This is a genomic window from Microbispora oryzae, from assembly GCF_017896165.1.
Lineage (GTDB): Bacteria > Actinomycetota > Actinomycetes > Streptosporangiales > Streptosporangiaceae > Microbispora > Microbispora oryzae.
On the sequence record NZ_JAFCNB010000026.1, the window covers coordinates 1 to 57,671 of the forward strand.

Here is a 57,671-nt window from a genome sequence, read left to right on the forward strand (position 1 = left end):
GCACCCCAACACAACATTGGAATGCCACAAAGGAATCCGTCATAAAAGACGGGGTTCATGCATAAATGCACTGGCTTTTAACACGCTGTTGAGTTCTCAAGAAACGGACGCGATCACCATCACCCGACACCGCACCAAGCGATCCCAGGATCCAGGGCTTTGACTTCCGTTCCCGCCCCCCGCTCCGGCACCGCACCCTCACCGGCCTTCTGGCCAATGACGCTGGTCGGCACCCCTTCGCGAAGGGGCCCGCCTCGTTTCCGAGGCAACCACTCCAACTTACACCCGATCCCGCTTCGCGTCAATCTCCAACTTCTGAAGATTCTTCGCGTCGCCCGACCGGCCGGGCGGGGCGTGAACCTCGCCGGACTGCTCGTCGTAGTGGCCTGCCCTCGGCCCGGCCGCCTTTCGGCGTCCCGCTCCTCCGGGGGCGAAGGAAACATTAAGCAAGACCGTCGACGGCGTCAAATCTGGGTGAGGAGTGCGAAAAGCCAGGTCAGACAGGGCATGGCGGCCAAACCTGACGCCCAGGCCACAAGATTGTTACCTTGATCACACCGAACTTTGGTGCTGAAAAGGCCGCCTCCGGCTTCCGGAGGCGGCCTGGACACGGCCTGGGCGCAGGGTCAGGCGACGCTGATGCCGCCGATCGTCTTCCTGCCGCGGCGGATCACCAGGAAGCGACCGTGCAGGAGATCGTCGGCTCCCGGCACGTACTCCTCATCTGTGATCTTCACGTTGTTGAGGTACGCGCCGCCCTCCTTGACCGCCCGCCGCGCCGCCGACTTCGAGTCGACCAGGCCGCTCTCCGCCATCAGGTCGATGAAGGACGCGCCCAGCGATGGAACCGTGGCGTTGGGTACCTCCTCGAGCGCCGACTGGAGCGTCCGAGGATCGAGCTCGGCGAGCGATCCCTGTCCGAAGAGCGCCCGGGAGGCGGCGATCACGCGTGCCAGCTCCTCCGGGCCGTGGACCAGCGTGGTGAGGTCCTCCGCCAGCGCGCGCTGGGCCTCACGGGCCGCCGGCCGCTCCGATACGGCCTTCTCCAGTTCCTCGATCTCCTCGCGGGTGCGGAACGTGAAGACCTTGAGGAAGCGCACCACGTCCCGGTCGTCGGCGTTCAGCCAGTACTGGTAGAACGCGTACGGCGAGGTGAGAGCGGGATCGAGCCACACCGCCCCACCCGCCGTCTTGCCGAACTTGGTGCCGTCGGCCTTCGTGATCAGCTTTCCGGTGAGCGCATGCACATGGGCGCCCTCGACCCGGCGGATCAGGTCGACTCCCGCGGTGATGTTGCCCCACTGGTCGCTGCCGCCGAGCTGGAGGGTGCAGCCGTGTCTCCGGTAAAGCTCCAGGAAGTCGTTCGCCTGGAGGATCTGGTAGCTGAACTCGGTGTAGCTCAGCCCCTCTCCCGCCAGTCTGGCCGAGACGGACTCTCTGGCCAGCATGCGGTTCACCGGGAAGTGCTTGCCGATGTCGCGCAGGAAGTCGATCGCGGAGAGGCTGCCCGTCCAGTCGAGGTTGCTCACCAGTGTGGCGGCGGTGGGCCCTTCGTCGAAGGACAAGAACTTCTCCACCTGCACCCGGATCCGGGAGACCCACTCCTCGACGATCTCCGTCGAGTTGAGTGCCCGTTCTGTGCTCCGGCCGCTGGGGTCGCCGATGAGGCCGGTCGCCCCGCCCACCAGGCCGATCGGCCGGTGGCCGGCCCGCTGGAAGCGGGTCAGGATCAGCAGCGTCGCCAGGTTGCCCACGTGGAGTGACGGCGCGGTCGGGTCGAAGCCCGCGTAGACGGTGATCGGCCCGTCGGCCAGCGCCTTGCGCAGCGCGTCAACGTCGGTGGTCTGCGCGACGACGTCGCGCCACTCGAGCTCGTCGAGGATGTCACCGATCCCGGTAGTCGGCTCGGAATCGTTGGAAGATGCGGTCACTGTCGTGGCTTTCACTGATCGATGGGTGAACGGCCATGGCCCCCGTACAAGCCTGCCTGACCGGGAAACCCTATCGCCACTTGATTCACCGCCTGGAACGGACGCCCGAGCGCCGCGATCATCCGCGCCGGCGGGGGACGTGCCGCCGGTACGGCGAGACCGTGGGGTCCTCGCCGATCCAGAACCGCCACGGCGTCTCGGCTCCCGCGGCCACCCCGGTCCGCGGCCCGGCCCCGACGTCTCCGGCGTCGACCGGCCGGCCCGCGTGCACCCGCATCGGGCCGGGCACGCAGCAGTCGGTGCCGTTGTGCTCCCGGATCAGCCCGAGCGCCACGGCGAGCCGGGCCGGCCCGCGCGCGAGGTCCCGATCTCGGATCGGTCGCCTGGCCGCGGGTGCGGACGGGCCGTCGGCCGGCCCGAGCCGCCGCGCACGGGCCACCTCGGCGCCCGCTATCACCTCTCCCGCCCGGAGGAGCACGGCGGAGCCGATTCCCTCGGGCATGCAGACGAGGTTGGCGCAGAAGTGCATGCCGTAGGTGAAGTAGACGTAGAGATGACCGGGCTCGCCGAACATCACAGCGTTGCGGGGCGAACGGCCCCGGTAGGTGTGCGAGGCGGGATCCTGCCCCGGCCCGCCGTACGCCTCGACCTCCGTGAGGCGTACGGCCACCGGGCCGTGGACGAACACCCGTCCGAGGAGGTCGGGGGCGACCTCGTCGGACGGCCGTCCGAAGAAGCCCCGGTCGAGGGGCGGCCCGATCAGCTCTCGCTCGCCCATGCGGCCTGGCCGTCGACAATCTCGCGGAGCGCGGCGATCTGGTCGCGGACGCGGTCGGGCGCGGTGCCGCCGAACGCGCTGCGGGCGGCCAGCGCCCCATGGACGTTGAGCACAGCGCGGACTCCGGGGGTGCCGTCCGCGGTGCCGGGCGACGGGCTGAAGTGCGGGGAGACCTTGGCCAGTTCCTCGTCGCTGAGGTCGCCGAGGTCCTTGTCGTTGACCTGGCACCAGACCACGAGGTGGCCGACCGCCTCGTGCGCCTCGCGGAACGGGACGCCGCGGCGCACCAGCAGCTCGGCGAGGTCGGTGGCGAGGGCGAAGCCGTCGGGCGCGCTCGCCTCCAGCTTGGCCCGGTTGACCCGCATGGTGGACACCATGCCCGAGACGGCGGGGAGCACGAGCAGCAGCGTGTCGACGGCGTCGAAGACCGGCTCCTTGTCCTCCTGCAGGTCGCGGTTGTAGGTGAGCGGAAGACCCTTGAGCGTGGTGAGCAGCGACATGAGCGAGCCGATCAGCCGGCCGCTCTTGCCCCGCGCCAGCTCGGCGACGTCGGGGTTCTTCTTCTGCGGCATGATTGACGAACCGGTGGAGTAGGCGTCGTCCACCTCGATCCAGCGGAACTCCTGCGACGCCCACAGCACGATCTCCTCGCCGAGGCGGGAGATGTGCACTCCGATCATGGCGGCGCAGAACAGGAACTCGGCGGCGAAGTCCCGGTCGGCGACGGCGTCCATCGAGTTCGGCGCGGGCGCGTCGAAGCCCAGCTCCGCCGCGACGGCCGCGGGGTCGAGGGGCAGCGAGGAGCCGGCGAGGGCGCCGGAGCCGAGCGGGGAGACTGCGGCGCGCCGGTCCCAGTCGCGCAGGCGGTCCACGTCCCGTGACAGGGCGTGCACGTGGGCGAGGAGCTGGTGACCGAACGACACGGGCTGCGCGTGCTGCATGTGCGTCATGCCCGGCGCCGCGACATCGGTGTTCTCCTCGGCCTGGCCGATCAGGGCGGTCTCCAGCTCGACGAGCCGGGACACGATCGTGCGGACGTGGTCGCGCAGGTAGAGGCGCAGGTCGGTGGCGACCTGGTCGTTGCGGCTCCGGCCGGCGCGGAGCTTGCCGCCGAGCGTGCCCAGTCGTTCGAGCAGTCCGCGTTCCAGGGCGGTGTGCACGTCCTCGTCTGCCACAGTCGGGCGGAACTCCCCCCTCCGGCAGGCCTGGTCGAGGTCGTCGAGCGCGCCCAGCATGCGGTCGAGCTCCTCCTCGGTCAGCAGCCCCGCACGGTGCAGCACCCGGGCGTGCGCCCGCGACGCGAGCAGGTCGTACGGCGCGAGCCGCCAGTCGAACTGCACGCTCACCGACAGGCGCGTGAGCGCGTCCGCGGGTCCCCCCTCGAACCTGCCGCCCCACAGGCGCATCGGCTTGTTGTCCGCCACCGTGTTTCTCCCTCCGAACCGTTTCCCAGCGAATGACGACCGCGCCGTACCGCGGCGAGGACCGCCGTACCGGAATTCTTCGCGCCCGGCCGGGCCGTGGGCCCTGAATCCTCCGGCGCGTATTCGATACGCGGATCCTTTTGCGGGACCATCGCGACCTTAGCCGACATGTGGCCCGTGTTCCGCACGGAAACCTTCGGCGCCGGATCGAGCGTGGCCGGGCAGGCCAGATCCCTCTCTTATGCCAATTTCACCCGATATGTACCTCGGTCAGGCCGGTGGCCGCCGGGTGGTGAGGTCCAGCAGTGACCGGGCCAGGGCGGTGCCGCCGACCGGGTCCCTGCTGATCACCAGGATCGTGTCGTCGCCCGCCACCGTGCCGAGGATCGACGCCCACCCGGCGTGGTCGATGGCCGACGCCAGGAACTGCGCCGCTCCCGGCGGCGTCCGGAGGATCACCAGGTTGGCCGACGCCTCGGCCGAGACCAGGAGCTCCTCGGCGATCCGGCGGAGCCGCGCGTCCGGGTTCTCCACGGGGCCGTTGCCGCCGCCCGCCCGGTAGCGCGGGATCCGCCCGCCGCCCTCGCCGGGCAGCGCGTAGACGAGGGTGCCGTCGTCCGCCCGCAGCTTCAGCGCGCCGAGCTCATCGAGGTCTCGCGACAGCGTCGCCTGGGTCACCTCCACGCCCTCCTCCGCGAGGAGCTTGGCCAGCTCCGGCTGTGAGCGCACCTTGTGCCTGGTCAGCAGTCCGACGATGCGGGAGTGCCGGGCGGCCTTGGTGAGCGGGATCGTCACGACGGCCCCGCGCTCCGCGCCGCCAGCCAGTGAAGCAGCGCCTTCTGGGCGTGCAGCCGGTTCTCCGCCTGGTCCCACACCACGCTGCGCGGTCCCTCGATCACCTCGTCGGTGATCTCCATGCCGCGGTACGCGGGCAGGCAGTGCAGCACGATCGCGTCGGGGGCGGCCGCGCCGAGAAGCGCGGTCCCCACCTGGTACGGCGCGAAGGCGGCCACCCGCTCGTCCTTGCCGTCCTGGCCCATCGACACCCATGTGTCGGTGGCCACGACGTGGGCCCCCGCGACGGCGGCCTCCGGATCGCTGACCGCGACGACAGAGCCCCCGGTCTCGGCGGCGATCCCGGCCGCGCGGTCGAGGATGGGCGCGTCGGGCAGGTAGCCCGCCGGGGCGCCGATCCGCACGTGCATGCCGGCCGTGGCCCCGCCGAGCAGGTAGGAGTGCGCCATGTTGTTGGCGCCGTCGCCGACGTACGCGAGGGTGAGCCCGCGCAGCGCGCCCCGGTGCTCGCGGATGGTCTGCAGGTCGGCGAGGATCTGGCACGGGTGGAACTCGTCCGTCAGCGCGTTCACGACCGGGACGGACGACGCGGCGGCCATCGCGTCGATGCGGTGCTGCCCACCCGTGCGCCACACGATGGCCGCGACCTGGCGGGAGAGCACGCGGGCGGTGTCCTCGATGGGCTCGCCCCGGCCCAGCTGCGATGTGGCGGTGTCCATGACCAGCGGCTGGCCGCCGAGCTCGGCGATGCCCACCGAGAACGAGAGCCGGGTGCGCGTGGACGGCTTGTCGAACAGCACGGCCACGGTGCGGGGACCCTCGAACGGCCGGTAGCCGTACCTGTCCTTCTTCATGGCCTCGGCGAGGTCGAGCACCTGCGCCTGTTCGTCCGGCGTCAGGTCGTCGTCCCGCAGGAAGTGCCGTAGGGGGGTGTCATGCCCGGACATGGGCGGCCTCCAGGATGCCGGGCAGCGCGTCCAGGAAGGAGCGCGCCTCGGCCTCGGTGATGACGAGCGGGGGCGCCAGGCGGACGGCGTCGGGCTGGAGGGCGTTCACGAGGAACCCGGCCTCCTGGGCCGCGGCCTGCACCTGGGCCGAGCGGGGTTCGGTGAGCACGGCGGCCAGCCAGAGTCCCCGTCCTCTGACGCCCTTCAGCAGCGGGTGACGGATCGCGGCGATGCCGTCGGCCAGCATCCCGCCCACGGCCTTGGTGTTGTCCAGCAGCCCGTCACGCTCGATGGTGTCGAGCACGGCGAGCGCGGCCGCGCACGAGACCGGGTTGCCGCCGAACGTGGAGCCGTGGTCGCCCGGGCCGAAGAGGGTGGCGGCCTCGCCGAAGCCGACGCAGGCGCCGATCGGCATGCCGCCGCCGAGGCCCTTGGCCAGCGTCAGCACGTCGGGGGCGGCGCCGTCCGCCTGGTGGGCGAACCAGTGACCGGTCCTGCCGATGGCCGACTGGATCTCGTCGGCGACCAGCAGCGCGCCGGTGGCGGAGCAGATCTCACGGGCCGCCCGCAGGTATCCCTCCGGCGGCGGCACGACCCCGGCCTCGCCCTGCGTGGGTTCGAGGAAGACCGCGGCGCACTCGCCGGTGACGGCGTCCCGCAGCGCGCCGGCGTCGCCGTACGGGACGAACCGGACATCGATCGGGAACGGACCGAACTTGTCGCGGATCGACGGCTTGCCGGTGAGCGCGAGCGCGCCCAGGGTCCGCCCGTGGAATCCCATCTCGGTCGCCACGAAGTAGCCGCGGCCGTGCCGGCGGCCGTACGTGATGGCGAGTTTGACCGCGGCCTCGTTGGCCTCGGTGCCCGAGTTGGCGAGGAAGATCCGTCCCGGCCGCCCGAGCAGGCCGATAAGGCGCTCGGCGAGCAGCACCTCGGGCTCGTGCAGGTAGAGGTTGGAGGTGTGGGCCAGGGTCGCGACCTGCCGGGAGACCGCCTCGACCAGGGCGGGGTGGGCGTGGCCGAGGGAGTTGACCGCGATGCCGCCGACCAGGTCGAGGTATCGGCGGCCGTCGGCGTCCCACACGGCGCAGCCCTCGCCCTTGGCCAGGGCCAGCGGCGGGACTCCGTAGTTGGGCATGAACGCGGCCTCGAAGCGTTCGCGGAGGGCCCGTCCTTCACTCATCGGGCCACTCCCCTCTCCTGGCCGGGCTCGACCATGGTGCCGATCCCCTCGTCGGTGAAGATCTCCAGTAGTACGGCATGGGCCATGCGTCCGTCGAGGACGTGCGCCTGCGGCACGCCGCCCTGGACGGCCGTCAGGCACGCCTCCATCTTCGGGACCATGCCGCTGGACAGCGACGGCAGCAGCTCGGCCAGGTCGGCCGCACTGATCCGGCTGACCACCTCCTCGCTGTTCGGCCAGTCGGCGTACAGGCCCTCCACGTCGGTCAGCACGATCAGCTTGGACGCCCGCAGCGCCACCGCGAGGGCGGCGGCGGCCGTGTCGGCGTTCACGTTGTAGACCGTGCCGTCCTCGCCCCGGGCGATCGACGACACGACCGGGATCCGCCCGTCGTCGAGCAGGGCGCGCACGGCTCCCGCCTCGACCCTGACGATCTCGCCGACCTGGCCGATGTCGACCCGCACGCCGTCGACCACGGCGTGCTTGCGCTCGGCGGTGAACAGGTGGGCGTCCTCTCCGGACATGCCGACCGCGAACGGCCCGTGCCGGTTGACCAGGCCCACGACGTCGCGGTTGACCTGGCCGACGAGGACCATGCGCACCACCTGCATGGCCTCGGGGGTGGTCACCCGCAGGCCGGAGACGAAGTGGCTGTCGATGCCGAGCAGGTCGAGGTGCCGCTGGATCTGCGGCCCGCCGCCGTGCACGATGACCGGCTTCAGCCCCGCGTAGCGGAGGAAGACCACGTCGGCCGCGAACTTCTCGCGCAGGTGCTCCTCGGTCATCGCGTTGCCGCCGTACTTGATGACGACGGTGGCCCCGTGGAAGCGCGCGAGCCAGGGCAGCGCCTCGATCAGCGTCTGCGCCTTGTCCAGGGCGCCGCGCCGGTGGCCGTTCAGGGGCGCGGTCACGTCGAGTACGCCGAGTTCTCGTGGACGTACGCGGCGGTGAGGTCCGTGGTGTGGACGGTCGCCGAGTGGGGTCCGGCCGACAGGTCGACGGTGATCGTGACGTCGCGGGGGCGCAGGTCGACCTTGCCGCGGTCGTCTCCGGCGGCGCCGCCCCGGCAGATCCAGATGCCGTTGACCGCCACGTTGAGCCGGTCGGGCTCGAACTCCGCGTCGGTCGTGCCCACCGCGCTCACGACGCGGCCCCAGTTGGGGTCCTCGCCGTGGATGGCGCACTTGAGCAGGTTGGACCGGGCGACGGCCCGGCCCACGGTCACCGCGTCGTCCTCGGACGCGGCGCCGACGACCTCGATGGCGATGGCCTTGGTGGCGCCCTCGGCGTCGACGAGCAGCTGCCTGGCCAGGTCGGCGCAGACGGCGGTGACCACCTTCTCGAAGTCCGCCAGGTCGGGCGTGACGCCGGAGGCGCCGCTCGCCAGCAGCAGGACCGTGTCGTTGGTCGACATGCAGCCGTCGGTGTCGAGCCGGTCGAAGGTCACCGAGGTCGCCCGGCGCAGCACGGCGTCCAGGTCGCCGGAGGACACGTCGGCGTCGGTGGTGAGCACGCAGAGCATGGTCGCCAGGGCGGGGGCGAGCATGCCGGCGCCCTTCGCCATGCCGCCCACCATGTATCCGCCCTCGCCGCGGCGGAAGGAGATCTTGCTGACCGTGTCCGTCGTGCGGATGGCGTCGGCGGCGGCCAGGCCGCCGTCCCTGGAGAGCTGGCCCGCCGCCACCTCGACCCCGGCGAGCAGCGGGTCCATCGGCAGCCGCTCGCCGATCAGGCCGGTGGAGCAGACCGCGATCTCGGCCGCCGAGTCCTCCAGCACGCCGGCGACCTTCTCCGCGGTCGCGTGGGTGTCCTGGAAGCCGGCCGGGCCGGTGCAGGCGTTGGCGCCGCCCGAGTTCAGCACGACCGCCCTGACCCGGCCGCCGCCGACGACCTGGGCCGTCCACAGCACGGGCGCGGCCTTGAACCGGTTGCGGGTGAAGACGCCCGCCGCGGCCCTGGAGGGGCCGTCGTTGACGACGAGGGCGAGATCGCGGGCGCCGCCGCTCTTGATGCCGGCGACGACGCCGGCCGCGCGGAACCCCAATGGCGCGGTGACGCTCACGCGGTCCTCCCGTCCGTGGTGCGGGCGCCGGACCACGCCGGGTGCTGGGCGCGCCCGCGGCGGCTCCGCTCGGCGTTCCGGTGGCGGGATGAGACGGTACGGCTCACGGGGCGACTCCATTGAGGGGAAGGCCGAGTTCTTCGGCGAGGCCGAGGGCGAGGTTGGCGCTCTGGATCGCGCCCCCCGCCGTGCCCTTGGTGAGGTTGTCGATGGCCACGACCGCGACGATCCGACCGGCCCGCCGGTCGAGCGCGACCTGCAGCACCGCGGTGTTGGCGCCGAGCGTCATGGCGGTGGCCGGCCAGGCGCCCTCGGGCAGGAGGTGGAGGAACGGCTCGTCCTTCACCGCCGACTCGTACGCCTCCCGGAGGGCGGCCGGGGTGAGGCCGGGGACGGCCGGGGCGGTGCAGGTGGCGAGGATGCCGCGGCTCATCGGCGCGAGGGTGGGAGTGAACGACACCCGCACGGGGCCGCCGGCGACGGCCGACAGGTTCTGCTCCATCTCGGGCGTGTGCCGGTGGACGCCGCCCACGCCGTAGGCGCCGACCGAGCCCATGACCTCACTGCCGAGCAGGTGCGCCTTGGGACTGCGGCCCGCGCCCGAGGTGCCGCTGGCCGCGACGACGACCACGTCGGGTTCGGCCAGGCCGGCCGCGAAGGCGGGGAACAGCGCGAGCGTCGCGGCGGTCGGGTAGCAGCCGGGGACGGCGATCCTGCGGGTGCCGCGCAGCACGTCGCGCTGACCGGGCAGCTCCGGCAGGCCGTACGGCCAGGTCCCGGCGTGCTCTCCGCCGTAGAAGACCGCCCAGTCGTCGGCGCTGGAGAGGCGGAAGTCGGCTCCGCAGTCCACGACCAGCGTGTCCTCGCCCAGCTCGGCGGCGACGGCGGCCGACTGGCCGTGCGGGAGGGCGAGGAAGACCACGTCGTGACCGGCGAGGACGGCGGCCGAGGTCTCCTCCACGACGCGGCCGGCCAGCGGGATGAGGTGTGGCTGGCGTTCGCCGAGCCTGCTCCCCGCGCTCGTCGCGGCCGTGAGCGCCCCGATCTCGAAGCGGGGATGGGTGAGCAACAGCCGGAGCAGCTCTCCCCCCGCGTATCCGCTCGCTCCGGCGACGGCGGCCCTCATCGACCCTCCTGCATGTTCATGCGTTAGACCTCATAGTCTTGCCTAGACGTGAGTATGCATCTTACGACATGGGCATGCAAGCGACGTTCCACCAGATGGACGTCTGGCCTCCGTACCTACTGGTCGGTATCCTAACGTCCCGGCTGATCTCACTCCTGGGAGCGCGTCGAACCATGGCGATCACCTACCAGCAGGTCCAGGCCCACCTCACCGCGCCGGGTCAGCTCTTCGAGATGGAAGAGGTCGAGGCCGGCGGCTCGCGCATCCGGGCGTGGAAGCACGCGCCCGCGACGTTCCGGACCCTGCTCGAGAACTCCCGGTTCCACGGCGACAAGGTCTTCGTCGTCTACGAGGACGAACGGATCACCTACGAGGACCACTACCGGCTCGCCGCGACCCTGGCGAACCGCCTCGTGACGGACTACGGCGTCCGCAAGGGCGACCGGGTGGCCATCGCCATGCGCAACTACCCGGAGTGGATCATCGCCTTCTCCGCCGTACTGGCCGCGGGGGCGGTGGCGGTGCCGCTCAACGCCTGGTGGACCGAGCGCGAGCTGCGGTACGGCCTGAGCGACTCGGGCGCGACGCTCCTCATCGCCGACGGTGAGAGGGCGGACCGGCTGGCCGGCGCCCGGCTGCCCGCGATCGTCGTCCGGGGCGACGGCGCCAACTGGGCCGACGTCGTCGGCGAGGCGGCGGCGGACGTCACGCTGCCGCCCGTCGACCTGGACCCGGAGGACTCCGCCACGATCTTCTACACCTCCGGCACCACCGGCCGGCCCAAGGGGGCGCTCGGCAGCCACCGCAACCTGTGCCAGGCGCCGATGACCGTGGCGTACGCGATGACGCGCGGGGCGGCCCTGGCGGGCCGGGACCCGGCCCAGGTCGCCACCGTCCGCAGGATCACGCTGCTGACCGTGCCGCTCTTCCACGCGACCGGCTGCTTCGCCGTGCTGCTGCCCACCATGTTCAGCGGCAACGGGCTGGTGCTGATGTACCGCTGGGAACCGCGCCGCGCCCTGGAGCTGATCGAGCGCGAGAGGGTCACCGTGATGAGCGGGGTGCCGACCAACGCCTGGCAGCTCCTGTCGCACCCCTCGCTGCGCGACTACGACATCTCGTCGCTCGGGTCCGTGTCGTACGGAGGCGCGCCGGCCCCGCCGAAGCTCCTGGAGCGGATCACCAGGCTGCTGCCCGACCGCACCCCCGTCAACGGGTACGGCATGACCGAGACGACGGCCCTGGCGATCTACAACAGCGGGCCCGATTACCTGGCCAGGCCGGACAGCATCGGCGTACCGCTCGCCGTGATCGACGTGAAGGTCGTCGATCCCGCCGGCGTGGAGCTGCCGGCGGGGCAGGTCGGCGAGCTGTGCGTGCGCGGACCCGTCGTGATCAAGGGCTACTGGAACCGGCCCGACGCCACCGCCGAGGTCCTCGTGAACGGCTGGCTGCACACCGGCGACCTCGCCAGGATCGACGCCGACGGCTTCGTCTACATCGTCGACCGGGCCAAGGACATGGTGATCCGCGGCGGCGAGAACGTCTACTGCGCCGAGGTCGAGGCCGCCCTCTTCGAGCACCCGGCCGTCGACGACGCCGCGGTGATCGGCGTTCCCGACGAGGAGCTGGGCGAGCAGGTGGGCGCCGTGGTCCTGGTGAAGCCCGGCGCCGAGACCACGGCGGAGGATCTCCAGGAATTCCTCCGGGAACGGATCGCGCCGTTCAAGGTGCCGGTCCGCTTCTGGTTCCGTGACACCGAGCTGCCGCGCAACCCCGGCGGCAAGGTGCTCAAGACCCTTCTGCGCAGAGAGGCGCTCGGCCGGTGACCTCGCCGGGCCCGGCCCACTGAATCGACCGGTACGGCCCGCACCGCCGGGAGCGTGGGCCGTACCGGTCTTCTCCGCGCGTGCCCTGACGCGCTCGCCGACCGGTCAGCGGAAAGTTTCAGGCCGAGACTCCGCGTGTAGAGGAAGCACGAGCTGGTCCTTAAGCGGTTCATCGTCCTGAAACCTTTCTAAATTTCTTTGACACATTTCTGTCGGCTCCGCACAATGCGTGCAGCTGCAGCTCCCCCCGTTTCCGATCGTCGTTCCGAGCGGAGGAACAGACATGATCGACAGCCCCGTCCCCGTCCCGGCGGGCGGGCGGCGTCAGCGCGGGCGTAGCGCCCTCCTGGCAGGCGCCGTCAGCATGCTGGTGGCGATCCTCACCGCGGCCCTGTGCGCCGTGGCCGGAGCCGCGAGCGCGGCCTCCTGCAGTGCCGGTTATGTGGGCCTGACCTACGACGACGGCCCCAACCCCAGCAACACGACCACGCTGCTGAACACTCTCAGGGCGAACGGCGTGCGGGCCACGTTCTTCAACATCGGGCAGAACGCCCAGAACAACCCCTCCCTCGTCAGGGCGGAGCGGGACGCCGGCATGTGGATCGGCAACCACAGCTGGACCCACCCCCACCTGACCCAGCTCGGCAGCGCGCAGATCCAGTCGGAACTGCAGCAGACCCAGCAGGCCATCCAGCAGATCACCGGCACCGCGCCCAAGCTGTTCCGGCCGCCGTACGGCGAGACGAACTCCACGCTCAAGTCGATCGAGCAGCAGCTCGGCCTCAGGGAGATCATCTGGGACGTCGACTCCCAGGACTGGAACGGCGCGAGCACGGCCCAGATCGTGCAGGCGGCCGGCAGACTCCAGAACGGCCAGACGATCCTCATGCACGACGGCTACGCCACCACGGTCGCCGCCATCCCGCAGATCGTGGCCAACCTGAACAGCCGCAACCTGTGCGCCGGCATGATCTCCACCTCGACCGGCCGGGCCGTCGCGCCGGACGGAGGCACCGGCCCCACGACGCAGCCCAGCCCGTCGCCGTCGTCACCCGGCGGTGGGGGCAGCTGCACGGCGACGATTTCCCCGGGTCAGCAGTGGAGCGACCGGTTCAACCTGACCGTCACCGTCTCCGGCACCAGCACCTGGGTCGTCACCGTGACCCTGCAGAACCCCCAGCGGATCATCAACACCTGGAGCGCCAGCACCAGCATCAGCGGCAACGTCATGACGGCGCGGCCCAACGGCAGCGGGAACGCCTTCGGCTTCACCGTCCAGCACAACGGCAACTGGACCTGGCCGTCGGTGTCGTGCCGCGTGGGCTGACGCCCCCGCGCCGCATGTGACTCACCGTGTGGCGCGGCGGTCTCGGGCGCCGCGTCACACGATCCGCGCCGCTCGTGACCGGCGTCGGCGGGTGCCGGAAGCCCTCGGCTGCGGCCACGCTTCGGTGGAGGGGCTGCGGGGAATCCCTCCATCGGGCATTCCGCGTTGCTACGGTGAGCGCATGACGGCAGAGGTACGGAGCGAAGTGATGAGTGACGCACCGCGACTCCCGGACTGGGTCTTCCCGCCTCCGGAGGGCTTCACGGCGGCCGACCTCGATCACCTTCCGCAACTGCCTGCGCACACCGAGCTGATTGATGGAAGCTTGGTCTTCGTGTCCCCCCAAGCCTCCTTTCACATGCGCGCCGTCGACCTTCTCAGCGACGGCCTCAGGCGGCATCTGCCCACGGGCTATCGCGTGCGCCGGGAGATGAGCCTGATCCTCGGCCTGCGGCAGCGGCCCGAGCCGGACCTCAGCGTGATCAGGGCCGAGGGCGAGCACGGGCCGGACCAGACGGCGTACGACGCGTCGGACGTGCTGCTGACCGCCGAGGTGGTCTCACCCGACTCCGAGGAACGCGACCGCAAGCGGAAGCCGCAGCTCTACGCCGAGGCGGGGATCACGCACTTCTGGCGGGTGGAGAACCAGACCGGCCGGCCCACGGTGTACGTCTACGAACTCGACCCGGCCACCAAGCTGTACGCGCTGACCGGGATCTATCACGACCGGCTCAAGCTGTCGGTCCCCTTCGACCTCGACATCGATCTCACCGAGATCGACTCACTCTGATCGCCCCTGGCCCGAGGACGCCGCGCGGGAGTTCCGGTGCTTCGCCTGCCGTCGGCGCGGTCCCGGAAGCAGGGCGCGCTCCGGGACGACCGGGCCATGATTCCCCCATTGCCGGTCCCCTGTCCCCCGCGTATCGTCCCGAGTTGAGCACTACTCATATTCCAGCGCGCTGAACACCCGCACGGCCGGCCGTCCCTTCACCCCCCGATTCCGCGAAGGGAAGTTCCCCCATGCACCCGCGCCTACGACGGGCGATCACCGCTGCCGCCGCGCTGGCCCTCGTCGCCGCCGTCCTCCCCGCGGCACCGTCGGTGGCCTCCTCCTACCCGTCCGACGACTACTGTCTCGGGCAGTGCGCCGACGTGCTGCCGCCCGGGCAGAACGGCAACGCCACCCTCGTCGACATCCTCGGCAACCAGGCCCTGGGCACGTATCCCGGTCACAGCACCGACCAGCTCGGCCGGTACGCCAATTTGGTCGCGGGATACACCGGCCTCAGCGACGAGCAGATCAGCGCGTTCTTCAACGACAGCGGCTTCGGCGTCCCGGCGGCCCAGGTGGCCTCCACGACCAAGCCGCGCTCGGACGTGACGATCGTCCGAGACAAGGCGACCGGCGTCCCGCACATCACCGGCACCACCCGCGAGGGCACGATGTTCGGCGCCGGCTACGCGGGCGCGCAGGACCGGCTGTGGCTCATGGACCTGATGCGGCACGTCGGCCGGGGCGAGCTCACGCCGTTCGCCGGGGGCGCCAAGGGCAACCGGGACCTCGAGCAGAGCGTCTGGCGCAACTCCCCGTACACCGAGGCCGACCTGCGGGCCCAGATCGACCGGATCAACGCCTCGGGGCCGCGCGGCGCCCAGCTCTACGCGGACGTCCGGAACTACGTGGCCGGAATCAACGCGTACATCGACCACTGCATGGCCAACCGGGACTGCCCCGGCGAGTACGTCCTGACCGGCCACCTCGACGCGATCACCAACGCCGGCGGCCCGGTGGACTTCACCATGACCGACCTCATCGCGATCTCGGGCGTCATCGGCGGCCTGTTCGGCGGCGGTGGCGGCGCTGAGATGCAGTCGGCCCTGGTCCGCGTGGCCGCCCGCGCGAAGTACGGCGCACAACAGGGCGACCGGGTCTGGTCGGCGTTCCGGGAGCAGGACGACCCGGAGACGGTCGTCACCCTGCACGACGGACAGAGCTTCCCGTCGGGGACGGCGCCCTCCGGCGCGACCGGGGTCGTGCTCCCCGATCCGTCGGCCGCGCCCGTCGACATCACCGAGAACGAGAGGGGCACCGCCACCTCCGCCACGACCGCCGGGACGAGCGCGCTGACCGGGCTCACCGTCGACGGGTCCAAGCCGAGCATGTCCAACGCGATCGTCGTCTCCGGCGCCAGGTCGGCCGGCGGCCACCCGATCGCCGTGTTCGGCCCGCAGACCGGCTACTTCGCGCCGCAGCTGCTGATGCTGGAGGAGCTGTCCGGGCCCGGCATCCGCGCCCGGGGCGCGGCCTTCGCCGGGCTCGGCATGTACGTCCTGCTCGGCCGCGGCACCGACTACGCCTGGAGCGCCACCTCGGCGGGCGAGGACATCACGGACACCTACGCCGTGACGCTGTGCGACCCGGACGGCGGCACGCCCTCGGTCTCCTCCAACCACTACCTGTACCACGGCACCTGCACCGCCATGGAGACGCTGAAGAAGACGAACTCCTGGAAGCCGAACACCGCCGACTCCACCGGCGCGGGCTCGTACGACCTGGTGATCAAGCGGACCAAGTACGGCCTGGTGACCTGGCGCGGGACGGTCGGCGGGGTGCCGACGGCCTTCACCACGCTCCGCTCGACCTACCAGCACGAGGCCGACTCGGCCGTGGGCTTCCAGATGTTCGACGACCCGGCCGAGATGGGCTCGGCGGCGGCTTTCCAGAACTCCGCCGCCAAGATCGGCTTCGCGTTCAACTGGTTCTACGTGAACTCGTCGGAATCGGCGTACTTCATGTCGGGCGACGTGCCCGTGCGGTCGGCGGTGTCGGACCCGAACCTGCCGATGACCGGGGACTCCGCGCACGAGTGGGCCGGTTTCGACCCGGCGGGCAACACCGCCACGTACGCGGCGGACCCGGCCCATCCGCAGGCGGTGAACCAGGACTACTTCGTCAGCTGGAACAACAAGCAGGCCAAGGACTACGGCGCGGCCGACGGCAACTTCAGCTTCGGATCGGTGCACCGGGCCGACCTGCTGGACGCGCCGGTGAAGGCCGCGCTCGCCGGCGGGCCGATCGACCGCGCCGGAGTGGTGAAGATCATGGCGTCGGCCGCGGTGACCGACCTGCGCGGCTCCAGGGTGCTGCCCAAGCTCCTGCGGGTGATCGGCAGCGCGCCGGTGACCGACCCGTCGCTGGCGTCGGCCGTCTCCGCGCTGTCGGCCTGGGCGTCCGCGGGCGCCAAGCGGGTCGAGAGCTCTCCCGGCGGCAAGGCGTACGCCGACGCGACCGCCATCCGGATCTTCGACGCGTGGTGGCCGAAGCTCGTGCGGGCACAGTTCCGGCCCGGGCTCGGCGACGGCCTCTACCAGGCGCTGGTCAACGCGCTGCAGATCAACGAGTCGCCCTCCGGGCACCAACAGGGCGACGTGTCGTCGCTGCCCTCCTCGGCCAACGAGGCCCAGGCGCACAAGGGGTCGGCGTTCCAGTACGGCTGGTGGGGCTACGTGGACAAGGACATCCGGGCCGTGCTCGGCGACCCGGTCGCCGGGCCGCTGCCCGCGAGGTTCTGCGGGGACACGCTCGCGGCCTGCCGTACGGTCCTGCTCGACAGCCTGGCGGCCGCGGTGGCCGAACCGGCCACGACGACCTACCCGGGAGACGACTCCTGCTCCGCCGGCGACCAGTGGTGCGCCGACGCGATCCGCCAGTCGCCCCTCGGCGGGGTCAAGCACCCGCTGATCTCCTGGCAGAACCGGCCGACCTACCAGCAGGTGGTGTCCTTCCCGGCGCACCGCGGCGACGACGTGACGGACCTGGCCCAGGGCCGTACGGCGACGGCGTCGAGCTCACAGGGCTCCTACACCCCGGGCCGGGCGGTCGACGGCGACCCCGGCTCCCGGTGGGCGAGCGGCTGGAGCGACAACCAGTACCTCCAGGTCGACCTGGGCTCGGCGCGGACCGTCGGGCGGGCCATCCTGCACTGGGAGACCGCCTACGGCTCGTCGTACCGCGTCCAGGTCTCTGGCGACGGCGCGACCTGGACCACGGTCTACGGCACCACCACAGGTGACGGCGGCACCGACGTCGCCGCCTTCACCCCCGTGAGCGCCCGCTACGTGCGGATGCAGGGCGTAAAGCGGGGCACGTCGTACGGCTACTCGCTGTACGACTTCGAGCTGTACGGCAGGTAGGACCGGCCCGCGGGAAGGGCGGCCGGTCCTCCCACACGCGGCGGCGGGTGCCCGGACGACCGGGCACCCGCGGCGGCGCGTCGTCAGGCTCCGCGGAGCTGCGCCCCGGTCCGCTCGCCCGCCAGGGCCACGGCGGCGGCGCGCGCGGCCGTGGTCTCCTCGACGGTGAGCGTGCGGTCGGGGGCCCGGAACCGCAGCGTGTAGGCGAGCGACTTGTTCCCCTCGCCCGCCTGGGCACCGGTGTAGACGTCGAACAGCCGGATCGACTCCAGCAGCTCGCCGGCGCCCTCGCGCAGCGCCACCTCGACATCGGCGACCGGCGTGGCGACCGGGACGATCAGCGCGACGTCCTGAGTGGCCACGGGGTAGCTGGAGACCGCGGGGGCCTGCACCGGCCCGGACGGCGCCAGCAGCGACAGCTCCAGCTCGACCGCCGCGGTCCGCGGCGGCAGGCCGTACGCCTCGGCCACGCGGGGGTGCAGCTCACCCGCGTGACCGACGATCACCTGCTCGCCGGTCTCCGGGTCGGTGACGCTCAGCGCCGCGCACCGCCCGGGGTGCCACGGCTCGTGCCGGTCCGCCCGGACGCCGAGCTCGACGCCGGCCTCTCTGGCGATCGTGCGGGCCGCCTCGATCGCGTCGGCCCAGGACGCCTGGCGGCCCCGGCCCCACCAGCCCGACCGTTCGAACTCTCCGGCGAGAACGGCGGCCACGCGGACCGGCTGCCGTGGCAGCGCGCGCTCGATCGCGGCCAGTTCCTCCGGCGTGGGACGCCGGTCGACGGCCAGCACCGGGGCCGCCCCGGGGGCGTCCGGCTCCGGCCGGTAGACCAGGCCGATCTCGAACAGCGCCGCGTCGGCGGATCCGCGGCCCACGTTGCGGGCCAGGGTCTTCAGCAGGCCCGGCAGCAGGGTCGTCCGCAGGTAGGGCTCGTCCTCGCTCAGCGGGTTGACCAGCCGGGTCACCCTCCTGCGCGGGTCGTCCTCGGGGAGCAGCAGGTCGTCGAGGTCGCGCGCGCCGACGAAGGGGTAGGACAACACCTCGGCGTAGCCCGACAGCGCGAGCGCCCGCCCGGCCCGGCGGCGCAGCCGCTGGTTCTCGGTCAGCCCGGCCCCGGCGGGGGCGTGCGGCAGGACCGACGGCAGCCTGTCGTAGCCTTCGAGCCGGATGACCTCCTCCGCGAGGTCGTTGGGGTCGGTCAGGTCGGGACGCCAGCTCGGCGGGACGACCGTGATCAGGTCGTCTCCGCGCACGGCCAGCTTGCCGGCGAGGTCGGCGGTGGACACCACGCCGGTCGCCGCGACGCCGTGACCGCCGGCGGGCGCGGGGGCGCCGGCCGCGCCCTCGGTCACCGTGCAGCCGACCTGCTCGAGCCGGCGGATCACCGTCTCACGCCCGTACGCCATGCCGGCGACCCGGTCGGGATGGTCAGCCGGGATGGTGATCGTGACCGGCGCCACCTCCGCCTGGGCGTGGGTGACGCCCGGCTCGGCGACGGCCCCGCCGAGCTCGGTCAGCAGCTGGACGGCCCGCCACGACGCGGCCAGGGGCAGCTCGCGGTCGACGCCCCGCTCGAAGCGCTTGGACGCCTCGCTGACCAGGTTGTGCCGGCGGGACTCGCGTGCGATGCCGGTCGCGGAGAAGTGCGCGGCCTCGATGACGATGTCGGCCGACTCGGCGGAGATCTCGGTGTGCAGGCCTCCCATGGTGCCCGCCATTGAGATCGGCCCCGACGCGTCGGTGATCAGGATGTCGTCCTCGTGGAGCGTGCGCGTCACGTGGTCGAGCGTCTCCAGTGACTCCCCGGGCCGGGCCCGCCGGACGACGATCGCGCCGGACAGGCGGGACCGGTCGAACGCGTGCAGCGGCTGACCGAGCTCCAGCATCACGTAGTTGGTCACGTCGACGGCGAGCGAGACCGAGCGCATGCCGGCCCGGGCCAGCCGCACCCGCATCCACAGCGGGGTCTCGGCGGCGGGGTCGAACCCGGTGACCGACCGCAGCACGAAGCGGTCGCAGGCGGTCGGGTCGCCGATCGAGGCCGGCCACGACTCGCCGGTCGCGGCGGGGAGCTCGATCGCGGCCGGGTCGCGGAACGGCACGCCGAACGCGATGGCCGCCTCGCGGGCCACGCCGCGGATGGACAGGGCGAAGCCCTTGTCGGGGGTGATCTCCAGCTCCAGGACCTCGTCGCGCAGGCCGAGCAGCTCGACGACGTCGGTGCCGATCCGGGTGTCCTGCGGCAGCAGCAGGATGCCCGGGGACGAGTCGGCGACGCCCAGCTCGGCCTCGGAGCAGATCATGCCGTCCGACAGCCGCCCGTAGGTCTTGCGGGAGCCGATCTCGAAGCCGCCCGGGAGCACGGCGCCGGGCAGCGCGACCGGGACCACGGCGCCCTCGGTGAAGTTGACGGCGCCGCAGATGATCTCGCGCGGCGTCGCCTCCCCGACCTCGACCCGGCAGTGCCGGATGGGCTTCTTGAACCCGGTCAGCTCCTCGATCTCGAGGACCCGGCCGACGACCACATTCTTGATCTCGTGGCCGTGGGAGGAGATCGCCTCCAGCTTGAGGCCGGCGGCGGTGAGCCGCTCGGCGACCTCGTGGGCGGTGACCGCGGGCAGGTCGACGTACTCCCGCAGCCAGGAAAGCGGGACCTTCATCAGACCTCCAGCCCGAACGGAAGGGTGAACCGGATGTCGCCCTCGACCATGTCGCGCATGTCGTCGGCGTTGTGGCGGAACATCAGCGTGCGCTCGATGCCCATCCCGAAGGCGAAACCGGAGTAGACGGACGGGTCGACGCCGCACGCGATCAGCACGCGCGGGTTGACCATCCCGCAGCCGCCCCACTCGATCCAGCCCTCCGACTTGCAGGTGCGGCAGGGCGGGTTGCCGGGCACGGCCGAGGAGCCGCGGCAGACGAAGCAGCGCAGGTCCATCTCGGCGGACGGCTCGGTGAACGGGAAGTAGTTGGGCCGGAAGCGCGTGCTGATGCCCTCGCCGAACATGACCTCGGCGAACCGGTCGAGCGTGCCCTTGAGGTGGGCCATCGTCAGCCCCTTGTCGACCGCGAGACCCTCGACCTGGTGGAACACCGGGGTGTGGGTGGCGTCGAGCTCGTCGGTGCGGAACACCTTGCCCGGCGAGATCACGTACACCGGCAGCGCGCGCGACAGCAGGGTCCTGATCTGCACGGGCGAGGTCTGCGTGCGCAGTACCTTGCCCGAGCCGGTGCTCTCGACGAAGAACGTGTCGTGGTCGGAGCGGGCCGGGTGATCGGGCGCGATGTTCAACGCGTCGAAGTTGAACCACTCGCCTTCGAGCTCCGGTCCTTCGGCCACCTCGTATCCCATCGCCACAAAGGCGTCGGCGACGCGCTCCTGGAGCGTGGTGAGAGGGTGCCGGGCGCCGCGTGGAACGCGGTCCCAGGGCAGCGTGACATCGACCGTCTCCTCGATGAGAACGCGCGCGTCACGTTCGGCCTCAAGCTCGGCCTGACGTGCGGCGACGGCCGCGCCGATCGCCTTGCGGGCCGCGCCGATCCGCTTGCCCGCCTCGGCGCGCGCGGCGGGCGGCAGCGCGCCGATCTCCCGGTTGGCCAGCGCGATCGGCGAGCGGTCACCGGCGTGCGCCAGCCGGGCCTGCTTCAGTTCGTCGAGATCGCGGGCCGCGGCGATGGCGGCGAGCGCGTCGTCCTGCGCCTTCGCCACCTCGTCGGTGTGCAACGGCGTCACCTCGACGGGGTCATAGGTGTTCGACAAGAGAGAGCTCCGTATCCAGGGCGTGCGAGCGCCGGGCGCTCAGCGACGACTACTTTAGTCGGATCAGCCCACCGGGCCGTCCTTCGCGCGCGGAGCGTGTGGACAGGCGCCGCGTTCAGGCGAAGTCAGGGGTGCCGGTGGGCAGACTAAATCGGAACTCGGCGCCACCGCCGGGCGCGCGCTGCACGGTGATCGAGCCACCGTGCGCCTCGACCAGCCCCTTGACGATGAACAGGCCGAGCCCGGTGCCGCCGCGCCGCCGCCCGTGGCCCCGCCAGAACTGGCGGAAGACACGGTCAACCAGCTCGGGTGCCACACCCTCACCCTGGTCGCGGACCGCCACGGCTACTCCCCACTCGACCGGCTCCACCACTATCGTCACCGTACCGCGACCGTGGCGCACCCCGTTTTCCACGAGGTTGGCGAGGATCTGGTCGATCTTGTCCTGATCCGCCCAGATCTCCGGCAGGTCGCCGAGCACCTCCAGGGCGAAGCGATCCGCCGGCTCCCCCGCCGCGACCCGCCCGGCGACGATCCGGCGGGCCCGCGCCGGGATGTCCACGACCTGCCGGTGGATCTCCACGCGGCCCGACTCGATCCGCGACACGTCGAGAAGCTCGGTGATCAGCCGGGTCACCCGGTCGGCGTCGGCGTTGACGGTCTCCAGCATGACGAGCTTCTGCGCGTCGGTGAACCGCTCCCACTTGGCCAGCAGCGTCGCGGTGAACCCTTTGACGCTCGTCAGCGGTGACCTCAGCTCGTGGGCGACGGTGGACACGAGGTCGGCGCGGCTGCGCTCGACCCGGGCCCGGGCGGAGGCGTCGCGCAGCGTGATCACGACCCGGGTGACCGGTCCGCCGCGCGCGGGCGCGCGGACGAACCGCGCGGCCACCAGAAGCTCCTGCCGGCCGGGCAGGTGCAGCGGGCGCTCCGGCTGCCGGCTGCGGCTGATCAGCCCGCCCTGGGGGTCGAGCCACTTCCACCAGTCGCGGCCGTCGGGGTCACGGAACGGCAGGACGTCGCCGATCAGCCTGCCGACCGCGGCCTCGCGGCCCACCCCCGTCAGGCGCTCGGCGACCCGGTTGACCATGAGCACGACGCCCCGATGGTCAGCCGCCACCAGGCCGTCGGGCAGCTCGTCCACGTCGATGAGGTCACTCCCGCCGTCCCCCTCGCCGAGGGCGCCGCCGGGGGTGCCGTCACCACGCACGAAACCGTCTCCTCCACCTCTGCCGGACCCCGCGGACGGCCCGGCCCGCAGGCCCGGCGTCCCGGTTCACCGCGACTCCATCGCCGACAATAGCGGGTTTCCGGAGGGCGCCGGCAGCCTCAGGAGGCGGGGGTGGGGGGATGTTCCACCGGATATAAGCTCTGGCGTTGCACCCGGGCGGACGCGTACAGGCAGACCGCCGCCGCGGTGGCGAGGTTGAGACTCTCGGCCCTGCCGTAGATCGGCACGCGGACCACCTCGTCGGCGAGTTCGAGCAGCTCCGGCGGCAGACCCCACGCCTCGTTGCCGAACAGCCACGCCGTCGGGCCGGACAGGTCCACCTCGTCGAGCGTCCTGGTCGCCGTCCCGTCCGCGGCGAGCACCCGGAGCCCCGCCTGCCGGGCGTGCCGTACGGCGTCGGGCACGGGCGCGCCGGTGGCGACGGGCAGGTGGAACAGGCTCCCCGCGCTGGCGCGGACGCACTTGCCGTTGTAGGGGTCGACGGACGCGTCAGTGAAGACGACGGCGTCGGCCCCGGCCGCGTCGGCCGTGCGCAGCACGGTGCCGGCGTTCCCGGGATCCCGCACGTGGGCCAGCACGGCCACCAGGCGGGCGCCCGGCGGTACGGCCTCCGGCAGCGGCACGTGGACGAAGCGGCACACCGCCAGCAGACCCTGGGGGGTGACGGTCTGCGTCAGCTCGGTCATCACCTCACCGCTGGAGCGGTGCACCGGGATGCCGCGGGCCACGGCGGCGGCGACGATGTCGGCGTGCCGGACCTCGGCGTCCGCGGTCGCGAACAACTCGACCGTGACGCCCTCGACGGCCAGCGCCTCACGGACCGCCTGGGGACCCTCGGCGAGGAACGCCCGGTCACGGTCGCGGAAGGCCCGCTTGGCCAGCCGGCGCGCCGCCTTGACGCGGGGTGACCTGATGTTGGTGAGTTCCGCCATGCGGGACTCTTCCCCCCTCAATGTGAATGAGGGCCCGCCGGCGACGGCGGGCCCTCATCGGAGCGGTGTCAGGCGACCGGCGCGTTGACGTCGGACGGCAGCGCCTTCTTCGCGGACTCGACGAGCGTGGCGAAGGTCGCCGCGTCGTTCACCGCGAGGTCGGCCAGGATCTTGCGGTCGACCTCGATGCCGGCCAGGCGCAGGCCCTGGATGAACCGGTTGTAGGTCATGCCGTTGAGGCGGGCCGCGGCGTTGATCCGCTGGATCCACAGCCGGCGGAAGTTGCCCTTCCGGTCCTTGCGGTCCCGGTACGCATAGGTCATCGAGTGGAGCATCTGCTCCTTGGCCTTGCGGTAGAGCCGCGAGCGCTGACCCCGGTAACCGCTTGCCCGTTCGAGAACGACCCGGCGCTTCTTCTTGGCGTTGAGCGCCCTCTTCACGCGTGCCATTTTTCAGTCTCCCCGGGTCGTTACTTAGCGAGCAGCTTCTTGATCTTCTTGGTGTCGGCGTCGGACATGACGACGACGCCCTCGAGACGGCGCGTACGGGTGGACGGCTTGTGCTCGAAAAGGTGCTGCCGGTTGGCACGGCGGCGGACAATCTTGCCGGTCCCGGTGAGCCGGAACCGCTTCTTCGCACCGCTGTGCGACTTCATCTTCGGCATGTCAGCCGTCTCTCCCTCATTCGTCCGTGCCGAGACCCGGGCCGGTTTCCCGAGCCTGCGGCAACTGCCTGGCTCCGCGAGACCGTCCCGGTCCCGGTTTCTTCGTGTCGTCGGCGGCGTCGCGCGATGGTTCAGACCGACGTCGCCGGAGGCTGCTCGTCCAGTTCCCCGGCGGAGCCGTCCGTCGAATCGTCCCCGCGATGGGCCCTGGCCGCGGCCTTCTCGGCCCTGGCCTCGGCCTTCTTCTTGTGCGGCCCGATCACCATGATCATGTTACGACCGTCCTGCTTGGGCTGTGACTCCACGAAACCCAGCTCGGTGACGTCCTCGGCCAGGCGCTGGAGCAGCCGGAAGCCCAGCTCCGGGCGCGACTGCTCGCGGCCACGGAACATGATGGTGACCTTGACCTTGTCTCCCGCCTTGAGGAACCGCACGACGTGACCCTTCTTGGTCTCGTAGTCGTGCGGGTCGATCTTCGGCCGGAGCTTGATCTCCTTGATGATCGTGTGCGCCTGGTTGCGACGGGCCTCGCGCGCCTTCATGGCCGACTCGTACTTGAACTTGCCGTAGTCCATGAGCTTGCAGACGGGCGGGCGGGCCGTGGCCGCGACTTCGACGAGATCGAGGTCGCTCTCCTGCGCGAGCTTCAGCGCGTCGCCGATGGAGACGATGCCGACCTGTTCGCCGTTCGGGCCGACGAGGCGGACCTCGGGCACACGAATACGGTCGTTGATGCGGGGCTCGGTGCTGATGGGACCTCCAAAGATCTCCGCTTGGTGCTCGACCGTGCAGGGAACACGAAAAACCCCGCACGTCACGCATGCGGGGTCACTGAGCTCTCCTACCGAAAACTCCGGTGTGATCCTTGACCCGTCCGCCTTTCGGCGGATCAGGTGGGAGGAGGACCTCCGCTTGCGCGTCCAGCGTCATGCCGGACCGATCGAGTGCTTACGTTACCACAACCCCGGAAGGCCCCCCAACAATTCCCCCGCGCGCTCAGCCCGCCCGGCGGGCCAGCTCGGCCTCGCCGGCCGCGCGCATCGCCTCCACGGGGACGTCCGTGCGACCGGTCATCAGCTCCACCTGCCGCACCGCCTGGTGCAGCAGCATCGGCAGCCCACCGACCACCGTGCGTCCCCGATCGCGTACGGCCGTCGCGAGCGCGGTCGGCCAGGGCGAGTAGACGACGTCGAAGACGGCGCCCTTGTCGGGGAGGGAGGCGGCCACCACGTCGGCGACGCCGTCCGCCGCCCCGGACGGGAGCGTCGAGACGACCAGGTCGGCGCCGCCGGGGAGGTCGCCGAAACCGCGGACGATCACGGTCACGCCGAGCCGCTCGGCGACGCTCAGCGTCTCGCCGGCCCGGGAGGGGTCGCGGACGACCAGGGTGACGGTGGTCAGCCCCAGCTCGCGCAGGGCGGCCAGGGCCGAGGCGGCGGTGGCGCCCCCGCCGAGGACCGTCGCGCTGGCCGGGGCGGGCACCCCCGCCTCGGCCAGCGCCCGCACGATGCCGTACACGTCCGTGTTCTCGCCGTGCCGCCGCCCGTCGCGGAAGACGACGGTGTTGGCGCCGCCCACCTCCACGGCCAGCTCCGAGACCGTGTCGAGCAGCGGCAGCACCACGCGCTTCAGCGGCATCGTGAGCGACACGCCCGCCCATTCCGGGCCCATCGTCTCCAGCAGCCCGGCGAGGTCGTCCTCCGCGCACTCGATCGCGTCGTAGCGCCAGTCGTGCAGGCCGAGCGCGGCGTACGCGGCCCGGTGCAGGAACGGCGACAGCGAGTGGGCGACGGGCGAGCCGAGCACCGCGGCCCGGCGCGCTCCGGCGACGTGCCCCGCCATCAGCCGTTGTTCCTGTTGAACTCGTCGCGGATCTTGATGAAGTCGGACTCGTTGTCCGTGAACTTGGTGATGCCCCGCTTCGGATCGGTGGTCACGAACCACAGCCAGTTGCCGTCGGCGGGGTGCAGCGCGGCGTCGATCGCGTGGTCGCCCGGGTTGCTGATCGGTCCCGGCGGCAGGCCCGGCCGTTTGTAGGTGTTGTACGGCGAGGTGCTCCGCAGATCGGCGTTGGACGCCGAGATGCCGTATTTGTCGAGGCCGTACATGACCGTGCTGTCCATCGCCAGGTTCATCGGAGGGTTGCGGCCGAGCCGGTTGTAGATCACCCGGGCCACCTTCGGCATGTCCTGGACGTTCCCCGCCTCGGCCTGGACGATGCTGGCGACGATGATGATCTGCCGGGGCGAGACGCCGAGCTGCTTGGCCTGACCCTCCAGATCGGCGTGCTCCGCCGCCTGGTTGAAGCGGTCGACCATCTTGGTCAGGATGTCCTGAGCGGAGAGCTTCGGACTGATCTCGTACGTCGCCGGGAACGCGAAGCCCTCAAGGCGGCCCTTCGCGTACGGCGGGAGCCCGAGATCGGATCGGGAGGCCTTCTTGAACTCGTCGACCGGCTTGCCGGTCGCCGTGGACAGCTCATCGAAGATCTTGCTGAGCCGCAGGCCCTCGCGGATCGTCAGCTGGTTGAGCACCCGCTTCTTGGGGTCGAGCAGGGTGACCGCCTCGGCCGCCGGCATCCCCTTGCGCAGGACGTACTCGCCGGGCTGGAGCGAGGCGCTCTTGCCGGCCGCGCCGATGGCGTTCACGAACGCCCGCGCGCTCGCCACGACGCCCTCGTCGGCCAGCATCTCGGCGACGTCGCTGGCGGTGGCGCCCTCCTTGATCTCCACGGTGACCTCGCCCGTGCCGGGACCCGCGAAGTCCTTCGGGACCATCACGCCGCGGACCAGGTTGAACCCGTAGTAACCGGCCCCGCCCAGCACGCCGGTGATGATCACAACGGCGAACACGGTGGCGGCGAAACCCTTGCGCCGCTGCCGTTTGCGCCGCCTCCGGCTCCGCCGCTGCTGGCTGCGGCTGCCGGGCTGGCGACGCCTGGGAGGCCCGTCGTCGTCCTCCGAGCCGAGCAGGAAGTCCATGTCCAAGTCATTCATAGTGCGCTGGCCAATCTCTCGGTACGAGCGGCCTGCCGTCAAGCGAGTGCGCCAAACCGAGGGGGGTCGAAAACGTGAGGATCGCGTCCCCCGGAGCGCACGCGTGGCGAGCCCGGCGTGCCCGCGACGGGCACGCCTCACCGGGGAGGGGTGTACCGAAGACCACTAGTTCGTCCCGAGATACCTGTTCAGCTCTTGCCGATATTTCCTGAACTCAGCCTCGTTGTCAGTGAATTTGGTGATTTTACGACGGGGATCAGTCGTGACAAACCAGTACCAATCGCCCACGGCGGGGTGCAGGGTCGCCCTGAGGGCACTCTCCCCCGGGTTGCCGATCGGGCCCGGCGGCAGACCCGGGCGACGGTAGGTGTTGTACGGCGACTCGATCCGGGTGTCCGCCTCCGAGACCTTCAGCGTGTGCCGCTTCAGCGCGTAGTTGACCGTGCTGTCCATCTCCAGCTTCGCGCCGCGCGCCAGCCGGTTCTGCACCACCCGGGAGACCTTGGGGTAGTCGGCCTCGACGCCGCCCTCCGCCTGCACGATGCTCGCCACGGTCACCGCCTGCCGCGGCGTCAGCCTGACGGCCGGTGCGGACCGCTCAAGTGCCAGCTTGACCGCCGCCACCCGGAACCGCGCGATCATGCTCCGCAGCAGCGCCCTCGCCGTCGTGCCCGGCTCGATCTCGTACGTCGCGGGGAACAGGAAGCCCTCGATGTCGCCCTCGGCGTACGGGGGCAGCCGCAGGTCGCCGGGCCGCGCGGCGGCGCTGGTGAAGTCCGCCAGCGGGATGCCCGTGCCGGCCGCGAGGACGGTCAGCACCTCCGCCGTGCGCAGGCCCTCGGGCACGGTCACCGTGCGCACGACGCGGGAGCCGGGCGCGAGCAGCAGGTCGAGGGCCGACGCCGCCGCCATGTGCCGCCGCAACCGGTAGCGGCCGGGCCGCAGGGTGTTCTCCTTCGCCCGCGCGGTGACCTCGTGGACGAAGGACCTGGAACTGGCCACGACGCCCGCCCGCTCCAGACTCCGGCCGATGTCCCCGGCGCTCGCTCCGGGCGTGATGTCCACGTTGACGGCGCCGTAGCCGGCGCCCGCGTAGTCGGCGGCCCCCGGTTCCTGCCGCACGGCGGCGTGGACCCCGAAGGCGATCGCCGCCGTGACCGCGGCGGCTCCGGCCACCAGGGCCGGTGACGCCTTCACCTGCCGGTCCCGCCGCTCGCTTCCTCGCCGGGCCCGCGGCCCGGCGGTGGTTCCAGTGGTCGTCCCGGTGGCCGGCCGGAGATCCGCTCGCCGTCCAGCGCCGCCTGCAGGAGTACCACCGCGGCGGCCTGGTCGACGACGTCGCGCTGGTCGCGCGCCCTGACCCCGCTCGACCGCAGCCCGCGCTGGGCCGTGACCGTGCTCAGCCGCTCGTCCACCAGCCGTACCGGCACCGGGGTCACCCGGGCGGCGAGCCGTCCGGCGAACTCCCGGGCGGCCGCGGCCGCGTGGCTCTCCCTGCCCGACAGGGACGTCGGCAGTCCGACGAGTATCTCGATCGCCTCGTGCTCGGCGGCGATCGCCGCGATCCTGCCGAGGTCGCCCCGGCCGCGCCGTACGGTCTCGACCGGCGTGGCGAGCAACCCCGAGGGATCGCTGCGGGCCACGCCGATACGGACGGTGCCGACGTCGACGCCGACGCGGACGCCGTGCCTCATGGGTCCGTCCCCACCCTCACCCGGCCGGTCAGCCGAGTGAGGAGGTGATTGTCTCCTCGACCGCGCGCAGCGCGTCCCCGATCGCCTCGGGACGGCTTCCTCCGCCCTGCGCCACGTCGTCCTTGCCGCCACCGCCACCCCCAAGAGTCTTGGCGGCGACGCCGACGAGCCTGCCGGCCTTGAGCCCTCGTTCGCGCCCCGCCTCGTTGACCACGGCCACGACGACCGGCCGATCGGAGGGGACACCGGACACGACGACGACCGCGGCGCGGTCGCCCGGGAACCGCCCGCGCACATCAAGGGCGAGTTTACGCAGGTCGTCGGCGGAGGTGCCATCAGGCGCGCGGTGTGTCACGACCGAGACGCCCTGGATGTCGCGGGCGCCCGCGGCGAGCTCGCCCGCCACGGCGAGGACCTGGGCGGAGCGGAGCCGCTCCAGCTCCTTCTCCGCGGTCCGCAGCCGGGTGACGATGCCCTCAATGCGCTCGGGCAGCTCCTCGCGGCGGACCTTGAGCTGCTCGCTGAGCTGCGCCACCAGCACGCTCTCGCGGGCGAGGAACCGGAACGCGTCGGTGCCGACGAGCGCCTCGACCCGGCGGACGCCGGCGCCGATCGACGCCTCCCCGAGGACCTTGATCAGGCCGAGCTGCCCGGAGCTGGCCACGTGGGTGCCGCCGCACAGCTCCCGGGAGTAGTCGCCGACCTCGACGACGCGGACCTCGTTGCCGTACTTCTCGCCGAACAGGGCCAGGGCGCCCATCGCGCGGGCCTCCGCCTGGCTCGTGTAGAACGCGTTGACCGTGAGGTCGTCGATCAGGACCGCGTTGACCTCGTCCTCGACGTCGCGCAGGACGCTGTGCGAGATCGCCCCGGCGGCGGTGAAGTCGAAGCGGAACCGGCCGGGCGAGTTCTCCGAGCCCGCCTGGGCCGCCGACTCGCCGAGCGCGTTGCGGAACCCGCGGTGGACCAGGTGGGTCGCGGTGTGGCTGCGGGAGATGGCCCGCCGCCGCTCCAGGTCGATCTCCGCGTGCGCCTGGTCGCCCACCCGGACCTCGCCGGTACGGACCTTGCCCCGGTGTACGACGAGACCGGTGATCGGCGACTGCACGTCGAGCACCTCGATCTCGGCGCCGCCGGTGCGGATCAGTCCCTGGTCGGAGAGCTGGCCGCCGCCCTCGGGATAGAAGGGGGTCCGGTCGAGCACGACCTCCAGCGTCGTCCCCGCACCCGCGGCGGGCACCGACACGCCGTCGGCCAGCAGGCCCACGACGTTCGCCTCGGCCGTCGTGTACTCGTAGCCGAGGAAGGCGACCTTGCCGGACTTCTCCAGGATTCCGGTGAACACGGAGATGTCGGCGTTGCCGGTCTTCTTCGCCGCCGCGTCGGCCTTGGCCCGGTCGCGCTGCTCCTGCATGAGCCGCCGGAAGCCCTCCTCGTCGACCTCCAGCCCCTGCTCCGCGGCCATCTCGAGGGTGAGGTCGATCGGGAAGCCGTACGTGTCGTGGAGCTGGAACGCCTGGTCGCCGCCGAGCGTGGGCGCGCCCTTGCGCTTGGTCTCCTCGACCGCGGCGTCGAAGATCGCCGTACCGGTGCGGAGGGTGCCCAGGAAGGACGCCTCCTCCGCGTCGATGACGGTGTGGATGTTGGCCGCGTCGCTCTTGAGCTCGGGATAGAGCCTGCTCATCACGTCGACGGTGACGGCGGTGAGCTCGTGCATGTAGCGCTCCTCGCCCGCCCCGAGCAGGCGCAGGTTGCGGATCGCCCGGCGGAGCATGCGGCGCAGCACGTAGCCGCGGCCCTCGTTGGAGGGCAGCACGCCGTCGCCCACGAGCATCACGCCCGCGCGCATGTGATCGGCGATCACCCGCAGCGAGACGTCGGAGCGCCGGTCGCGGCCGTACTTCGACTTGGTGAGCTCGGCCGCGCGGTCGAGGATCCGGTACGTGGTGTCGATCTCGTAGATGTTGTCGACGCCCTGCAGGATCGCGGCCATGCGCTCCAGGCCCATGCCCGTGTCGACGCTCTTGGCCGGCAGTTCCCCGGCGACGTCGAAGTCGACCTTGCTGCGGACCGCGCTCAGCTGGAACTGCATGAAGACGTTGTTCCAGACCTCCAGGTAGCGGGTCTCGTCGGCGACGGGACCACCCTCCCTGCCGTACTCCGGGCCGCGGTCGTAGTAGATCTCGGTGCAGGGGCCGCCGGGGCCGGGCACGCCCATGTGCCAGTAGTTGTCCGCGAGGCCGCGGCGCTGGACCCGCTCGGCGGGCAGGCCGACCTTGCGGTGCCAGATCTCGAACGCCTCGTCGTCGTCGTGGTAGACGGTCGCCCAGAGCCGGTCCTCGGGGAAGCCGAAGCCGCCGTCGGACTCGGACCGGGTGAGCAGCTCCCACGCGAACGGGATCGCCTGCTCCTTGAAGTAGTCGCCGAAGGAGAAGTTGCCGAGCATCTGGAAGAAGCTGGCGTGGCGCGTCGTCTTGCCGACCTCGTCGATGTCGAGCGTGCGCACCACCTTCTGCACGCTCGTGGCCCGCTTGAACGGGGGCTTCTGCTGACCCAGGAAGTAGGGCTTGAAGGGCACCATGCCCGCGTTCACGAGCAGGAGCGTCGGATCCTCGGCGACCAGGCTGGCCGAGGGCACGACGGTGTGCCCGCGTTCCTCGAAGAAACGCAGGAAGCGGCGGGCGATCTCTGCCGACTCCATCTCAGCGGCCATCCTTTGCGTCGTCGTTTGTGCTGGTGGCGGTACGGTCAACCCTGTCGAGCCCGAACTCGGCGCGCAACTCGGTTTCCCTGCTCGCCGACAGGCGGCGCACGTCGCCGGCGAAGTCGCGCAGCTCGTCGGCCGCGCGCCTGGCCACGTGGTCGGGCCGCAATGACTGAAGCTTACGCATGGTCCAGACCGCGAGGTACGCGCCCAGGGCCATGTAGAGCAGTCGCCGGATCATCGGCGCCCCCGGCCGACCGCCCGGGGCTCCGGCACGCGACCTGCCGCGCGCCGGTCCGCCGGGGGCCGGTCGCCCGTGCGGGGACCGGCGGCGCCGCGCTCGGCCGTCCGCATGCCGCGGGTCCAGGCGCCCGGCCCGCGCCGCTCCCGCCCGGACATGGCGGCCCGCAGACCGTGCCCGAACGCCGAGATCCTGATGACCGGCCCGGCGAACAGGGTGGAGACCACCGCTGTGATCCTCGCCAGGTTCCCGGTGACCTGACGGGCGTTCTCGGTGACGGCCTCGACGGCGACCAGCCGCCGGTTGGCCTCGGAGACCGTCTGGCCCATGTCGTCGAGCAGCGGCGCCAGCCGGTCGCTGAGCTCGGCGAGCGACCTGCGGGTCTCGGTGAGCAGCCGGGCCAGCCTGACCAGCACGACGGCCATGAAGCAGACCAGGATCGCCCAGAAAATGGCGACGACCAGGCCCGCGAGCTCTCCCGCGGTAAGCATGTGCCGATCTCCCTTAGATCACCCGAGCCGGAATGGCAAGACCTTACCGTGAACGCCCTGCCCCCCGTTCCGCATCACACGCCCACGGCGGCCCTGCGGCGCTCATTCGCCCCTGAGGAAGGCGCGGATCCTGGCCCACCGCTCGCCGTACCTGGCCTCCGCGCCGTGCCCGGTCGGCTCGTAGTAGCGCCGCTCGCGCAGTTCCTCGGGCGCGTAGTCCTGCCGGACCAGGCCGTGCTCGAAGTCGTGGGGGTACTGGTAGCCCTTGCCGTGGCCGAGCTTCTTCGCCCCGGCGTAGTGGGCGTCACGCAGGTGGCCGGGGATCCGGCCGACCATGCCGCGGCGCACGTCGTCGGACGCCGCTCCGATGGCCTTCACCACGGCGTTGGACTTGGGCGCGAGCGCGCAGTGGATGACCGCCTGCGCCAGGTTGATCCGTCCCTCCGGCAGGCCGATGAACTCGACCGCCTGAGCCGCCGCCACCGCGATCTGCAGGCACGTCGGGTCGGCCATGCCCACGTCCTCCGAGGCGAAGATCACGATGCGGCGGGCGATGAAACGCGGGTCCTCCCCCGCCTCGACCATCCGCGCCAGGTAGTGCAGCGCGGCGTCCGCGTCCGACCCGCGCATGCTCTTGATGAACGCGCTGATCACGTCGTAGTGCTGGTCGCCCTGCCGGTCGTAGCGGACCGCCGCCTTGTCGGCCGCCTTCTCGACCACGTCGACCGTCACGTCGTCCGCGAGCAGCGCCGCCGCCTCCAGGTAGGTGAGCGATCGGCGGGCGTCGCCGCCGGCCAGCCGTACGAGCTGGTCGAGGGCGTCGGGACGGACGGCGACCCGGCCGTCCAGGCCCCGGGGATCGGCGACGGCCCGTTCCAGGACCGCCCGGATGTCGTCGTCGCCGAGCGGCTCCAGCGTGAGCAGCAGCGAGCGGGACAGCAGCGGCGAGATGACGGAGAAGAACGGGTTCTCGGTCGTGGCGCCGATGAACGTGACCCAGCGGTTCTCCACCGCCGGCAGCAGCGCGTCCTGCTGGGCCTTGTTGAAACGGTGGACCTCGTCGACGAACAGCACCGTCTGCCGGCCGGTCATGCCCAGGTCGCGCCGGGCCTGCTCGATCGCCGCCCGGACCTCCTTGACGCCGGCGGACACCGCCGAGACCTCGACGAACCGCCGGCTGGTGGCGTTGGAGACGACGTAGGCCAGCGTGGTCTTGCCGGTCCCCGGCGGGCCCCACAGGAACAGCGACATGGGGGCGTCGCTCTCGACCAGCCGCCGCAGCGGGGTGCCGGGGCCGAGGAGGTGCCGCTGGCCGATCACCTCGTCCAGCGCCCGCGGCCGCATGCGCACGGCCAGGGGCTCCTGGCCGCGGTGGGCCTCCTCGGCCGCCGAGTCGAACAGGCTGTCCACATCGCCGACACTACCGGCAGGATCGGGCGCCGGGCGCCCGCCCCGCGCGGGTCAGCCGGCCCACACCGCCCGCGCGCCCGCGTCCCCGGTACGAACGATGTAGTAGCCGACGGCGACGGCGAGCACGACCGACGCGACGGACACCAGGACGGTGACGGCGCGGGGCGCCGGGCCGGCGCCGTCGGGGCCGCGGCGGCTACGCGTGAGGTAGACGAGCGCCAGCGCGGCCACGGTCAGGATCGCGGTTATCGGCAGGAGCACGTCGGCGAACTGGGAGTGGAACTCGACCGCCTCCGGCACGTTGCCGCCGAACATCCGGTGCTCCAGCGCCTCTCCGCTCTCCTTCGCGGCGAAGACGGACACCGGCGCCGCCAGCGCGCACAACACCAGGGCCCAGTCGAGCTTGTGCCGGAATCGCGGCAGGGCGACGTAGGCGATCGCGAGCACCGCGAGAAGCGGGGCGAAGACAACCGCCGCGTGGACGAGCAGCGGGTGCGCGGGAAGGCCGAAAACCTGGTCGAACATCGTTCCTCGCTCCTGGAAGGGGACCTGGCGGCGCCCCGTGATGCCGGGGCGCCTGCACCTCATACGGATCCGATCGCCAGGAGGTTCGCAGGGAGTTCTGAGAGACAGATGAGTGCAAACTCTCGTGATACCCGTGGGGCGCATGCTTTACACGAACACAACGAGGATCACGGATAGAGTGACGCAGCAGTCGTAAACAAGGGAAAAAGGGAAGGCATAGCGGTGACCGACACTGATCGGCAGAAGCCGGCTCCGTACGGGAGCACGGCCAGGCGCACCACCCCCCTCGGCACGCGAGGCTTCCACCTCGGCCTTGGGCTCGGTGTCCTCGCGCTGGCGGGCGGCCTCGCGGCCTGCAGTGGCGGCTCGAAGGACAACGCGGCGGCCAGTTCAAGCCCCTCGGCCAGCACGGTGGGGCCGTCGGCGGCCCCCTCGACCGTGGCACCGCCTACGGTGACGCCGAAGCCCTCCGACCTGCGCAAGGTCACCTGCAGCTACCGCAAGGACGACACCGGCAGCCCCGCCAAGTTCGTCGGCTTTCCGCCGAAGAGGCTGAGCGCGGCGGTCATCAAGGCGAGCACGATGACCGTGCGGACCAACCTCGGCGACATCGTGATCGAGCTGGCCACCGGCGACGCCCCCTGCACGGTCAACTCGTTCGCGTTCCTGGCGAAGAAGAACTTCTTCGACAACACCGTCTGCCACCGGCTCACGACGATCCAGACGAACGGCCTCGGCCTGCTGCAGTGCGGCGACCCGCAGGCCAAGGGCGACGGCGAGAACCCGACCGACGGCACGGGCGGCCCCGGCTACCTGTTCGACGACGAGAACCTGGGGCCGCAGTACACCCGCGGCGTCGTCTTCATGGCGCAGCCGGGCGACGCGTCCAACTCGAACGGCAGCCAGTTCGCGATCTCCTACACCGACGAGAACGCGCAGCTCCCGCAGGCGTACACGCCCTTCGGCATCGTCAAGAAGGGCATGGACATCGTCGACAAGATCGTCAAGGGCGGGGTGAAGACCGCCAAGGACGGGGTCGACATCACCAGCGACGACGGCGGCTCCAACGCCCCCAAGCTGAAGGTCCTGGTCAAGAACGTCGTCGTCTCCTGACACGGCGGACGGCCGCCGGTCCCCCTGCGGGGGCCGGCGGCCGTCGCGCGTACAGGTCCCCGTCGCGGGGCCCGCCCGTCAGCCCTGAGTGGCCGCCTCCGCCTTCGGCGCGGCGTCCACCCCGGCCTCCTTGCGCTGGGCGCCCGTGATCGGCGTGGGCGCGCCGGTGAGCGGGTCGTAGCCCGACGCCGTCTTCGGGAACGCGATCACGTCGCGGATCGACTCACCGCCGGCCAGCAGCATGCAGATGCGGTCCCAGCCGTACGCGATGCCCCCGTGGGGCGGCGGGCCGTACTTGAACGCCTCGAGCAGGAAGCCGAACTTGCTCTCCGCCTCCTCCTTGGAGATGCCGAGCACGTCGAAGACCCGCTGCTGCATCTCCGCCCGGTGGATACGGATGGAGCCGCCGCCGATCTCCATGCCGTTGCAGACCATGTCGTACGCGTACGCGAGGGCCTCGGCCGGGTGGTCCTGGAAGTTGTCGGCCCACTCGGGCTTGGGCGACGTGAAGGGGTGATGGACCGCGGTCCAGCCGCCCTCGCCGTCCTCCTCGAACATGGGCGCGTCGACCACCCACAGGAACGACCACAGCGACTCGTCGATCAGCCCGCAGCGGCGGCCGATCTCCAGCCGCGCGGCGCCGAGCAGTTCGCGGGAGGCGGCCTTCGCGCCCGCGGCGAAGAAGACGGCGTCGCCCGGCTTCGCACCGGTCGCCTCGGCCAGGCCCGCGCTCTCGGCCTCCGACAGGTTCTTGGCCACCGGGCCGCCCAGGCCGTCCTCCTGGACGAGGACGTACGCCAGTCCGCGGGCGCCGCGGGACTTGGCCCACTCCTGCCAGGCGTCCAGCTCCCTGCGGGTCTGGGACGCGCCGCCGGGCATCACGACCGCCCCGACGTAGGGCGCCTGGAAGACCCGGAACGAGGTGTTCGCGAAGTAGTCGGTCAGCTCGGTCAGCTCGACGCCGAACCGCAGGTCGGGCTTGTCGGAGCCGTACCGCGCCATGGCCTCGGCGTAGGTCATCCGGGGCAGCGGCGTGGGCAGCTCGTAGCCGAGCGTCTCCTTCCAGATCCGCCCGATGAGGGCCTCACCGAGCTCGATGACGTCGTCCTGGTCGACGAACGACATCTCGATGTCGATCTGGGTGAACTCCGGCTGCCGGTCGGCGCGCAGGTCCTCGTCGCGGAAGCAGCGCGCGAGCTGGTAGTAGCGCTCCAGGCCGGAGACCATGAGGAGCTGCTTGAACAGCTGCGGCGACTGCGGCAGGGCGTACCAGTTGCCCGGCTGGAGCCGTACCGGCACGAGGAAGTCGCGGGCGCCCTCGGGGGTGGAGCGGGTCAGGTTCGGCGTCTCGACGTAGAGGAAGCCCCGCTCGCGCATGACCTCGTTGGCGAGGTAGGTGGCCTGGGAGCGGATCCGCAGCGACGCGGCGATCTGCTGGCGGCGGATGTCGAGGTAGCGGTACTTCAGCCGCGCCTCCTCCGACACCCCGGCGCCGCCCTCGATGGGGAACGGCAGCGGGGCCGACTCGCTCAGCACCTCGACCTCGTCGGCGACGACCTCGATCTCGCCGGTCGGCAGCTCGGGGTTCTCGTTGCCCTCGGGCCGCGGGCGGACCTCGCCCGTGACCCTGACGCAGTACTCCGAGCGCAGGTCGTGGGCGTGGTCTTCCTCGCGGAAGACCACCTGGGCCGAGCCGGAGGCGTCGCGCAGGTCGATGAACACGACGCCGCCGTGGTCGCGGCGGCGGGCCACCCATCCGGCCAGCGTCACCTGCCGACCGGCATGCTCCTTACGAAGCGTCCCTGCTTCGTGGGTGCGGATCACGAGACTTTCCCCTTCAATACGTCGACGACCTCCGCGAGCGGAACCGCGGTCTGGTCGGCTGTGGTCAGGTCTTTCACTTGCACGGCTCCCGCCTCGATGTCCCGGTCGCCCAGGATCATGGCGTAGCGGGCGCCGCTGCGGTCGGCCGCCTTCATCGCGCCCTTGACGCCACGGCCGCCGAAGGCCATGTCGACCGCGAGACCCGCCCGGCGAAGCTCGCTGACCAGCGGGAAGATCCGTCGCCTGGCCTCTTCCCCGAGGGGCACGGCGAACACGTCGAGGTGCCGGGGCCGCTCGCCCAGCAGCCCCTCGGCCTCCATCGCCAGCACCGTGCGGTCCACCCCGAGGGCCCAGCCCACGCTGGGCAGCGCCGGGCCGCCGATCATCTCGCTCAGCCCGTCGTAGCGGCCGCCCCCGCCGACCGCCGACTGGGCGCCCAGTCCGTCGTGCAGGAACTCGAAGGTGGTGCGGGTGTAGTAGTCGAGGCCGCGCACCAGGCGCGGGTCGTCGGCGTAGGCCACCCCCGCCGCGGACAGCAGCCCCCTGACCTCCTCGTGGTAGGCCTTGCAGGCCCCGCAGAGGTGGTCGGTCACCAGCGGCGCCCCGGTGAGCTGGGCCCGCACCTCGGGCCGCTTGTCGTCGAGCACGCGCAGCGGGTTGATCTCCACGCGCCGCCGGGTGGGCTCGTCGAGGTCGAGGCCCCGCAGGAACTCCTGCAGCGCCGCCCGGTAGGCCGGGCGGCACTCCTTGCAGCCGAGACTGTTGATCAGCAGCCGGACGCCGCGCAGCCCGAGGGCGGCGTAGCCGTCGGCGGCCAGCACGATCAGCTCCGCGTCGAGCGCCGGGTCCTCCGCGCCCACGGCCTCGGCGCCCACCTGGGAGAAGTGGCGGTAGCGGCCGGCCTGGGCCCGTTCGTAGCGGAAGTAGCTGCCCGAATACCAGAGCTTCACCGGCAGCGGCCCGCCCTGCAGACCGTGCTCCAGGACGGCGCGCATGACGCCGGCGGTCCCCTCCGGACGCAGCGTCAGCGACTGGCCGCCCCTGCTCTCGAACGTGTACATCTCCTTGGAGACGATGTCGGTCGACTCGCCGACCCCACGGGAGAACAGCGCGGTGTCCTCGAAGGTGGGCGTCTCGATGTAGCCGTAGCCCGCCCGCCGCAGGGGCGCGGACAGCCCCTCCCGTACGGCGAGCGCCCATTCCGAGCGCGGCGGCATCCAGTCGAAGGTGCCCTTGGGCGCCTGAAACGTCATCACATTCCCCTGGTCGGGCCCTCGTGCGGCGCGACCTCCCGGACGAAGGGATTGGTCGCGCGCTCGCGGCCGATTGTCGTCTGCGGTCCGTGGCCGGGCAGGACCGTGGTGTCGTCGGGCAGCGTCATCGTCTTGGCGAGGCTGCGCAGGATCGTGGGGTAGTCGCCCCCCGGCAGGTCGCTGCGGCCGATGGAGCCGGCGAAGAGCAGGTCGCCCGCGAAGAGGATCTGCGTGTCCTCGTGCGGCGTCCTGAACGTCACCGACCCCCTGGTATGGCCCGGCCTGTGCTCGACGGTCAGCTCCAGACCGGCCAGCTCCAGGGTGGCGCCGTCGCTCAGCTCCCTGAGGTCGTCGGGCTCGCTGAACTCCAGCCCTCCGAACAGCCGCCCGGTCGGCTCGCTCCACCCCTTGCCCGGGTCGGACAGCAGCTCCCTATCGGCTGGATGGATCCAGGCGGGAATGCCGCGGGCGCCGCAGACCGGCACCACCGACCACATATGGTCGATGTGACCGTGGGTGAGCAGCACCGCGACCGGCCTGAGCCGGTGCTCGCGGATCAGCTCGTCGAGCTCCGCCTCGGCGTCCTGACCTGGATCGATGACCACGCACTCCTCGCCTGCGGCGGGAGCGACGACGTAGCAGTTGGTCTGGAACAACCCTGCGGGAAACCCGGCGACGAGCACGGAGCGGCCTCTGGTGTGGTGAGGATGTATCAAGGATTTCGCGAGCGAATGTAACCGAAGGGTACCGGTGCGGGTCGGCGGGCTGCGAATCAATGCCCGTCTGCCGATACGATTCGCCCACCTCAATAGTCATTCTTGGAGTAGTCGAGCCGGATGCTATAGAACGAGCAGCCCCAGAGCGGCCTCTCCGCCGGTCAACCGGCGGCGGGCTCCGGCGAGATCGAGATCCGAACGCGGACCATGGAAGAACAGACAGTCGGGAGGTCGAAGTGGTCACCGGCAAGGACCGTCAGAAGCAGCTGGCCCGGGAGCATCACCTGAGGCAGATGCAGGCACGCGCCGAGCGCCAGCAGAGGGCCAGGCGTAACGCCGTCATCGGGACGAGCGTGGGGGTCCTGGTCGTGATCGCCGGCGTCGTCGGCGCGACCACGCTCATCGGCGGTGGTGACTCCACCACCACGGCGGCCGCCTCCCCGGCGGCGTCGCCCGCGGCGTCGGCGAACGCGGAGGCCGCGGGGCAGCCCAAGCCCTACGACCCGTCGACCGGCACCTGCGGCTACGTCGCCGACAAGGGCAGCGGGCAGATCAAGGACGTCGGCCTGCCGCCCGAGAAGGTCAGCACGGCCCCCGCGACGATGACGATCAAGACGAACCTCGGCGACATCGTGGCCCAGCTGGAGACCCAGAAGGCGCCCTGCACGGTCAACTCGTTCAAGTTCCTGGCGTCCAAGAAGTACTTCGACGACACCCGATGCCACCGGATGGGGCCCTCGGCCTTCCCGATCCTGCAGTGCGGCGACCCGCTCGCCAAGGCGGACGGCAAGAACCCCACCGACGGACAGGGCGGACCCGGCTACCGGTTCGCGAACGAGAACCTGGCCGGCGCGAAGTACACGCGCGGCGTCCTGGCGATGGCCAACAGCGGCCCCGACACCAACGGCAGCCAGTTCTTCATCGTGTTCGGGGACACCGGGCTGTCTCCCGACTACACGCCTTTCGGTACGGTGACCAAGGGGCTGGAAATCCTGGACGAGGTCGCCAAGAAGGGCGTGATCGCCGCTCCCGGCGGTGACGGCACAGGTGCGCCGAAGCAGCCGGTCATCATCAAACACGTGACAATCACCAGCAAGAGCTGACGTAATACAACCAAGGGCAAAACGGGCCCTGGAGGCTGATTCAAGTGCGGGAGGACACGGTGACCACCGACCCGTGGGGCCGGGTAGACGAAGACGGCACCGTCTACGTGCGTACGGCTGAGGGAGAACGGGCCGTCGGGTCCTGGCAGGCCGGTGAGCCGGAGGAGGCGCTGGCGTACTTCCGCCGGAAGTTCGAGGAGCTGGCCGGGCAGGTCCAGCTCCTCGAGCAGCGGGTGCGCGGGACCGACCTGGCGCCGGCGCAGGCGGAGTCCGGCATCGCGAAGCTGCGCGAGGCCGTCGCGGAGGCGCACGCGATCGGTGATCTCGGCTCCCTGCAGGACCGGCTCACCGCCCTGACGGACTATGTGGGCCATCGGCGCGAGGAGGTGCGGGCCGCCCGCGACCAGGCCCGCGCCCAGGCGCGCGAGACCAAGGAGCGGATCGTCTCCGAGGCGGAGCGCATCGCCGAGGAGACGACTCACTGGAAGTCGGGCGGCGAACGGCTCCGCCAGCTCGTCGAGGAGTGGAAGGCGGCCGAGCGCATCGACCGCGCGACCGAGGCGACGCTGTGGAAGCGGCTGTCCGCGGCGCGGACGGCGTTCGCCAAGCGCCGCAAGGCGTACTTCTCGTCGCTGGACGAGCAGCGGGACGCGGTCCGCACCGCCAAGGAGCGGATCGTGACCGAGGCCGAGTCGCTCGCCGGCTCCACCGACTGGAACACGACCGCGGCGGCCTACCGCGAGCTGATGCGCCAGTGGAAGGTCGCGGGCCGGGCCTCCCGTGAGGTCGAAGACGAGTTGTGGGCGCGGTTCAAGGGCGCCCAGGACCTGTTCTTCCAGGCGCGGTCGGCGGTCTACGCCGAGCGGGACGCCTCCTTCGCCGCGAACGCGGAGGTCAAGGAGGGGCTGCTGGCCGAGGCGGAGAAGCTGCTGCCGATCACCGACGCCCGGACGGCCCGCGCCGCCATGCGGGGGCTGCTGGAGCGCTGGGAGGCGGCCGGCCCGGTGCCGCGCGAGCAGCGCGACCGGCTGGAGGGCGGCCTGCGCAAGGTCGAGGACGCCATCCGCCGCGCCGAGGAGACCGAGTGGAAGCGGACCAACCCTGAGGCACGGGCCCGCGCCCAGGACACGGTCAACCAGCTGCGCAGGTCGATCGAGCAGCTTGAGGGCCGCCTCGCCAAGGCGCGCGCCGCGGGCCGGGACAAGGACGCCAAGGAGGCGGAGGAGGCGCTCGCCGCCCGCCGTTCCTGGCTGGAGGAGGCCGAGCGCACGCTCGCCGAGTTCTCCTGACCCTCCGCGGAGGGCGATGTGATCTTGCAGAACGGGGGTTCTACAAGGTCACCACGCCTTCCCCGCGGGGATGACGCCCGGCGAGACCGTCAGTTGTTCACCCGGTAGACGTCGTAGACGCCCTGCACGTTCCGCACGGCCTTCAGGACGTGCCCCAGGTGCTTGGGGTCGCCCATCTCGAAGGTGAACTTGCTGACGGCGACCCGGTCACGGGTGGTGGCGACGGAGGCCGACAGGATGTTCACGTGCTGGTCGGACAGCGTCCGGGTGACGTCCGACAGCAGCCGGGGGCGGTCGAGCGCCTCCACCTGGATCGCCACGAGGAAGACCGAGTCGTCGGTGGGCGACCACGAGACCCGGACCAGCCGGTCGGGCTGGGCGTTGAGCTGCTCGACGTTGGGACAGTTCGCCCGGTGGACCGACACCCCGTGGCCGCGGGTCACGAACCCCACGATCTCGTCGCCGGGGACCGGCGTGCAGCAGCGCGAGAGCCGCACCCAGACGTCGGGGTCGCCCGCCACCATGACCCCGGCGTTGGAATGAGCCCCGGCGCGCCCCCTGAGCCGCGTGGGGACCGCGACCTCGGCGATGTCCTCCTCGGCCGCCTCCACGCCGCCCAGGGACTGTACGAGCTTCTGGACGACGGCCTGGGCCGTCAGGTGGCCCTCTCCGACGGCGGCGTACAGCGCCGACACGTCCGGATAGCGCAGGTCGTGGGCGAGGGCCAGCAGGGCCTCCCCCGACATCAGCCGCTGGAGCGGGAGACCCTGCTTGCGCATGGCCCGCCCGATCGCCTCCTTGCCGGCCTCGATGGCGGTCTCGCGGCGCTCCTTGGAGAACCACTGACGGATCTTGTTGCGGGCCCGGCCGCTCTTGACGAACTTCAGCCAGTCACGGGACGGCCCCGCGTCGGGCGACTTGGACGTGAAAATTTCAACCGTGTCGCCGTTGCCGAGGCGTGATTCCAGCGGCACCAGGCGGCCGTTGACGCGGGCGCCGATACATCGGTGCCCCACCTCGGTGTGCACGGCGTACGCGAAGTCGACCGGGGTGGCGCCCTCGGGCAGGGCGATGACCTGGCCCCGGGGCGTGAAGACGAACACCTCGGAGACCGACAGGTCGAAGCGGAGCGACTCCAGGAACTCTCCGGGGTCGGAGGTCTCCTTCTGCCAGTCGAGCAGCTGCCGCAGCCAGGCCATGTCGTTGACCTGCTTGACCTTGCCGGCGCCCGAGCCGACGGTCTCCTCCTTGTACTTCCAGTGCGCGGCGACGCCGTACTCGGCCCGGTTGTGCATGGCCCGGGTGCGGATCTGCAGCTCGATCGCCTTGCCCTCCGGCCCCATGACCGTCGTGTGCAACGACTGGTACATGTTGAACTTGGGCATGGCGATGTAGTCCTTGAACCGGCCCGGCACCGGCTTCCACTGAGCGTGGATCGTTCCGAGCGCGGCGTAGCAGTCGCGTACGGTGTCGACCAGCACGCGGATGCCCACCAGGTCGTAGATGTCGTCGAAGGCGACACCCTTGGCGATCATCTTCTGGTAGATCGAGTAGTAGTGCTTCGGCCGGCCGCGCACGGTGGCCTTGATCTTCGCGTCGCGCAGGTCGGCGGAGACCTTCTCGATCACCTCGTGCAGGAACAGGTCTCTGCGGGGCGCCCGCTCCGACACCATCCGGGCGATCTCGTCGTATCGCTTGGGGTAGAGCATGGCGAACGCGAGGTCCTCCAGCTCCCACTTGATGGTGTTCATGCCGAGCCGGTGGGCCAGCGGCGCGAAGATCTCCAGCGTCTCGCGTGACTTCTGCTGCCGCTTGTGCTCCGGCATGTAGCGCATGGTGCGCATGTTGTGCAGGCGGTCGGCCAGCTTGATCACCAGGACGCGGATGTCGCGCGACATCGCGACCACCATCTTGCGCACCGTCTCGGCCTGCGCGGCGTCGCCGAACTTGACCTTGTCGAGCTTGGTGACGCCGTCGACCAGCAGCGCGATGTTGTCGCCGAAGTCGGCCTTCAGCTCGTCGAGGCTGTAGGCCGTGTCCTCGACCGTGTCGTGCAGCAGCGCCGCGCACAGGGTCTCGTCGTCGGTCCCGAGCTCCGCCAGGATCGTCGCGACGGCCAGTGGATGGGTGATGTACGGGTCGCCGCTCTTCCGCTTCTGGTCTCTGTGGTGGTACGCGGCGACATCGTAGGCACGCTCGATCACACGGAGGTCGGCCTTCGGATGGGTCGCCCGCACCGTCTTGAACAACGGCTCCAGAACCGGATTCATCGCACCCCACTGCCCCCCGAAACGGGAGAGCCTGCGTCGTGTCGCCGGCGCAGGCTTCTCCTCGGCGCCCGCCGCCGGCTCGTGCACCGCCTCTGCGGGCGCGTCGGCGGGCTCGGGGACGTCGTCGGAGACGACTCCGCGATCCTCCCGGGCGCTGTCGGGAACGACCACATCACGGGGCACACAGACTCCTAACGTCGAGTCCAGATTCCTCAGTGTATCCGTGCTGCCACAGCACACTTCGCCGCGTGCCCCGCTGCGGCCTCCGCCCGGCTCCTCACACGGCGACGAGGGCCCGGACGTCCAGACCGGACAGCCGGTCACGGCCGGAGAGGAAGGACAGCTCCATCAGGAAGGACGCCGCGACCACGTGGGCGCCGGCCCTCCTGACCAGCTCCACCGCGGCCTCCGCCGTGCCGCCCGTGGCGAGGACGTCATCGACGATCAGGACCCGGTCGCCGGCGTCGAACGCGTCGGCGTGCACCTCGATCGTCGCGGAGCCGTACTCAAGAGCATAGGACGCCGCCAGGGTTTCGGCAGGCAGTTTGCCCTTTTTGCGGATCGGCACGAATCCGGCTCCGCTCTGGTACGCCACCGGGGCCGCGAGGATGAAACCGCGCGCCTCGATGCCCACCACCTTGTCGAACGTCAGGCCCGCGGCCAGGTCGTCCACGACCTGGGTGAAGGCCGCGTGGTCGGCGAGCAGTGGCGTGATGTCCTTGAACAGGATCCCGGGCTGGGGAAAGTCGGGAATGTCTCTGATGAGCGCGGTCCAGTCGGTCACGTGCCAACGATAGGCCAATCACCGGGCCCCCGGGCGACGCGAAGGGGCGTCCCCGCGGCCCCTGACGGGCCGTGGGGACGCCCCCTACGCCGTGACGCGCTCCTAGCCGGGTCTGCCCCGGTTCAGCGCTTCTTGCGCTTGTCCGCGGCCGCCGTAGCGCCGTTCTGCGAGCCGGCCGGGACCGTCTCCTTCGACTCACGGGCGGCGGTCTTCGCCTGCGAGGCCTGCCTGGCGGCCACGCGGCGGGCCAGCGCCTGCCACTGCGGCTCCCGCTCCTTGAGCGTCACCAGGATCGGGGTCGCCACGCACAGGGACGAGTACGTACCGACGATCATGCCGACGAACAGGGCGAGCGACAGGTCCTTGAGGGTGCCCGCGCCGAGCAGCGTGGTGCCGACGAACAGGATGGCCGCAACCGGCAGGATCGCGACGAGCGAGGTGTTGAGCGAGCGGATGAGCGTGTGGCTGAGCGCGTTGTTGGCCGCCTCTGTGTAGGTCATCTTCGCGCTCGTGCCCAGCTTGCCCGTCACCTCCTTGATCATGTCGAAGACGACGACCGCGTCGTAGAGCGAGTAGCCCAGGATCGTGAGGAAGCCCAGCATGGTCGCCGGGGTGACCTCGAAGCCGGACCACGCGTAGACCCCGGCGGTGATCACCAGGTCGTGGACCAGGGCGACGATGGCCGCCAGGGCCATCCGCCACTCGAACGCCACCGACAGGTACAACATGATCGCGATCATGAAGACCACGAGGCCGATCCAGGCCTTCTGGGAGACCTCACCGCCCCAGGTGGCGCCGATGACCTGGGAGCTGACATCGCTCTCCGGGAGCTTGAACTCCTTGGCCACCGCCTCCTGGACCTTCGTCACCTCCGCGCCGTCGAGGCTCTCGGTGGTCACCCGCCAGCTGCGCTGACCGGCCTGCTGCACGATGACCTGGTGGGGGCCCGCCGCGCTCACCGCGTCGCGGACCTGCTCGACGCTGGAGCCGGGGGTCCGGGTGAAGTCGAAGACCGAGCCGCCGCGGAACTCCACGCCCAGGTTGAGGCCGCCCTTGACGATCAGCCCCAGGATCGACAGGAGCAGCAGGAAGGCCGACAGGCCGTACCAGATCTTGCGCTTGCCGACGAAGTCGATGTTGATGTCGCCGCGGTAGAGGCGGCTGATCATGCCCGCCATCACGCCTCCTGCATGGTCTGCTCGGCGGGGCTCGTACGGCCCATGCGCTCCGCGTCGAGTCCGGACAACTTGTGGCCCTTGGCGAAGAACCTCAGCCGCGCCGCCAGCGACATCAGCGGCTTCGTGAAGAGGAAGACCACGACGATGTCGATGAGCGTGGTCAGGCCCATCGCGAACGCGAAGCCGGCCACGCCGCCGACCGCGAGGAAGAAGAGCACGATCGCGGCGATGAACATGACGGCGTCGGCCACCAGGATCGTGCGCCGGGCCCGCCGCCAGGCGACCTCGACGGCCGACCGGAGCGTGCGGTGGCCCTCCTTGATCTCGTCGCGGATGCGCTCGAAGTAGACGATGAACGAGTCGGCGGTGATGCCGATCGAGACCACCAGACCGATGATGTGCGGCAGCGACAGCCGGAACCCGGCGTTGTGGCTGAGCACCGTCACGATCGAGTACGTGACCACCGTCGCCACCCCGAGGCTGGCCACGCCGATCAGGCCGAGGCCGCGGTAGTAGAGCAGCAGGTAGAGCACCACGATCAGGAGACCGAACGCACCGGAGATGAGGCCGCCGCGCAGCTGGTCCTGGCCGAGGGTCGAGGAGACCGACACGACCTCGCTCTGCTTGAACTTCAGCGGCAGCGCGCCGTACTTGAGCTGGTCGGCCAGCTCGGTCGAGGTCGTCTGGTTGAAGCTGCCGGAGATCCGGGCGCTGCCGCCCGGGATGGCCTCCTCGATCGTCGGCGCGACGATGACGACGCCGTCGAGGACGTTGGCGAGCTGGTTGCGCGGCGCCGGCAGGCTCGTGATGCGCCGGGTGATGTCGGCGAACTGCGACGCGCCCTTGGACTTGAAGTTGACCTGGACGATCCACTCGCCCGTCGTCGGGTCGGTGCCCGCCTGGGCTCCGCTGATCTCGGTGCCCTGAACGGCGGCCTTGTCGAGGATGTACCGGTAGGTGCCGTCGTCGCTGCAGGCCACGATCTGCTTGGCCGGATCGTCCTGCGCGCCCTGGCCCCGGTCCTTCTTCGTGCAGTCGATGGTGCGGAACTTGTCCAGCAGGGCCGGCTCGATGCCGCTGGTGTCCTGCCCGGCCAGCGGGTCGCCGTTGTCGGCGGGCGCGGCCGAGGGGGTCGCGGCCGGGGAGGTGGCGGTGGGCGAGGGAGTCGCGGTGGCCCGCGCCTTGGTCCCCCGCGTCCCGGCCCCCTGGCCGGCGGCCCGGTGGTGCGTCCGCGTGTTCGTGCCCTGGCCCGCGTCACCCCCGACGGTCCCCGGAGTCGGCGTCGCCGCGGCCAGCGCGGACGACAGGGCCCGCCCGGCGGGCGTCGCGCTCGCGCCCGGCTCGGCCGAGGCGGCCGTGCTCGGCGCGCCGGATCCCGCGGGCGTCGGAGCGGCCGAGCCGCCCGGCGTCGCCGGAGCGGTGGGCACCTGCTGCGCGGGCGGCTCCGTGGCGGGCGCCGCCGCGAGAACCTGCCGCATACGCAGCTCGGCCGTCGTCGAGACGAGACCGAGCGCCTCCTGCTGGCCCACCCCCGCGATCGAGATCACGATGTTGTCGTTCGCCCTCGCGACCTCGGCGTCCGAGAGGCCCTGGCCGTTGACACGGGCGCGGATGATGGTGATGGCCCGGTCGATGCTCTCGCTCGGTGGGGCCTTGCCGTCGGAGAGGACCGGCGACAGGGTCACCGTGGTGCCACCCGCGAGGTCGAGTCCGAACTTGGGAACGAACGCCTTCTGCAGGGCGATCGTCGCGCCCATGGCGATGATGAGCACGAGGAGCAGCAGGAGCGTGCGTCCCGGCTTGCTCTGGCTACTGGTCGGTGGGGCCACTGGAGGTCAGTTCTTTCGTCAAAGGGTGTGTGATCAGCCTACTCAGGACTGCTTGGTACTCGTATCGTCACCGTCCCCCGTGTCGGGGCCGTCGCTCGGCGAGGTGTCGGCGCCCGTCCCCGGGGCGTCCTCGACCGGCGTCAGCACCCGGCCGATGGCTGCCTTCAGCCATCGCGTCTCGACTCCCGGCGCGACCTCGAGGACGACGTCGTCGTCCTCCACCGTGACCACGGTGGCGAACAGGCCGTTCGTGGTCATGACCCGCGCTCCGGGGGCGAGCGAGTTCTGCATCTGGATCTGCTCCTGCTGCCGCTTGCGCTGCGGCCTGATCAGGAGGAAATAGAACACCACTACCAGCAAGATCAGTGGCAGGAACGTCCCAAGCGGGTTGTTACCCACGGGGGCCACCCTTCCGTAACGTGATGAACCGGCGTATGCCGGAGGTCGTGTGCGCTGCCGGGCGCGGCCGTCGCGACGCTGTGCGCGCCGACGTAAGCGGCCAGTCAAGCCACGCAGTGTATGCGAGCGGCCGGAATCCCGGCAACGAGGCCACGATCCGGCACGCGGGAAAGTTCCCGTTTCCGGCACTTCGCAACTGTTCCGTGATCATGCCGACACCGCCGGGCGGGCCCCCGGGCGCTCACGTGTCGTCGAAGAGAGTCGCCACGGCGGCGGCGCCGAACGCGTCAGGGGGCGGAGTCAGACCCAAATGGGTCCACGCCGCCGCGGTCGCCACCCGGCCGCGCGGGGTGCGGGCCAGAAGACCCTGCCTGACCAGGAACGGCTCGGCCACCACCTCGACGGTCTCGGGCTCCTCCCCCACCGCGACCGCGAGAGTGGACAGGCCGACGGGGCCGCCGCCGAACCGGCGTAGCAGCACGCCGAGCACGGCCCGGTCGAGCCGGTCGAGCCCCTCGGCGTCCACCTCGTAGAGGTCGAGCGCCGTGGCGGCCACCTCCCGGGTGACCACGCCCTCCGCGCGGACCTCGGCGAAGTCGCGGACCCGGCGCAGCAGCCGGTTGGCGATGCGCGGTGTGCCGCGGGACCGGCGGGCGATCTCCCACGCCCCGTCGGCGGGCAGGTCGACCGACATCAGCCGGGCCGACCGGTACAGCACCTGTTCGAGCTCGGCGGCCTCGTAGAAGTCCATGTGGGCGGTGAAGCCGAAACGGTCGCGCAGCGGCGCCGGGAGCAGCCCGGCCCGCGTCGTCGCGCCGACCAGCGTGAACGGCGCGATGTCGAGGGGGATGGAGGTCGCGCCCGGGCCCTTGCCCACGATGATGTCCACCCGGAAGTCCTCCATCGCGAGGTAGAGCATCTCCTCGGCCGGGCGGGCCATCCGGTGGATCTCGTCGATGAACAGGACCTCGCCCTCGGCCAGCGTGGACAGGATGGCGGCGAGGTCGCCGGCGCGCTCCAGCGCGGGCCCGGAGGTCATCCGCAGCGGCGCGCCGAGCTCCGCGGCGATGATCATGGCGAGGGTCGTCTTGCCCAGCCCGGGGCCGCCGCTCATCAGCACGTGGTCCGGGGGCCGGTTGCGGCGCAGCGCGCTCTCCAGCACCAGCGACAGCTGCTCGCGCACCCGCGCCTGCCCGATGAACTCGGCGAGGCGCTTCGGCCGCAGCGCCGCCTCGATCGCGCGCTCGTCGCCCTCCGGCTCCGGGGACACCAGGTCGCGGTCCAGGTTCATCGGTCGCCTCCCCCGGGCCGCCGGGCGCCCGGCCGTGAAACGTTCATCGCCCGTGACGCGCCCCGGCCGCTCCCGCCGGTCACTTGACGCTCAGCACGCGCAGGGCCGACTTCAGCAGCGCGCCCACCTGGGGGACGCCGCCCGCGGCCGTCTCGGCCTCCGCCTCGGCCGCCACGGCCGCTATCGCGTCGTCCGCGTCCTTCGCCGAGTAGCCGAGGCCGACCAGCCCGGAGTGCACCTGCTCGCGCCAGGCGGGACGGACGGCCCCGCCGTTCAGCGCGGCGTCGACGGCCCCGTCAGGAGCGCCCAGCTTGTCCTTCAGCTCCAGCACGATGCGCTGGGCGCCCTTCTGGCCGATGCCGGGAACCATGGTCAGCGCCTTGAGATCGGCCGCGGCGACCGCGACCCGCAGCGCGTTGGGGCTGTGCACCGCCAGCATCGCGAGCGCGAGGCGGGGACCCACCCCGCTCGCCGTCTGGAGCAGCTCGAAGACCGCCCGCTCGTCGTCGGCGGCGAAGCCGTACAGGGTGAGCGACTCCTCCCGCACCACCAGCGAGGTGGACAGCCGGGCGGGCTCGCCGACGCGCAGGGCGGCAAGTGTGCCCGGCGCGCAGTGCACGAGCACGCCGACGCCTCCCACCTCCACCACGGCGTGGTCCGGCCCCAGGGCGGCCACCCGCCCCGCCACGGATGCGATCACCGTGCGCTCCCTCCCCCGTCCGGACGCCTGGCGACAGTCCTACCAGAGGGCGCCCGCGATCCGCTCGCCGCGAGCGCCTGGGCCAGCCGCTGCTGGACGCCGCCCCGCCAGACGTGACAGACGGCCAGGGCCAGCGCGTCGGCCGCGTCGGCAGGCCGCGGCATCGCGTCGAGCCGCAGCACCCGGGTCACCATGGCCCCGACCTGCTTCTTGTCGGCGTTGCCGTTGCCGGTGACGGCGGCCTTGACCTCGCTCGGGGTGTGCAGCGCGACCGGCAGGCCTCTCCGGGCGGCGCACACGATCGCCACGGCGGCAGCCTGCGCGGTGCCCATGACGGTCCGCACGTTGTGCTGGGCGAAGACCCGCTCCACCGCCACCGCGTCCGGCCTGATCTCGTCGAGCCATCGCTCGATCCCGGCCTCCACGGCCACGAGGCGGGCCCCGATGTCGTCGTCGGATGGAGTGCGGACGACGCCGACCGCGACCATGCGCAGCGGAGCGCCGGGCCGGCCCTCGACGGCGCCGAGGCCACACCGGGTCAGCCCCGGGTCGACCCCCAGCACCCGCAGATCGGCCAGCCGCACCGGCGCCTCCCTGATCTCGCCGAACATCTGTTCGGTGGGTCACTCTATCGCGATCAGCGGCCCGCCGCGCCGTTCAGAAGTAATCGAGCATGTACGCTTCGCAGCCGAAGGCGGCGTCGAGAGCGTCGTCGGTCTCCGGCGAGCCGCCCGTCAGCCGTCCGGTGCGGCGCAGGGTGGCGGTCGGGACCCCCGCGAACAGGGCGGACAGGCCGCCGATGCCGAGGCGGGACGCCGTCCCGCCGGCCGCGCCCGGCTCGGCCGCGCACGCGCCGTCCGCGACCCGCAACCGCCAGGCCCCGGAGTTCGCGGGCCGCTGCGGGTCATCCACCTCGATCACCGTGTCGAGGCAGGCGCCGTACGGGAACCCCCGCCGGGCGACCGCGAGCGGCAGGTCGATCAGGCGGAACATCCAGCGGTCGCGGACACCCTCGTCCCTGGACCGCTCGCGCAGCAGCCAGAGCACGGGATCGTGCGGCTCGACGGAGGCGGTCACCCGGGCGGCGATCGACGAGGCGGTGCCGACCACGGACCACAGCGCCCTCGCGGTGGCCTCCGAGCCGGCCACGAGGTTGTCGACCTCGATGTCCCCGTCACTCCAGCGGTAGATCACATAGCCGTCGTCGGCCAGGTAGCAGAAGTCGTCCTCGTCGTCCGTCCAGAGCCGCCAGGTGCGCTCGGGCCAGCCGAGCGGGCCCGAGGCGCGGCTGCCGGAATGGACCCGGTCGAGGACGGCCATGAGCTCGGGCACGTCGTCAGGCCCCAGCCGGCGCAGTTTGACCCCGGCGCCGGGAGCGGCGAGCGTCCGCAGCGCCTCCGTCGGCAGCGAGATCCGCAGGCGCCCGCCCGCGTGCTCGTATCCCACCGACCGGTAGAGCGGCGTCGTCGCCGGATAGAGGGCCGACACGGCGTCGCCCAGCTCCGTGCAGCGCTCGATCACGGCCGCCATGAGCGTCCGGCCGATTCCCCGGCCGCGGTCCTCGGGGGCCACCGTGACGCTGCCGATCGCGCCCATCGGCATCGCCCGTCCGTGCCACCACTGGACGCACGGGTTGATCCGCGCGGCGGCGACCAGCCGGGTGCCGTCGGCGACGCCGAGGTAGCGGCCCTCCGCGAGCATCGGTGTGACCAGCCTGCGCCAGGTGTCCACCTGCGCGGACGCCAGCGGGCCGAAGGAGCGCCTGCGGATGTCCAGCACGGCGTCCAGGTCGTCGAGGGTCAGATCGCGAACGTTCACGTACGGAACCTACGCGCCGCCGCCGCGTGGAGTCGAACGGAATTCGGCGCCGGTCAGGCCTCGAGCTTCTCCATGATGTCGTCGCCGACGTCGAAGTTGGCGTAGACGTTCTGCACGTCGTCGCTGTCCTCCAGGGCGTCGATGAGGCGGAACACCTTGCGGGCGCCCTCCTCGTCAAGCGGGACGTTCATGGTGGGCAGGAAGCTCGCCTCGGCCGACTCGTAGTCGATCCCGGCGTCCTGCAGCGCCGTGCGCACGGCGACCAGATCGGTCGGCTCGCTGACGACCTCGTAGTTGTCACCGAGGTCGTTGACCTCCTCGGCGCCGGCCTCGAGGACGGCCATGAGCACGTCGTCCTCGGTCAGCGAGCCCTTGGGGACGATCACGACGCCCTTGCGGTTGAACATGTACGACACCGAGCCGGGGTCGGCCAGCGAACCGCCGTTGCGGGTCAGCGCCACGCGCACCTCGGACGCCGCACGGTTGCGGTTGTCGGTGAGGCACTCGATGAGAACCGCGACGCCGCCGGGGGCGTAGCCCTCGTACATGATGGTCTGCCAGTCGGCGCCGCCCGCCTCCAGGCCGCCGCCCCGCTTACGCGCCCGCTCGATGTTGTCGATCGGGACGGAGCTCTTCCTGGCCTTGGTGATGGCGTCGAAAAGCGTCGGGTTGCCTTCCGGGTCGGGACCGCCGGTCCGGGCCGCGACCTCGATGTTCTTGATGAGCTTGGCGAACAGCTTGCCCCGCTTGGAATCCAGCGCCGCCTTCTTGTGCTTCGTCGTCGCCCATTTCGAGTGGCCGGACATCGCCTAGAGCTCCCTCATCATTTCGACAAAGTGCGAGTGCACGCGCGCGTCACCGGTCAGCTCCGGATGGAAGGACGTCGCGAGCAGTGGTCCCTGCCGGACCGCGACGATCCTATCCCCAGGTTCCGTCCGCCCCAGCACTTCGACATCGGCTCCGACGGATTCGACCCACGGGGCGCGGATGAACACGGCCCTGATCGTCCCGCGCCCGGCGAAGTCGAGATCGGCCTCGAAGGAGTCGATCTGGCGGCCGAAGGCGTTGCGCCGGACGACCATGTCGATCCCGCCCAGCGTCTGCTGTCCCTCGACGCCGCCCTCGATGCGGTCCGCCAGCATGATCATGCCGGCGCACGAGCCGAACGCGGGCATGCCCTCCTTGATCCGCGAGCGCAGCGGTTCGAGCAGTTCGAACGCCGTGGCGAGCTTCCACATCGTGGTCGACTCGCCGCCCGGGATCACCAGCCCGTCCACCGCGGCCAGCTCCTCCTCCCGGCGTACTGTGACGGCGGAGGCCCCGGCCCGTTCCAGCGCGCGCAGGTGCTCGCGCACGTCGCCCTGCAGGGCGAGCACGCCGATCACGGGGGAAGAAGTCACAGCGTTCCCTTCGTACGGTGGCGATTCAGCGTATGACCAGCCGCCCCGGCGGCCCAAACCGAGCCGCCGCGGCTGAGCCAGGACCGGGCACGGGCCCGGGCGGGCTCAGTCGCGGCCGAGCTTCGCCAGGGCGGAGAGCGCGACGGCGATCGCGGAGCGCTCTTCGGGGGTGAGCTCCTCAAGCCGCCGCGTGAGGTAGCCGATCCTGGCCAGCCGCACCGCGCGCAGCCGCTCCCGGCCCTGGTCGGTCAGGATCACCGTGCGCACCCGGGCGTCGGAGGCGTCGAACCCCCGGGACACGAGCCCCGCCTCCTCCAGACGGTTGATCTGCACCGTCATCGTGGGCAGCTGCACGCCGTGCTCCTCGGCGAGGTCGGTCATGCGGCGCGGCGCGCCCTCCAGTGAGCCGAGCACGCCGTACTGCTGCGGCGTGAGCGGCTGACCGGCGGTCGCCCGGCGCAGCAGCAGCACCAGGTGCCGCATCTCGCGTGACAGGCGCTCCGCGAGCCCCGCCGTGTCGTCCGCCGTCATCTCCCGCATCTTCGACCGCCCTCGCTCGATCCGGCACACGATCCCACCCCGTCCCGGGCGCGGCCGGCCGCCGGGACGAGGACTACCAACCGCGCTCGGCGAGGCGGTGGGGCACCGGGATGTCGTCGACGTTGATGCCGACCATCGCCTCGCCCAGCCCGCGGGACACCTTGGCGATCACGTCGGGGTCGTCGTAGAAGGTGGTGGCCTTCACGATCGCGGCGGCGCGCTTGGCCGGGTCGCCGGACTTGAAGATGCCCGAGCCGACGAACACGCCCTCGGCCCCGAGCTGCATCATCATCGCGGCGTCGGCCGGGGTGGCGATGCCGCCGGCGGTGAACAGCACGACCGGCAGCCTGCCCTCGCGCGCGACCTCGGCCACCAGCTCGTACGGCGCCTGCAGCTCCTTGGCCGCGACGTACAGCTCGTCCTCCGGCAGCGAGGTGAGCCGCTTGATCTCACCGCGGATGCGGCGCATGTGGGTGGTGGCGTTGGAGACGTCGCCCGTGCCGGCCTCGCCCTTGGACCGGATCATCGCGGCGCCCTCGGTGATGCGGCGGAGCGCCTCCCCGAGGTTGGTCGCGCCGCACACGAACGGCACGGTGAACCGCCACTTGTCGATGTGGTTGGCGAAGTCGGCGGGGGTGAGGACCTCGGACTCGTCGACGTAGTCGACGCCGAGCGCCTGGAGCACCTGGGCCTCGACGAAGTGGCCGATCCTGGCCTTGGCCATCACCGGGATCGACACGGCACTGACGATGCCCTCGATCATGTCGGGGTCGCTCATGCGGGAGACCCCGCCCTGGGCGCGGATGTCGGCGGGCACCCGCTCAAGCGCCATGACCGCGACGGCTCCGGCGTCTTCGGCGATCTTGGCCTGCTCGGGGGTGACGACGTCCATGATGACGCCGCCCTTGAGCATCTCGGCCATCCCGCGCTTGACGCGTGCGGTGCCGACTGCGGCGGTCTCGTTGACTTCGGGGGCGCTGCTGGACACGGTGCTTCCTCACGAGAGCGGACCAACGGATTCACCACCATCGTAGGCGGTGGGCGATCCGGACCCCGACCTGCCACCGTGTCGGAGTGGATCAGGCGTTTCGTCCACCGTGTCCAGCACGGTGTCGATCGCAGACCGGCACGGCGTCACGGGGGCGTCCGTCAGGGGGCGACGGGCTTCCTGGCCGCGAGGACCACCCACACCTGCCCGCGCGCGAAGGCCAGCGGCTTCCCGTCGGCGCCCGTGTAGGTGGTGCCCTCCTTCTCGGAGGGACGCGACCAGCGCATCGGATAGGCCTTGCCGTCCCTGAGCACCACGCCGGTGCCCTTGCCGACCGAGTGGACGAGCGGGGTGTAGCTGCCGTGGAAGTCGTGGAACTCCGACCTGTCGGTCTTGACCCACTGGACGACGATGGTCGGCGCGCCCTGCTGGCCGCCCTCGGCCGCCTTGTCCGGCACGCCGTCCTGCGTCACGAGCCACCGCTTCTGCGTCTCCGACCAGGTGAACGTGAACCGGGCGGCCGGATATCTGACCGTGACGGACTTCTTCGCCACTCCCCCGGCCGGGGGCTCGTCGGAGAACTCGAAGCCGATGTCGGCGGCCTTGCTCGCCTGCGGGGCGTGCGCCAGGAGCTTGCGCGGGCTCGCGAACAGGTTGTACGGCGCGACCCGGCCGGGCACGCGCGTGTAGGCGCCGGGCGTGCTGCTGTCCGACACGTCGTACAGCGGCGCCTTCTGCACGAACGGGATCATCTTGGTCTGCACGCCCGAGTAGGCCAGCGCGGGCTTGCCGAACTGCGGAAGGATGTGCAGATCGGAGATGCGGGCGCTGCGGACCGGGCCGACCTGGGCCGGCAGCTTCGACGAGAAGATCGCCATGATGCGGGTCAGGCCGCCCTCGACCTGCTCGACGTACACGATGTCGGCGCTGCGCAGGCCCATCTGCGGCTTGCCCGCCGAGGTGTTCTCGATCTTCACGGCGAGCACGGGCCTGCGCCCGGCCGAGGGACGGCCGGTGAACGGATAGTCGGGCGGCGGCGTGGGTGACGGGCTTACCTCCGCCGGCGAGGCCTCGCCCTGCGCGCGCGGCGCGCCGCCGTCGCCGTCCGAGGAGCACGCGGCCCCGGCGAGGGCGGCCCCCAGGGCCAGCGTGAAGCCGATCACTCTCCGCACGGCACAGCTCCTAACCTGAAGAGCCACCGTGACCAGGCACGACTCGCCCGGCTCGGCCGACCCTCGCCAAGAAACGGCATGAGCTTACCGGCGAACGCCGCGAAGTCCCGAACGAACCAGGACAGATCGGATCATTCACCGGAACGATCTCCGTCCCGCCGACGGGCTACTCGGCGGCGAACGTCTCCGGCGGGGTGTCGTCGATCTCGAAGAACTGGGGGAAGTCGGTGTGGCCGGCCAGCCGGAGGGCGCGGGCCAGCCAGCGCCGCTGGGCGGTTCGGGTCACGGCGACGGCGTTGTTGTAGAACCGGCGGGAGTAGAGCACCTTGGCGACCGCCGTGTCCAGCTCCTCCAGCAGCGCGGAGCCGGTCGGCAGCTCGGCCATCTTCTCCCGGAACCGCTCCTGGCCGACGACCACCCGCAGGGTGCGCGACAGATCGCTCTCCGCGTGCTCGCGCTCCTCCGGCCCCGCGGTCCTGGCCTCGTGCGCGGCGGCGGCGAGCACCAGCGAGGTGGCCGGGTCGAGGATGCGCGAGCCGGCCAGTTCGAGGCAGACGGCCGCGCGGCGCAGCAGCGCGGCGTCGAGGGCGGCCTGGGCGGTCTCCAGCCGGATGTGCAGGCGGTCGAGCCGACCGGCCCGCCACGAGATGTAGACGGCGGCGAGCACGGCGACCGCGGTCGCCACCACGAGCAGAGTGGTCACGAGACGTCCTCCACGACCCCGGTGGCGGAGTTGGTGACCGTCTCGTACACCCGGACGACGTCGCGGGCCACGGTCGACCAGTCGTACTTCCGCACCGCCAGGCGGGCCTCGTCCGACAGCTTCGCCCGGCGGGCCGGGTCGTCGAGCAGCCGGGCCGCCTCGGCGGCGAGCGCGCCGGGGTCGCCCGTCGGGAAGAGCGCGCCCGCCTGCCCGTCGCCGAGCACCCGGCGGAACGCGGGGATGTCGCTGGCGAGGATCGGCGCGCCGGCCGACATGGCCTCGGTGAGCACGATCCCGAAGCTCTCCCCGCCGAGGTTGGGGGCGCAGAAGATGTCCACCGAGTGGTACGCGCGGACCTTGTCGGTCTCGCTGACCATGCCCAGCAGCCCCACCCGGTCCCGGTACGGCGCGGGTACCCGTTCGAGCGCCTCGTCGGCGTCGCCCGGCCCGGCGACGAGCAGCCGCAGGCGCGGCCGCTCGGCGGCCAGCCTCCCGAAGGCCTCCAGCAGCACCCCGAGCCCCTTGCGCGGCTCGTCCATGCGGCCGAGGAAGCCGATGACGTCTCCGTCGGGGCCCCATCCGGGCAGCGGCGCGCCTTCGGCGTACCGGCCGACCGCGACGCCGTTCGGGATCAGCACGGCGTCGCCGCCGAGGTGTTCCACGAGGGTCCTGCGGGCGGCGTCGGAGACGGCGATCCTGCCGGTGATCTTCTCCAGCGCGCTCTGCAGCATGGGCGCGGCCACCGACATGGCGCGGGAGCGCTCGTAGGAGGCGTGGAAGGTGGCCACGATCGGCCCCTTCGCCACCCAGCAGGCCAGCACGCCGAGCGACGGCACCGCCGGCTCGTGGACGTGCAGCACGTCGAAGCGGCCCTCCCTGATCCACTTGCGGACCCGGTTGGCCGACAGGAATCCGAACGCGAGCCGCGCCACGGACCCGTTGTACGGCACGGGCACCGCCCGCCCCGCCGAGGTCACGTACGAGGGGACCTCCGCGTCGTCGGCGGCCGGCGCGATGACGGACACGTGGTGCCCGTCGGCGATCAGCGCCTCGGCGA

At 71.5% G+C, this 57,671-nt stretch carries 51 protein-coding genes (1 of these 51 running past the window's edge); 7 read left to right on the forward strand and 44 right to left on the reverse strand.

All coding sequences use genetic code 11. The features are described from left to right. Window positions 1–626: 626 nt before the first annotated feature. The 9 genes from tyrS to argC all read right to left on the reverse strand — a co-directional run bounded on the left by tyrS (window position 627) and on the right by argC (window position 10,246). Window positions 627–1,892 (reverse strand): tyrosine--tRNA ligase, encoded by a 1,266-nt coding sequence (tyrS, locus tag JOL79_RS30065; protein WP_210159356.1) that lies wholly within the window; start codon window positions 1,890–1,892, stop codon window positions 627–629. 157 nt (window positions 1,893–2,049) lie between these two features. Then, a complete protein-coding gene (locus tag JOL79_RS30070) occupies window positions 2,050–2,709 on the reverse strand; it encodes a DNA-3-methyladenine glycosylase (RefSeq protein WP_210159300.1) in 660 nt (219 codons plus the stop codon). Then, a complete protein-coding gene (gene argH, locus JOL79_RS30075; protein ID WP_210159357.1) occupies window positions 2,691–4,115 on the reverse strand; it encodes an argininosuccinate lyase in 1,425 nt (474 codons plus the stop codon). The genes JOL79_RS30070 and argH overlap by 19 nt, the downstream gene beginning before the upstream one ends. Before the next feature lie 288 nt (window positions 4,116–4,403). Next, window positions 4,404–4,928 (reverse strand): arginine repressor, encoded by a 525-nt coding sequence (locus tag JOL79_RS30080; protein WP_210159301.1) that lies wholly within the window; start codon window positions 4,926–4,928, stop codon window positions 4,404–4,406. After that, window positions 4,925–5,875 carry an ornithine carbamoyltransferase gene (gene argF / locus JOL79_RS30085; RefSeq protein WP_210159302.1) on the reverse strand — a complete coding sequence of 317 codons (951 nt, stop codon included), beginning with the start codon at window positions 5,873–5,875 and terminating at the stop codon, window positions 4,925–4,927. The genes JOL79_RS30080 and argF overlap by 4 nt, the downstream gene beginning before the upstream one ends. Then, a complete protein-coding gene (locus JOL79_RS30090) occupies window positions 5,862–7,058 on the reverse strand; it encodes an acetylornithine transaminase (RefSeq protein ID WP_210159303.1) in 1,197 nt (398 codons plus the stop codon). Before JOL79_RS30090 ends, argF begins: the two co-directional genes overlap by 14 nt. Beyond that, window positions 7,055–7,957 (reverse strand): acetylglutamate kinase, encoded by a 903-nt coding sequence (argB, locus tag JOL79_RS30095; protein WP_210159358.1) that lies wholly within the window; start codon window positions 7,955–7,957, stop codon window positions 7,055–7,057. The genes JOL79_RS30090 and argB overlap by 4 nt, the downstream gene beginning before the upstream one ends. Window positions 7,958–7,965: 8 nt before the next feature. Then, a complete protein-coding gene (gene argJ, locus JOL79_RS30100; RefSeq protein ID WP_210159304.1) occupies window positions 7,966–9,120 on the reverse strand; it encodes a bifunctional glutamate N-acetyltransferase/amino-acid acetyltransferase ArgJ in 1,155 nt (384 codons plus the stop codon). A gap of 103 nt (window positions 9,121–9,223) precedes the next feature. After that, the gene (gene argC, locus JOL79_RS30105; RefSeq protein WP_210159305.1) at window positions 9,224–10,246 is read right to left on the reverse strand and encodes an N-acetyl-gamma-glutamyl-phosphate reductase; all 1,023 of its coding nucleotides are present in this window, start codon (window positions 10,244–10,246) and stop codon (window positions 9,224–9,226) included. A 173-nt stretch (window positions 10,247–10,419) separates the two neighbouring features. Between argC and JOL79_RS30110 the strand changes: the two genes are divergently transcribed. The 4 genes from JOL79_RS30110 (at window position 10,420) to JOL79_RS30125 (ending at window position 17,596) form a co-directional block, all read left to right on the forward strand. Then, a complete protein-coding gene (locus tag JOL79_RS30110) occupies window positions 10,420–12,075 on the forward strand; it encodes a class I adenylate-forming enzyme family protein (protein ID WP_210159306.1) in 1,656 nt (551 codons plus the stop codon). Between the two features lie 283 nt (window positions 12,076–12,358). Continuing rightward, the gene (locus tag JOL79_RS30115; protein WP_230985740.1) at window positions 12,359–13,402 is read left to right on the forward strand and encodes a polysaccharide deacetylase family protein; all 1,044 of its coding nucleotides are present in this window, start codon (window positions 12,359–12,361) and stop codon (window positions 13,400–13,402) included. A gap of 208 nt (window positions 13,403–13,610) precedes the next feature. Further along, on the forward strand, window positions 13,611–14,192 hold the full coding sequence (locus tag JOL79_RS30120; protein WP_230985741.1) for a Uma2 family endonuclease: 582 nt from the start codon (window positions 13,611–13,613) through the stop codon (window positions 14,190–14,192). A 230-nt stretch (window positions 14,193–14,422) separates the two neighbouring features. Further along, window positions 14,423–17,596 (forward strand): penicillin acylase family protein, encoded by a 3,174-nt coding sequence (locus JOL79_RS30125; RefSeq protein WP_210159308.1) that lies wholly within the window; start codon window positions 14,423–14,425, stop codon window positions 17,594–17,596. Between the two features lie 83 nt (window positions 17,597–17,679). Here the strand turns inward: JOL79_RS30125 and JOL79_RS30130 are convergent, their stop codons facing one another. The 16 genes from JOL79_RS30130 to JOL79_RS30205 all read right to left on the reverse strand — a co-directional run bounded on the left by JOL79_RS30130 (window position 17,680) and on the right by JOL79_RS30205 (window position 34,244). After that, the gene (locus JOL79_RS30130; protein ID WP_210159309.1) at window positions 17,680–20,256 is read right to left on the reverse strand and encodes a phenylalanine--tRNA ligase subunit beta; all 2,577 of its coding nucleotides are present in this window, start codon (window positions 20,254–20,256) and stop codon (window positions 17,680–17,682) included. After that, window positions 20,256–21,356: a phenylalanine--tRNA ligase subunit alpha gene (pheS, locus tag JOL79_RS30135; RefSeq protein ID WP_210159310.1), complete on the reverse strand. Its 1,101-nt coding sequence runs from the start codon at window positions 21,354–21,356 to the stop codon at window positions 20,256–20,258. Before pheS ends, JOL79_RS30130 begins: the two co-directional genes overlap by 1 nt. 115 nt (window positions 21,357–21,471) lie before the next feature. Then, entirely contained in the window at window positions 21,472–22,566 is a 1,095-nt protein-coding gene (locus JOL79_RS30140; protein ID WP_210159311.1) for a sensor histidine kinase, read from the reverse strand. A gap of 119 nt (window positions 22,567–22,685) precedes the next feature. Further along, complete coding sequence (locus JOL79_RS30145; protein WP_210159312.1) at window positions 22,686–23,519, reverse strand: TrmH family RNA methyltransferase; 834 nt, start codon at window positions 23,517–23,519, stop codon at window positions 22,686–22,688. Window positions 23,520–23,587: 68 nt separating this feature from the next. Then, window positions 23,588–23,968 carry a 50S ribosomal protein L20 gene (gene rplT / locus JOL79_RS30150; RefSeq protein ID WP_210159313.1) on the reverse strand — a complete coding sequence of 127 codons (381 nt, stop codon included), beginning with the start codon at window positions 23,966–23,968 and terminating at the stop codon, window positions 23,588–23,590. Window positions 23,969–23,988: 20 nt separating this feature from the next. Continuing rightward, entirely contained in the window at window positions 23,989–24,183 is a 195-nt protein-coding gene (gene rpmI, locus JOL79_RS30155) for a 50S ribosomal protein L35 (RefSeq protein WP_210159314.1), read from the reverse strand. A 131-nt stretch (window positions 24,184–24,314) separates the two neighbouring features. Further along, a complete protein-coding gene (gene infC, locus JOL79_RS30160) occupies window positions 24,315–25,001 on the reverse strand; it encodes a translation initiation factor IF-3 (RefSeq protein WP_443674008.1) in 687 nt (228 codons plus the stop codon). Window positions 25,002–25,179: 178 nt separating this feature from the next. Then, complete coding sequence (locus JOL79_RS30165) at window positions 25,180–26,025, reverse strand: shikimate dehydrogenase (protein WP_210159315.1); 846 nt, start codon at window positions 26,023–26,025, stop codon at window positions 25,180–25,182. Continuing rightward, window positions 26,025–27,164: an endolytic transglycosylase MltG gene (mltG, locus tag JOL79_RS30170; RefSeq protein WP_230985749.1), complete on the reverse strand. Its 1,140-nt coding sequence runs from the start codon at window positions 27,162–27,164 to the stop codon at window positions 26,025–26,027. The genes JOL79_RS30165 and mltG (JOL79_RS30170) overlap by 1 nt, the downstream gene beginning before the upstream one ends. 180 nt (window positions 27,165–27,344) lie before the next feature. Then, on the reverse strand, window positions 27,345–28,376 hold the full coding sequence (gene mltG, locus JOL79_RS30175; RefSeq protein WP_210159317.1) for an endolytic transglycosylase MltG: 1,032 nt from the start codon (window positions 28,374–28,376) through the stop codon (window positions 27,345–27,347). Beyond that, window positions 28,373–28,873: a Holliday junction resolvase RuvX gene (ruvX, locus tag JOL79_RS30180; RefSeq protein WP_210159318.1), complete on the reverse strand. Its 501-nt coding sequence runs from the start codon at window positions 28,871–28,873 to the stop codon at window positions 28,373–28,375. The genes mltG (JOL79_RS30175) and ruvX overlap by 4 nt, the downstream gene beginning before the upstream one ends. 28 nt (window positions 28,874–28,901) lie before the next feature. Continuing rightward, window positions 28,902–31,574 (reverse strand): alanine--tRNA ligase, encoded by a 2,673-nt coding sequence (gene alaS, locus JOL79_RS30185; RefSeq protein WP_210159319.1) that lies wholly within the window; start codon window positions 31,572–31,574, stop codon window positions 28,902–28,904. Between the two features lies 1 nt (window position 31,575). Beyond that, complete coding sequence (locus JOL79_RS30190) at window positions 31,576–31,818, reverse strand: hypothetical protein (protein WP_210159320.1); 243 nt, start codon at window positions 31,816–31,818, stop codon at window positions 31,576–31,578. Further along, window positions 31,815–32,309, reverse strand: a complete 495-nt coding sequence (locus JOL79_RS30195; protein ID WP_210159321.1) for a DUF948 domain-containing protein — start codon at window positions 32,307–32,309, stop codon at window positions 31,815–31,817. The genes JOL79_RS30190 and JOL79_RS30195 overlap by 4 nt, the downstream gene beginning before the upstream one ends. Window positions 32,310–32,411: 102 nt before the next feature. After that, complete coding sequence (locus tag JOL79_RS30200) at window positions 32,412–33,719, reverse strand: replication-associated recombination protein A (protein WP_210159322.1); 1,308 nt, start codon at window positions 33,717–33,719, stop codon at window positions 32,412–32,414. A gap of 51 nt (window positions 33,720–33,770) precedes the next feature. After that, window positions 33,771–34,244, reverse strand: coding sequence for a DUF2231 domain-containing protein (locus tag JOL79_RS30205; protein ID WP_210159323.1), 474 nt, complete (start codon window positions 34,242–34,244; stop codon window positions 33,771–33,773). A gap of 222 nt (window positions 34,245–34,466) precedes the next feature. On the opposite strand from JOL79_RS30205, the gene JOL79_RS35690 reads away from it, so the two are divergent. Further along, window positions 34,467–35,357, forward strand: coding sequence for a peptidylprolyl isomerase (locus JOL79_RS35690; protein WP_210159324.1), 891 nt, complete (start codon window positions 34,467–34,469; stop codon window positions 35,355–35,357). Window positions 35,358–35,435: 78 nt separating this feature from the next. Here the strand turns inward: JOL79_RS35690 and aspS are convergent, their stop codons facing one another. From aspS to JOL79_RS30225, 3 genes are read right to left on the reverse strand one after another with little or no spacing between them, the layout of a single operon-like run. Continuing rightward, entirely contained in the window at window positions 35,436–37,181 is a 1,746-nt protein-coding gene (gene aspS / locus JOL79_RS30215; protein ID WP_210159325.1) for an aspartate--tRNA ligase, read from the reverse strand. Beyond that, window positions 37,178–38,434 carry a histidine--tRNA ligase gene (gene hisS, locus JOL79_RS30220; protein WP_210159326.1) on the reverse strand — a complete coding sequence of 419 codons (1,257 nt, stop codon included), beginning with the start codon at window positions 38,432–38,434 and terminating at the stop codon, window positions 37,178–37,180. Before hisS ends, aspS begins: the two co-directional genes overlap by 4 nt. After that, complete coding sequence (locus JOL79_RS30225) at window positions 38,434–39,117, reverse strand: MBL fold metallo-hydrolase (protein ID WP_210159327.1); 684 nt, start codon at window positions 39,115–39,117, stop codon at window positions 38,434–38,436. Before JOL79_RS30225 ends, hisS begins: the two co-directional genes overlap by 1 nt. 269 nt (window positions 39,118–39,386) lie before the next feature. On the opposite strand from JOL79_RS30225, the gene JOL79_RS30230 reads away from it, so the two are divergent. Continuing rightward, complete coding sequence (locus JOL79_RS30230; protein ID WP_307848812.1) at window positions 39,387–40,253, forward strand: peptidylprolyl isomerase; 867 nt, start codon at window positions 39,387–39,389, stop codon at window positions 40,251–40,253. 59 nt (window positions 40,254–40,312) lie between these two features. Further along, window positions 40,313–41,542 carry a DUF349 domain-containing protein gene (locus JOL79_RS30235; protein WP_210159328.1) on the forward strand — a complete coding sequence of 410 codons (1,230 nt, stop codon included), beginning with the start codon at window positions 40,313–40,315 and terminating at the stop codon, window positions 41,540–41,542. Between the two features lie 89 nt (window positions 41,543–41,631). On the opposite strand, the gene JOL79_RS30240 is transcribed toward JOL79_RS30235, so the two are convergent. The 16 genes from JOL79_RS30240 to JOL79_RS30315 all read right to left on the reverse strand — a co-directional run. Beyond that, window positions 41,632–43,812, reverse strand: a complete 2,181-nt coding sequence (locus JOL79_RS30240; protein ID WP_210159362.1) for a RelA/SpoT family protein — start codon at window positions 43,810–43,812, stop codon at window positions 41,632–41,634. A 277-nt stretch (window positions 43,813–44,089) separates the two neighbouring features. Continuing rightward, entirely contained in the window at window positions 44,090–44,596 is a 507-nt protein-coding gene (locus JOL79_RS30245) for an adenine phosphoribosyltransferase (RefSeq protein ID WP_210159329.1), read from the reverse strand. A 122-nt stretch (window positions 44,597–44,718) separates the two neighbouring features. Next, window positions 44,719–45,774 carry a protein translocase subunit SecF gene (gene secF / locus JOL79_RS30250; protein WP_210159330.1) on the reverse strand — a complete coding sequence of 352 codons (1,056 nt, stop codon included), beginning with the start codon at window positions 45,772–45,774 and terminating at the stop codon, window positions 44,719–44,721. Next, on the reverse strand, window positions 45,774–47,603 hold the full coding sequence (gene secD, locus JOL79_RS30255) for a protein translocase subunit SecD (RefSeq protein WP_307848813.1): 1,830 nt from the start codon (window positions 47,601–47,603) through the stop codon (window positions 45,774–45,776). Before secD ends, secF begins: the two co-directional genes overlap by 1 nt. 42 nt (window positions 47,604–47,645) lie before the next feature. Beyond that, entirely contained in the window at window positions 47,646–48,002 is a 357-nt protein-coding gene (gene yajC / locus JOL79_RS30260) for a preprotein translocase subunit YajC (RefSeq protein ID WP_210159331.1), read from the reverse strand. Window positions 48,003–48,243: 241 nt separating this feature from the next. After that, window positions 48,244–49,293 carry a Holliday junction branch migration DNA helicase RuvB gene (ruvB, locus tag JOL79_RS30265; protein ID WP_210159332.1) on the reverse strand — a complete coding sequence of 350 codons (1,050 nt, stop codon included), beginning with the start codon at window positions 49,291–49,293 and terminating at the stop codon, window positions 48,244–48,246. A gap of 79 nt (window positions 49,294–49,372) precedes the next feature. Next, window positions 49,373–49,993 (reverse strand): Holliday junction branch migration protein RuvA, encoded by a 621-nt coding sequence (gene ruvA / locus JOL79_RS30270; RefSeq protein ID WP_210159333.1) that lies wholly within the window; start codon window positions 49,991–49,993, stop codon window positions 49,373–49,375. Beyond that, on the reverse strand, window positions 49,990–50,562 hold the full coding sequence (gene ruvC / locus JOL79_RS30275; protein WP_210159364.1) for a crossover junction endodeoxyribonuclease RuvC: 573 nt from the start codon (window positions 50,560–50,562) through the stop codon (window positions 49,990–49,992). The genes ruvA and ruvC overlap by 4 nt, the downstream gene beginning before the upstream one ends. 88 nt (window positions 50,563–50,650) lie before the next feature. Then, entirely contained in the window at window positions 50,651–51,811 is a 1,161-nt protein-coding gene (locus JOL79_RS30280; protein ID WP_210159334.1) for a GNAT family N-acetyltransferase, read from the reverse strand. A 53-nt stretch (window positions 51,812–51,864) separates the two neighbouring features. Next, complete coding sequence (locus JOL79_RS30285; RefSeq protein ID WP_210159335.1) at window positions 51,865–52,617, reverse strand: YebC/PmpR family DNA-binding transcriptional regulator; 753 nt, start codon at window positions 52,615–52,617, stop codon at window positions 51,865–51,867. A 3-nt stretch (window positions 52,618–52,620) separates the two neighbouring features. Beyond that, window positions 52,621–53,211, reverse strand: coding sequence for a pyridoxal 5'-phosphate synthase glutaminase subunit PdxT (gene pdxT / locus JOL79_RS30290; RefSeq protein WP_210159336.1), 591 nt, complete (start codon window positions 53,209–53,211; stop codon window positions 52,621–52,623). Between the two features lie 105 nt (window positions 53,212–53,316). Then, on the reverse strand, window positions 53,317–53,742 hold the full coding sequence (locus JOL79_RS30295) for a MarR family winged helix-turn-helix transcriptional regulator (RefSeq protein WP_210159337.1): 426 nt from the start codon (window positions 53,740–53,742) through the stop codon (window positions 53,317–53,319). An 82-nt stretch (window positions 53,743–53,824) separates the two neighbouring features. Further along, window positions 53,825–54,739: a pyridoxal 5'-phosphate synthase lyase subunit PdxS gene (pdxS, locus tag JOL79_RS30300; RefSeq protein ID WP_210159338.1), complete on the reverse strand. Its 915-nt coding sequence runs from the start codon at window positions 54,737–54,739 to the stop codon at window positions 53,825–53,827. Between the two features lie 161 nt (window positions 54,740–54,900). Further along, window positions 54,901–55,911, reverse strand: coding sequence for a DUF3048 domain-containing protein (locus tag JOL79_RS30305; RefSeq protein WP_210159339.1), 1,011 nt, complete (start codon window positions 55,909–55,911; stop codon window positions 54,901–54,903). Between the two features lie 166 nt (window positions 55,912–56,077). Beyond that, the gene (locus tag JOL79_RS30310; protein WP_210159340.1) at window positions 56,078–56,614 is read right to left on the reverse strand and encodes a hypothetical protein; all 537 of its coding nucleotides are present in this window, start codon (window positions 56,612–56,614) and stop codon (window positions 56,078–56,080) included. After that, a protein-coding gene (locus JOL79_RS30315; RefSeq protein ID WP_210159341.1) for a glycosyltransferase family 4 protein crosses the window boundary here: on the reverse strand, window positions 56,611–57,671 show its 3' portion. Its footprint extends 70 nt past the window's final position; only the last 1,061 of its 1,131 coding nucleotides appear in the window; its start codon lies off the right edge, out of view; the stop codon is at window positions 56,611–56,613. Before JOL79_RS30315 ends, JOL79_RS30310 begins: the two co-directional genes overlap by 4 nt.

Coding starts and splice junctions, on each gene's coding strand:
- JOL79_RS30070 (WP_210159300.1), bottom strand. CDS start 2,709: ATGGGCGAGCGAGAGCTGATCGGGCCGCCCCTCGACCGGGGCTTCTTC.
- argH (WP_210159357.1), bottom strand. CDS start 4,115: ATGCGCCTGTGGGGCGGCAGGTTCGAGGGGGGACCCGCGGACGCGCTC.
- argF (WP_210159302.1), bottom strand. CDS start 5,875: ATGTCCGGGCATGACACCCCCCTACGGCACTTCCTGCGGGACGACGAC.
- JOL79_RS30090 (WP_210159303.1), bottom strand. CDS start 7,058: ATGAGTGAAGGACGGGCCCTCCGCGAACGCTTCGAGGCCGCGTTCATG.
- argC (WP_210159305.1), bottom strand. CDS start 10,246: ATGAGGGCCGCCGTCGCCGGAGCGAGCGGATACGCGGGGGGAGAGCTG.
- JOL79_RS30110 (WP_210159306.1), top strand. CDS start 10,420: ATGGCGATCACCTACCAGCAGGTCCAGGCCCACCTCACCGCGCCGGGT.
- JOL79_RS30115 (WP_230985740.1), top strand. CDS start 12,359: ATGATCGACAGCCCCGTCCCCGTCCCGGCGGGCGGGCGGCGTCAGCGC.
- JOL79_RS30120 (WP_230985741.1), top strand. CDS start 13,611: ATGAGTGACGCACCGCGACTCCCGGACTGGGTCTTCCCGCCTCCGGAG.
- JOL79_RS30125 (WP_210159308.1), top strand. CDS start 14,423: ATGCACCCGCGCCTACGACGGGCGATCACCGCTGCCGCCGCGCTGGCC.
- JOL79_RS30130 (WP_210159309.1), bottom strand. CDS start 20,256: ATGAAGGTCCCGCTTTCCTGGCTGCGGGAGTACGTCGACCTGCCCGCG.
- JOL79_RS30145 (WP_210159312.1), bottom strand. CDS start 23,519: ATGGCGGAACTCACCAACATCAGGTCACCCCGCGTCAAGGCGGCGCGC.
- rplT (WP_210159313.1), bottom strand. CDS start 23,968: ATGGCACGCGTGAAGAGGGCGCTCAACGCCAAGAAGAAGCGCCGGGTC.
- rpmI (WP_210159314.1), bottom strand. CDS start 24,183: ATGCCGAAGATGAAGTCGCACAGCGGTGCGAAGAAGCGGTTCCGGCTC.
- JOL79_RS30165 (WP_210159315.1), bottom strand. CDS start 26,025: ATGGCGGGGCACGTCGCCGGAGCGCGCCGGGCCGCGGTGCTCGGCTCG.
- mltG (WP_230985749.1), bottom strand. CDS start 27,164: ATGGACTTCCTGCTCGGCTCGGAGGACGACGACGGGCCTCCCAGGCGT.
- ruvX (WP_210159318.1), bottom strand. CDS start 28,873: ATGAGGCACGGCGTCCGCGTCGGCGTCGACGTCGGCACCGTCCGTATC.
- alaS (WP_210159319.1), bottom strand. CDS start 31,574: ATGGAGTCGGCAGAGATCGCCCGCCGCTTCCTGCGTTTCTTCGAGGAA.
- JOL79_RS30190 (WP_210159320.1), bottom strand. CDS start 31,818: ATGATCCGGCGACTGCTCTACATGGCCCTGGGCGCGTACCTCGCGGTC.
- JOL79_RS30195 (WP_210159321.1), bottom strand. CDS start 32,309: ATGCTTACCGCGGGAGAGCTCGCGGGCCTGGTCGTCGCCATTTTCTGG.
- JOL79_RS30205 (WP_210159323.1), bottom strand. CDS start 34,244: ATGTTCGACCAGGTTTTCGGCCTTCCCGCGCACCCGCTGCTCGTCCAC.
- hisS (WP_210159326.1), bottom strand. CDS start 38,434: ATGACGTTTCAGGCGCCCAAGGGCACCTTCGACTGGATGCCGCCGCGC.
- JOL79_RS30240 (WP_210159362.1), bottom strand. CDS start 43,812: ATGAATCCGGTTCTGGAGCCGTTGTTCAAGACGGTGCGGGCGACCCAT.
- secF (WP_210159330.1), bottom strand. CDS start 45,774: ATGGCGGGCATGATCAGCCGCCTCTACCGCGGCGACATCAACATCGAC.
- ruvB (WP_210159332.1), bottom strand. CDS start 49,293: ATGAACCTGGACCGCGACCTGGTGTCCCCGGAGCCGGAGGGCGACGAG.
- JOL79_RS30285 (WP_210159335.1), bottom strand. CDS start 52,617: ATGTCCGGCCACTCGAAATGGGCGACGACGAAGCACAAGAAGGCGGCG.
- JOL79_RS30295 (WP_210159337.1), bottom strand. CDS start 53,742: ATGACGGCGGACGACACGGCGGGGCTCGCGGAGCGCCTGTCACGCGAG.